This is a genomic window from Rhodospirillales bacterium (assembly GCA_016710335.1).
Classification (GTDB): Bacteria; Pseudomonadota; Alphaproteobacteria; order Rhodospirillales; family Defluviicoccaceae; genus JADJXQ01.
The window spans coordinates 458,485-516,155 of sequence record JADJXQ010000002.1 but is presented as its reverse complement, the minus strand read 5'-3'; the positions used below and the strand labels follow the sequence as shown (position 1 = coordinate 516,155).

Below are 57,671 nucleotides of genomic sequence, written 5' to 3'. Positions count from 1 at the left end.
CGCCCCGACCGCATCGGCCGCCAATCGCGGGATCGAGGACAGGCGCGTCAAGCTCGGCTGCGTCATGCCGGGCGAGTCATCGGCCGTGTTCGGCGACGCGCTGCGCCGTCTCGGTTCCGGTGCGACGTTCCTCTATCAGGATGGCCCGCATTACTGGTATTCGACCCAGCCGACGGTGACCAAGCTGGCCGAAGACCGCGCCGAGCAATACAAGCGCAATCCCGATCCCGTGATCGAAGCCATCGGAAGAGCGGCTGCGCGCCGATCTCCGCACCACCGGCGAGTTCCGCCGCATTCATATCGCCCCGGCCTCGGGGGCGGACGTTCCCGACGACATGGAGACCCGCCTTGTCGCGCTCGGGGTGGAGCACCCCTACAGCAAGGACCCCGGCAACAAGGCGCAGGCCAAGGCCGCCGAGATCCTGCAACATCGCGGCAACGCGCCCCGCCTGTTCCAGAACACGCTCGTCTTTCTTGCCGTCGATCAGACCCGCTTGCAGGACCTCGACGAGTCGGTGCGGCGCTATCTCGCCTGGAAAACCATCCTCGAAGAGAAGAACGAACTCAACCTCGACCCCCACCAGGTCCGTCAGGCCGAAACCCAGCTCAAGAGCGCCGACGGCGCGGTCGTGGCGCGCCTGCCCGAGGCCTATCAATGGCTGCTCGTGCCAACGCAGCCAAATCCGGGCGCGTCCATAAAATGGGAAGCCTACCGACTCACCGGGCAGGATGCCCTTGCCGTTCGCGCCGGCAAGAAGCTCCGCTCGGAGGAGCTGTTCGTCCCCGCGATGGCGGGAACCCGGCTGCGCATGGAACTGGACCGCGTGCCCTTGTGGCGCGGCGATCACGTTGCCGTACGCCAGCTTGCCGAGGACTTCGCGCGCTATCTCTATCTGCCGCGCCTTCGGGACTCTTCGGTGCTCCATGTCGCCATTCAGGACGGGCTTGGACTTCTGTCCTGGAAACAGGAGACCTTCGCTTACGCCGACGGCTTCGACGAGGCCACCGGCCAGTATCGAGGCTTGCGCGCCGGACGGCAGATTTCCGGGCTTGTCGGCGAACTCGACGGCGTGGTCGTCAAACCGGATGTCGCGGCCAGACAGATCGAAGCCGAGGCCGCGCCTCCCCGCCGGTGCTATCCCCGGCGCCGGAGCGCCAACGCCCTCGGGTGCCCCAACGGGCGCAGCGCCCCCGGATGGAGCGCCCGCCGCACGTCAGCAGCCGACGCGGTTTTACGGAAGCGTCACCCTCGACTCGGCGCGCGTCGGCCGCGATGCCGGCCGCATCGCCGACGAGGTGATCGCCCATCTCACCGGCCTGATCGGCGCCGACGTGAAGGTCACCTCGAAATCGAAGCCCGCATCCCCTCCGGCGCCCCCGAGCACGTCGTCCGCACCGTCACCGAAAACAGCCGGACGCTGAAATTCTCCACCCAGGGGTTTGAGGAGGAGTAGGAATTGGGCAGGTCGTCGTCGACTTGGAGCAAATCATGTCGCACATATGGTTCGAATTCGTTTCGCCAACCAATGGCTCTTCCGAACTCAGCGTAACCTATCTTCCGGTTAAGCCTTTGAAAGTGCTTATGATCGCGGCTGAGGACTAAAACGGCGCAGTCCTCAGCCTTGAGAGAATTCGGCCAAACAGAGAACAAAATGGAGCTGTGGCCAGCGGATGAGGTCCTCAGCTCAGCCTGTAAACCCTTTTGATATAACGCGGTTTTCCGGCCAGACGCGAGCCCGAGAGAACGATCCGATAGTGAAGACTGGCGGAGGGGGTGGGATTCGAACCCACGGTACGCGTGAGCGTACAACGGTTTTCGAGACCGCCCCGATCGACCACTCCGGCACCCCTCCGCGGGTTCGCGCCACTCTTGCCCGCCGGGCGGGGCAGGCGCACCCTAGCCTACTGCCGGATCCGTCGCAACAGGCGCGGCCGTCCGGCTTGAGAAGCGCGCCGGCCTAGAAGCGCAGCGCGCGGGCGCGCACGACGTGGGGAGGGCCTGCACCGCTTCCAGCACCTCCGGCGACGGCGTCTCGTCGACTTCCAGCAGCGCGATGGCGTCGCCGCCGGGGAAGTTGCGGCCGAGATGGAAGCTGGCGATGTTGATGCCAGCCTCACCGAGGGTGGTTCCGAGGGCGCCGATCAGCCCCGGCTTGTCATGGTTGTTGATATACAACATGTTCGGCGCAAGCCGGGCGTCGACCGGAATGCCCTCGATCTCCACCAGGCGCGGGCTGTCGCCGTTGAACAGGGTCGCGGAGACGCTGCGCGCCCGCGCCTCGGTCTTGACGATCAGGCGGATCAGCGACTCGTAGCGGCCGGCGCGCGCCGTCTTGACCTCGCTCACCTCGATGTCGCGGTCACGCGCTATGGTCGGCGCGTTGACCATGTTCACGGTCGCCAGCAGTGGCGCCAGCAGACCTTCCAGCACCAGCGCCGTCAGCGGCCGGCAATTGATCTCGGCGGCTGCGCCCTGGTACTCGATGATCACCGCCTTCAGCGCCGTCTCGGTGATCTGACCCGCGAAGCTGCCGAGTTGGCGGGCGATGCCCATGTAGGGGCGCAGCCGCGGCATTTCCTCGGCGCTCACCGACGGCATGTTGAGGGCGTTGACCACCGAGCCATCCACCAGGTAATCGGCGATCTGCTCCGCCACCTGCAGCGCTACCTTCTCCTGCGCCTCGGTGGTCGAGGCACCGAGGTGCGGCGTCGCGATCACCTGCTCCATCCCGAAGAGCGCGTTCTCCTTCGCCGGCTCCTCCGCGAAAACGTCGAGAGCGGCGCCCGCCACGTGGCCGCTCTCAAGCGCCGCCTTCAGGTCGGCTTCCACGATCAACGAGCCGCGGGCGCAGTTGACGATGCGCACCCCCCGTTTCATCTTGGCGATCGACTGGGCGTTGATGATGCCGCGGGTTTCCCGGGTCGCCGGTGCGTGCAGACTGATGAAGTCGGCGCGCTTAAGTAGCGTCTCCAACTCCACTTTCTCGATGCCGAGGTCGTCGGCGCGCTCGGGCGCCAGATACGGATCATAGGCGATCACCCGCATCTTGAGGCCGCGTCCCCGGTCGGCAACGATGGAACCGATGTTCCCGCACCCGATGATGCCGAGGGTCTTGTTCATGACCTCGACCCCCATGAACCGGGACTTCTCCCACTTGCCGGCGTGGGTGGAGGCGTTGGCCTGTGGCAGTTGGCGGGCGAGAGCCATCAACAAGGCGATGGCGTGCTCGGCGGTGGTGATGGCGTTGCCGAACGGCGTGTTCATCACCACGACGCCCTGCGCCGTCGCCGCCGCAACGTCGACGTTGTCGACGCCGATGCCGGCGCGGCCGATCACCTTGAGGCCGTTGGCAACCGCCAGCACATCCTCCGTGACCTTGGTTGCCGATCGAATGGCCAGCCCGTCGTAACCGCCGATACAGGCCTTCAATTCGTCCGGCGCCATGCCCGGCTTGACGTCAACCTCCAGCCCGCGCGCCTGCAGGATCTCGGCGGCACGCGGGCTCATTTTGTCTGAGATCAGCACTCTCGCCATTCGTCGCATCCTCGTCGAAGCGTATGTTGGGGTGTCCGGGAAGTCAGGCGGCGGCCGCCGCAGCGTCGCCCTTGACGGACGCGAAGGCCCACGCGAGCCACGGCAACAGCGCCTTGACGTCGGCGGTTTCGACGGTGGCGCCAGCCCAAATCCGGAGCCCCGGCGGCGCGTCGCGATAGGCGCCGATGTCGAATGCTACGCCTTCGGCCTCCAGCAGCATCGCGAGGCGCTTGGCAGTCGCCGCCTGAGCGCCGGCGTCGAGAGCGCTGAACCAAGGATCGACGATCCTGAGGCAAACGGAGGTGCGCGAGCGTGTCGCTTCGGTCTCGGCGAGAAACGCCACCCACGGCGTTGCCGCGACCCACTCAGCGATGGCGTCGAAATTGGCCCGGGCGCGGGCAATAAGAGCCGGCAGCCCGCCGACGGACGCGGCCCAGTCGAGGCCGTCGAGCGCGTCCTCGACTGCCAGCATTGACGGCGTGTTGATGGTCTCGCCCGCGAAGATGCCTTCGATCAGCTTGCCTCCCTTGGTCAGGCGAAAGATCTTCGGCAGTGGCCACGCCGGCACATGGCTTTCCAGCCGTGCCACCGCCCGTGGGCCCAGAATCAGCATGCCGTGCTGCGCCTCGCCGCCCAGCACCTTCTGCCAGGAGTACGTCACCACATCGAGTTTGTCCCAAGGCAGATCATACGCGAACACGGCTGACGTGGCGTCGCAGAGGGTGAGCCCCTCGCGGTCCGCGGCGATCCAGTCGCCGTCGGGAACGACGACGCCGGAAGTGGTGCCGTTCCACGTGAACACCACGTCCCGCTTCGGGTCGACCCGGGCGAGGTCGGGGAGCCGGCCGTAGTCGGCTTTCAGAGCGCGGACGTCTTCGAGCTTCAACTGCTTGACGATGTCGGTGACCCACCCCTCGCCGAAGCTCTCCCAGGCCAGCACATCGACCCCCCGCGCACCCAAGAGCGACCAAAGGGCCATCTCGACGGCGCCGGTGTCGGAGGCCGGGACGATGCCGATGCGGTAGTCGTGGGGCACCCCCAGCAGAGTGCGGGTGCGGGCGATGACATCGGCCAGCTTCCGTTTGCCGGGCTTGGAGCGGTGCGAACGACCGACCAGGGCGTCATCCAGCACCATCGGCGACCAGCCGGGCCGCTTGGCGCAGGGACCTGAAGAAAAACAGGAATTGGCCGGGCGGATGCTCGGCCGCGGGGTCTCGATCATCAACGTGTCTCCCATCCTTACAGATGGGTCGCGGCCCGTTGGGAGGCCGTGGCCCGCCGCGCTTATATGTTTCGCGGCCCGCCGCGTCAAATGCTCATTTGATGAAGGAAGACGGCGAAGATGCGCCGGAGGTGAAGGGCGGGCTCATTGACGGCGCCCGTGTCCTGCAAGACGAACGGCGCTGGGTCAGCCGGCGCGAATCTGCGTCAGGAAGTCGTAGAGCTGCGTCCGCAGAGCGCCGGCCTCGCGCGCCAGATTGGACGCCGAATGGACGACGCTGCCGGCGGCATTGTCGGTCCTGCCGGACGTCTCCGAGATCTCGACCACATTGGCGGAGGCTTGTCGGGTGCCGGCCGCAGCGATCTCGGCGCTGCGGGCGATTTCGTGGGTGGCGGCCCCCTGGTGGGCCATGGCGTCGGCGATGCTCGAGGCAATGCTGTCGATCTTGCCGATGGTCCGGCCGATGCCCTCGATGGCATCGGCGGCCTCCTGAGTGGCGCCCTGAATTTGGCCGATGCGGTTGGCAATGTCGGCCGTGGCCCTGGCCGTCTGGTTGGCGAGGCTCTTGACCTCGTTGGCGACAACGGCAAACCCTTTGCCGGCGTCGCCGGCACGCGCCGCCTCGATGGTGGCATTGAGGGCGAGCAGGTTGGTGCGGCTGGCGATGTCGCTGATCAAATCGACCACATCGCCGATTTGACGCACCGCGCTCGACAGGCCCTCGACGAGTTGATTGGTGCGTGCCGCGTCGGTGACAGCCGCGCCGGCGACCGCCGCCGACTCACCGACCTGGCGGCTTATCTCCTGAATGGATCCGGACAGCTCTTCGGCAGCGGCGGCAACGGTGCAGACGCTTTTGGCGGCGCTGTCGGATGCCGTGGCGACGGCGTCGCAGCGGGTCCGGCTGTGCTCTGCCATTTGGCGCATGTCCGCCGCCGACCGTTCCATGTCGGACGCCGCCGTCATCAAGGTCTCGGCGACCGTTCCAATGCTGGCCTCGAAGTCGTCGGCGGTCTGCAGCACCAGTTGTCGGCGATCGTCCTCCGCCCGTTGATCCGCTTCTGCCCGTTCGGCGCGCAGACGCTCCATTTCCACGGCGTTGTCGCGGAAGACCTGAAGAGCGCGCGCCATTTCGCCTACTTCGTCGTGGCGATCGAGAGCGGGAATATCGAGGTCGGTGGTGCCGTCAGCAAGGCGCCGCATGGCGCCAGTCAATCCCTTCAGCGGGCGGGTCAGCAACCGGCGGAGGATCGTGCCGAGGGCGAGGATGGCAATCGCGAAGCCCATTAAGGTGCTGGCGATCAACCAGGTGTTGGTTTTGCTCCGCGTCTCGCCCAACTGCGCCCGCGCCGACGCGATGCCGTCGCTTTGACTGCGCGAGCTTTGCCTGATCTGCTCGCGCATTTGCTCCGCCTGAGCATGGAAGACCTGCGCCTTCTCGGCGCTTGCCTTGCTCAACTGGTACTTGAGAATATCAGCCTCGGTTCCGAGGCGGAGAACGTCGGCATTGGAGATGGCCAACTCGAGAACGCCGTGAACTTCGGGGCCGCTGCCGTGGCAGCCCTGGCAAGCGACTTCATTGTTGAACGGGAAGTAGGAAAACTGTACGGGCGTGGGCTCGCCATCGACGTCGAGGACGCCACTGAAACTGAGGCCGCTTTCGCCCGTCTTGACGGCCTTCTTGAGAAAGAGCCCGCGTTCGCCTAGAATCTTTTCGGGCTGCTGCGACTTGCGGCGCGGGAAGGCTTCAGAGCCGAGGCGTTCGTTGACTTGTTCAATGGTGGCGTTGTCGCGGAAGGCGAGGGTGCCGTCGGCCCTCCACACCTGCAATGCTTGGGCGCCGATGCCGCTCTTCAAGTCTTCGATCACACGCCAGGCTCGTGGCGCTTCACCGGTCAGCATGGCGGACTTGAGGACGGAGCGGGCGATGGCGCCGAGTGCATTCCGGGCCCCGTTGAGTTCAGCCTCCTCATGTTGAAGCGGGCTCTTCGCCTCGGCTTCCTTAAGCGCCGTCAACGCGGTGAGGAGCTTGCCTTCCAACGCAAGGTTCTTCTCGACGAAATCCGTAATGCTTTGATCGCGCTGGTTTAACACGTCCACAGTCCGCGCCGTCATCGTCTCGGTCACGTCGTTGACCTCGTTGAAGGCGAGCGTACTGACCAGGAAGTTGAGGCCGGAGGTGGTGGCGATCAGGATCAGGACGAAAGCGACCAGCGTCGCGGTCAGCGTGAGTCGGCGGGACATGGGCATGCACTCGCAATGACGGGGCCTGCCGACCATAGCGAGTACAGGTTTACCAATCCTTGCGCCGTGCCCCATTATCGGAGCCGGATCTGACCCGGTCTGCCGCGACGATCGGCGGACCCAGCGCCGGGGATCTGCAAGATGTTGTAGTATAGTCTGGAAATCGCCTACTGTATATCGAGCTGAGATCGATCAACCGACGACGTGAGCCATGGCAGGTCATTCCCAATTCAAGAACATCATGTACCGCAAGGGCGCCCAGGACGCCAAACGCGGCAAGACGTTCACCAAGTTGATCCGCGAGATCACCGTCTCCGCCCGCGAGGGGCTGCCGGATGCGGACATGAACCCACGCCTGCGCACCGCCATCTCGGCGGCGAAGGCGGCGAACATGCCGAAGGACACCATCGACCGCGCGATCCGCCGGGGCAGCGGCGCCGAGGGCGGCGACAACTTTGAGGAGGTGCGCTACGAAGGCTACGGGCCGGGCGGCGTCGCCGTCATCGTCGAGGCGTTGACCGACAACCGCAATCGCACCGCAAGCGAGGTCCGCGCCGCGTTCGGCAAGCACGGCGGCACCCTTGGGGAGTCCGGCAGCGTCGCTTTCCTGTTCGACCGGGTCGGGCTCGTCCATTATCCGTCAACGATCGCGGATGCCGACGCCATGTTCGAGGCGGCGCTCGAGGCCGGCGCGGAGAACGTCGAATCCGGGGAAGCCGGGCATGAGATCACCTGTGCGCCCGACGATCTCAGTGACGTGCGCGAGGCGCTCGAGGCAAAATTTGGCCCGGCCGATGCGGCGCGACTGGATTGGAAGCCGATCACGACCATCCCCATCGACGAGGATCAGGCGGCAGTCCTGCTGAGGCTGCTTGCGGCCCTCGACGACAGCGACGACGTGCAGCGGGCGGTGGCGAACTTCGACGTGTCAGAGGACATCCTGGAGCGGTTGAGCACCTGAATGCGGCTGATCGGTTTGGATCCAGGGCTGCGGGCCACCGGTTGGGGCGTTGTCGAGGAGCGCAACGGGGTGCTGGTGTTCGTCGCCGACGGCGTCGTCACGACCGACCCTGCCTCTCCACTCGCCGATCGGCTGGTGCAACTGGCGGATGGATTGGCAGAGGTGATTCGCGATTTTCGACCCGCCGAGGCAGCCGTCGAGAGGAGCTTCGTCAACCGTAATGCGGTGTCCACCCTCAAGTTAGGGCAGGCGCGCGGGATCGCGTTGTTGGTACCCGCACAGGCTGGTATTCCAGTGACCGAGTACCTTCCCAACCTGGTCAAGAAGACCGTGGTCGGGACCGGCCATGCCGCCAAGGAGCAGGTGCAGATGATGGTGCGCGTCCTTCTGCCGGGCGCCGCCGCGCGGGCGGCGGACGCGGCCGACGCGCTGGCGGTGGCGATCTGCCATGCCCATCACCGGCAGACCGCGGCCCGAGTTGCGGTCGCTGATCGTTGCGGAGGAGCCTGGCCACGATGATCGCCAAGCTGACCGGCGTCGTGGACTCAACGGGCGACGGCTGGGCGGTGATCGACGTTGGGGGGGTCGGCTATTTGACGTCGTGCTCGCGGCGCACGCTCGCTCGCCTCAGCGTCGGCGAGGCGGCCCGGCTTCTTGTCGAAACTCACGTTCGCGAAGATGCCATTCAGCTGTACGGGTTCGTGGAGCAGGGTGAACGGGATTGGTTTCGCGTACTGATGACGGTGCAGGGGGTCGGCGCCAAGGCGGCGCTGTCCGTCCTCGGCGTGCTGTCGCCGGAGTCGCTAGTGATGGCAATCGCCGGCGGCGACAAGGGCGCGATCACCCGTGCTGCCGGCGTCGGTCCACGGCTGGCGGCGCGCATCGTGGCGGAGCTCCGCGACAAGACGGCGTCGCTGGGACTGGGCGCGGCCGATGACACCGCAGCAGGACGGACGCCGCTTGCCAAAGGTGGCGCTGCGGAAGACGCCACTGCCGCTCTCGTCGGACTCGGCTTCCGGCCCGTGGATGCCATGGCGGCGGTGTCGCAGGCGGCCGCGCGGCTCGGCGACGATGCCGGAGTTGAGGCGCTGATCCGGGCCGGGCTTGTCCACCTCGCGCCGCGGGAGACCGGGACGTGACCCCGTCTCCCGATACCACGGCCGACCGCGAGGGCGCCCCCGACGAAAGGGTGGTGGCGGGCGATCGCGGCGTTGGCGATGCGGCCGAGGAGGGGCTTCGCCCGACCACTCTGGCGGCGTTCGTCGGCCAGAGGCAGGTGCGCGACAATCTGGCGGTGTTCATCGCCGCGGCGCGTGGACGCGCGGAGCCGATGGACCACGTGCTGCTGCACGGGCCGCCGGGCCTCGGCAAGACGACGCTGGCGCAGATCATCGCCCGTGAACTCGGCGTCGGTTTCCGTGCGACCTCTGGCCCGGTGCTGGTCAAGCCGGGCGATCTGGCGGCGATCCTTACCAACCTGCAGCCGCGCGACGTACTGTTCATCGACGAAATCCATCGCCTGTCGCCGGTGGTCGAGGAAATCCTCTATCCGGCGATGGAGGACTTCCACCTCGACCTGGTGATCGGCGAGGGGCCGGCGGCGCGCACGGTACGGGTCGGCCTGCCGCCGTTCACCCTGGTCGGCGCCACCACCCGTTCGGGCCTCATCACCCGGCCGCTCCGGGAGCGCTTCGGGATCCCCCTGCGCCTGCTGTTCTACGAGGACGACGAACTGGAGCATATCGTCGTTCGTGGCGCCCGCGTCCTCGATCTGGCGCTGACCGGCGATGGCGCCGGCGAGATCGCCCGACGTTCGCGCGGTACGCCACGTGTCTCGGTGCGCCTGTTGCGACGAGTGCGAGATTTCGCCACCGTGGATGGCACCGACCCGGTCGATCGCGCCGCCGCCAACGCGGCGTTGACCCGCCTCGAGATCGACGAGCGCGGCCTCGACGCCATGGACCGCCGTTATTTGGCCACCATCGCCCGGCACTTTGGCGGCGGCCCCGTCGGCGTCGAGACTCTGGCAGCGTCGCTATCTGAGCAGCGGGACACCATCGAGGACGTGATCGAGCCGTTCCTGATCCAACAGGGCCTGTTGATGCGCACGCCTCGCGGCCGCGTCCTCGCGGAGCAGGGCTATGTGCATCTCGGGCTGCCGGCACGGGCGGTGCCGGCGCAACTGGAACTCATCGAGGACGATGTTGGTGACTGAGCGACCGGACGCGGGCCCGGCGTCGGGCTTTGTCAATGGCGTGTTTGTCTTCCCCGTCCGGGTCTATTACGAAGACACCGACGCCGCCGGCATGGTCTATTACGCGAACTACCTGAAGTTCGCCGAGCGCGCCCGCACGGAGATGTTGCGGGCTCTGGGTTGGGGGCAGGCGGCGCTGATGGTGGACAAGCGTCTGGCGTTCGTCGTGCGGCGCTGCGTTGCCGACTATGTGCGTCCGGCGCGCCTCGACGATAACTTGAGCTTGACCACACGGCTCGCGGCGCTGCGCGGTGCGGCGCTAGACGTGGAGCAGATCGTGCAGCGCGATGACGTCGATCTGGTGCGCCTCGACGTGACGGTAGCCTGCGTCAACCTCGAGATGCGGGCGGCGCGCATCCCGCCGCGGCTCCGAGCCGCCTTGCAGGATCTTGGTCGTATGAACGAGCGGAAGGGTTGAATGGACGCAACGGCCGTTGACGCCGCTGCCATGGCGGGCGCCATGGGCGCGACCGACTTCTCGATCTGGTCGATGTTCCTCCGGGCCGACTGGATCGTCAAGGCGGTCATTGTCATCCTCCTGTTGGCGTCCATCTGGAGCTGGGCGATCATTTTCGAGAAGCTCCTGTCGTTGCGTCGGCTCAACCGCCTGGCCAGTGAATTCGAGAACGCGTTCTGGTCGGGCGGGGCGCTGGAGGATCTATTCGATCGCCTGCAGGACCGTCCTCGTGACCCTATGTCCGCCATCTTCGTGGCGGCGATGCGCGAGTGGCAGCGGAGCGACACCAAACGCTTCGGGGACATGATGTTGTCCAGAGCCGGCCTGGAGGAGCGGGTCGAGCGGGTCATGCACCTGACCCTGGCGCGGGAGATGGGCCGCATCGAACGCAACGTCAATTTTCTCGCGTCCACCGGCGCGACGGCGCCATTCATTGGGCTGTTCGGCACCGTGTGGGGCATTATGAACAGCTTTCAAGCCATAGGCGCCACTAAGAACACCAGCCTTGCGGTCGTTGCGCCGGGCATCGCCGAGGCGCTGTTCGCGACCGCGCTGGGGCTCCTGGCCGCGATCCCCGCGGTGCTCGCCTACAACAAGCTTTCCAAGGACATCGATATCTATGCGGGGCGGCTCGAAGGCTTCGCCGGGGAATTCCTCGCCATCCTCGCCCGCCAGTCCCACGAAAAGGACTGAGCGGCATGGCCGGCGTGCATCTTGAATTCCAGCAGCGCTACGGCCGGCGCCGGCGGGCGCGGCCGATGAGCGATATCAACGTCACGCCGATGATCGACGTGATGCTGGTGCTGCTGGTGATCTTCATGATGACGGCGCCGCTGTTGACCGTGGGCGTGCAGGTGGATTTGCCGGAGACCAGCGCCGCCCCGGTCGTCGGCCAGGACGAACCGCTGGCGGTCAGCATCGATGCGGGCGGGCAGATCTTTTTGCAAAAGACGGCGGTGGCGCTGGAGGAACTCGCGCCAAGGCTGGCGGCAATCTCGGGCGGTAATCCCGATCTGCGCATCTTCGTCCGCGGCGACAAAGCGATCGACTACGGGCGGGTCATGACGGTTGTGGGTGCCATCAACGCCGCAGGATTTCGGAAAGTCGCGCTGGTTACCGAAGTGGCGGGTGCGAAGGGAGGGACGACCGGCGGTGGCGCGCAGACGAGCGGCCGCGGGGCCGGGCGCGGAGAGAGAGCGCCATAGCGATGCGCAAGGGCCTCACGTTTTCCCTGGTCTTCCATGCCCTGATCCTGGTGCTGGCGTTGGTCAGTTTGACGTTCTCGACGCCGGACATGCTGCCCGAAGATGCCCCGATCGTGGTCGATGTCGTACAGGTCAGCGAAGCCCGAAATGCGCCACCGGCGCCGCCGGCAACCCCGGTGAAGCAAGCGGAGCCGGCACGATCCCAGCCGAAGCCCCCGCCGACGCCGGAGCCGGCGCCCCAGCCGGCGCCGGAGGCACGTGCGGTGCGCGAACCGCCGCCGCCGCCGCCGCCGCCGCCGCCGGAGACGGCCGCACCGCCGCGCGCCGAGCCCGCGCCGCCCCCTGAGCCCAAGCCGGTGGTGCAACAACCCAAGGCCGAGCCGAAACCTCCGCCGAAGCGCCGACAGGAGGTCGTCGCGCCGCCGCCGAAGATTGCGCCTCAAGAGAAGAACAAGGCGCCGGCGCCGCCGCGCAAGCCTCCCGCTGTCGCGGCGGCCCCGCAAGCCCCGAACGAAGACAAAGCCGACGCCGGCGCCGATTTCGCGTCCGTGCTGAAAACTGTCGAAGCAATGAAGCAGCGACCGCCGGAAGCGCCTCGCGACAGGCAAGACAAGAAGGAGGCGGCGGTTGCCGAGCCTCGGGCGCACCCGCGACCGGCAACGTCGTTCGAGCAGCAGATCGCCGACGCCCTGGCGGTGAGCACCCGCGGTGAGCACGACCCGGATCAGCCGATCAGTATCAGCGACATCGACGGGGTGCGGAGGCAGATCGAACGCTGCTGGAACGTTCCGGCGGGAGCGCGGGACGCCGAAGGTCTGGTGGTCCGCATTAGGGTCGAAATGAACCCGGATGGCACGCCGCGCACCGCATCCATCGTCGACGACGGCGGGCGCTCCGACGGGTCCTATCGTACCGCCGCTGAAAGCGCCCTGAGGGCGGTGTTGAATCCGCGCTGCCATCCATTCAGACTGCCCCCGGAAAAATACGGGCAGTGGAAGTCCATGACCCTGGTGTTCAACCCGAAGGAGATGTTCGGCACATGAAAGCGTTCGGCAGCAGGCCCTTCGGCCTGTCGCTTCTGTTGTTCGCCGCCCTTGTGCTTGCGGTTCTGGCCATGTCGACCGACCGCGCCGGGGCCGAACTCAAGATCGACATCACCCGCGGGGTCGTCGAGCCGATCCCCATCGCCATCACCAGTTTCGGGGGGAAACGTCCCGTCGAGGCCGGCTACGGGCGGGACGTGAGCAGCGTCATCGCCGCCGATCTGGAACGATCGGGCCTGTTCAAGCTGGTGGACCCCGCCGCTCATATTCAGATAGACATGCCGCTCGAAAGCGAGCCGCAGTTCTCGGACTGGCGGATCAGTGGGGCACAGGCGCTGGTTCATGGCCGTGCGCTGGTGGAAGAAGGTCGCCTGAAAATCGAATTCCGGCTGTGGGACGTGTTGGCCGAGCAGCAGATGGTCGGCCGCGTGTACTCGACCGCGCCGGCCAACTGGCGCCGCATCGCCCACATCATCGCCGACGCGATCTACAAGCGAATCACCGGCGAGGGCGGCTACTTCGACACCCGCATCGTCTACGTCGCCGAGTCCGGGTCGCAGATGAAGCGCGTCAAGCGCCTCGCGATCATGGATCAGGACGGCGCCAACCACCGCTTTCTCACCGACGGCTCCGACCTGGTGTTGACGCCGAGATTCTCGCCGACATTGCAGGAGATCACCTATCTGTCGTACCGCGGCGGCTCGCCGCGCGTTTACATTTACAACATCGACAGCGGGCGACAGGAGATCGTCGGCGGCTTCCCGGGCATGACGTTCTCGCCGCGATTCTCCGCCGACGGCACGCAGCTCGTGATGAGCATGGCGCAGAACGGCAACTCCGACATCTACACCATGGATCTCCACACCCGCGCCGTACGGCGCTTGACCACCAGCTCGGCCATCGACACCTCGCCGAGCTTCTCCCCGAAGGGCGATCAGATCGTGTTCAACTCGGATCGCGGGGGCAGCCAACAACTCTACGTCATGGACGCCGACGGTGGCAACGTACGCCGCCTGAGCCATGGCGCTGGACGCTACGCGACTCCGGTGTGGTCACCCCGCGGCGACATGATCGCCTTCACCAAGATCAACAATGGCCGATTCTACATCGGCGTCATGCTGCCGGACGGCACGGGCGAGCGGCTGCTGACGGAGGGCTTCCACGTCGAGGCCCCGACATGGGCGCCCAACGGACGGGTGCTCATGTACTTTCAGAAAGATCCAACCAACGCGGGCGGCGGCGGCGGTCGGTCGCGCCTCTACACGATTGATCTCACCGGCCGCAATCAGCGCGAGGTGCCGACGCCGCTCGACGCGTCCGACCCGGCGTGGTCGCCCTTGATTCCTTGAGGTGCGCGGCCTATCGTCGGACACGGATAACGGATGGTCAGGACGTGCCGGCGTCCGCCGTCGCCGCGACGATCCGGAGACGCCGCTGTCTAGAATCGCGCTGAAGATCCTCTTGCCGCTGGACGACGACGTGATCTGGGCGACTTGATCTGGGGGAGAAGACATGCGTTTCGCAACGGTCCTGTTCTGCGCCGCTCTGACAACCCTCGCTGGATGCTCATCACCCCTTGAGGACACGGCGGGCGCGGGAGCGGGGGGTGTCGCCGCTTCCAGTCCGGGGGACGCATCGGGAGCATCGGGAATGGGCGCGACCGGCGTCACCGGAGCGCCTCTGGACGACGCGACGGCCAACGCAGTACAGCAGAATCTGGCGGCCACCGGAGATCGGGTCTACTTCGACTTCGACAGCTATGCGCTAACGCCTGAAGCGCGCGCAACCATCGAGCAGCAGGCGGCATTGCTCAATCGCACGCCCTCCGTCTCCGTCACCATCGAGGGCCACGCCGACGAACGCGGTACGCGCGAGTACAATCTCGCGCTCGGCGATCGCCGGGCCAACTCGGTCAAAGACGCTCTCATTTCCTACGGGGTCAGTCCGGGACGCATCGATACCCTGTCCTACGGCGAGGAACGCCCTGAGGTGCTCGGCTCCAACGATGCCGCATGGGCGCGCAACCGGCGCGCGGCGACGACGGTCACCGGCGGCCGGGCGGGTAGCTAGTGGGGTTGCGCTGCAGGCGCGGCCGCGGGCTCCTGTGCGTCGCCGTTATCGTTGTCACCACCGCTGTGGCCGCGCTGGCGTCCGGTGCCCAGGCGCAAGGATCGCGGGCCGGTACGGCGACGACGCCCGCTACGGTTCCGTCTGCAAGCTCTGCGGGGTCCGCCCTTGGTCGGCTGGATGAGCGTCTCAGCGCTCTCGAAACCGAACTGCGGACGACCACCGGCCGCGTCGAGCAGCTTTCATTCCGCCTTGACCAACTCAGCAACAGGCTCGAAACGGTGTTGAGCGACCTTGAGGTGCGGCTTCGTGCCGCAGACTCGGAGTCCCCGGCGCCCGGAGCGGCGGCGCCGGCCGGTGGCGCTGCATCCGCCGCAGCGGCTGGTGCCGGTCGCACGACCGAGCCACGGTCACAGGACACGTCCGCGGCCACGACGCCGCCCGCGTCAGGCGCTTCACCACGTCCCGCCGACGAGGCGCCACCAGCGCCTGCCGGCGCTCTTCCGGATGCACCGCCTGAGCAGCAGTACGCCTACGCCTTCGACCTGCTCCGTCAGACCAACTATGCGGCGGCCGAGACGGCGTTCAAGTCCTTCCTGGAGCGCCATCCTGACGACGAACTGGCCAACAACGCCAGCTACTGGCTCGGCGAGACATATTATGTGCGCAAGGACTACGTGAAGGCCGCCGAAACCTTCCTTGACGCCTATCAGCAGCACAAGAGCGGGCCGAAGGCGCCGGACGCGCTGCTAAAGCTGGCAATGTCACTCGGCCAACTCGGCAAGAAGGCCGAAGCCTGCACCACGCTTGGGGAATTGAACCGCGCCTTCCCACAGGCATCGGAACGGGTCAAGAGCAAGGCGCGCGAGGAAGGAAGCCGCCTCGAATGTCGCTGACCGGCCGCTGACGACGATTGTTCCTAAGGCGCTTGGACGCGATTTCGCCGAGGCCATGTCGGCGTTCGCGCCTTACGAACGCCGACCCCATCTCGCTGTCGCCGTTTCCGGCGGCGCCGACAGCCTCGCCCTCTGCTTCCTGGCCCAGTCCTGGGCCCGCGAGTGTGGCGGCCGCATCACCGCACTGACCGTAGACCACGGCTTGCGGCCGGAATCGGCGGCGGATTGCGTCCGCGTCCGCGATCAGCTAGCCCGGTTCGGCATCGACGTGGTCGTCCTGACCTGGGCCGGCCTCAAACCGGTCCGATCCATCCAAGGCACGGCGCGCCGCGCCCGCTATGGCCTGATGACGGCGTGGTGCCGTAGCGCCGGGGTGCTGCACCTGTTGCTCGGCCACCACCGCCGCGATCAGGCGGAGACGGTGCTGTTGCGTCTCGCCCGCGGCAGCGGCCCGACAGGGCTGGGGGCCATGGCAGCGGTCGTGGAGACTCCCGCGGTACGCGTCCTTCGCCCCCTACTGACGGTCGATCCCGGCCGCCTGCGGGCGTTTCTGACGGATGCAGGGCATCGATGGATCGAGGATCCCTCCAACGTGGATACGCGATTTGCCAGGACACGGGTTCGTGCCGCCTTGCCGGCCTTCGCCGCCGCAGGTTTTACGCCGCAGGTTCTCGAACGTTTCGCACGACGGCGGCGGCGGGACGCGGCGTCGCTCGCCGCAGCCGAGTCGGCGCTGTTGGCGCAGGTGTGCCGGCTCCATCCGGCCGGGTTCGCCTGGCTGGAGCGGGCGCCGCTGGCGGCGGCGGTAGCACCGGTCGCCTTGCGGGTCGTGGGATGGGTCCTGACCTTGATCGGCGGGCGCGCCTACCGTCCGCCGGCACTCAAGCTGACCCGGCTGCTGCAGGAGATCGTTGCCGGAAACGCAGCGGCTGCCACCCTTTGCGGTTGCTGCGTGCGCCGCGAAGGCGAGCGGCTGCTGGTGTGCCGCGAGGCTCGTAATTTGCCGGCGCCGGTGCGCATCAGCGGCGAGCATTGCGGACTGAAGCTGGCCTGGGACAACCGCTTTGCGTTCTGCTTGACGGGCTCGATCGACGGTCTCGCCGATCCGGTATGGCTGGCGCCGCTCGGGCGCGACGGGTGGCGGCACATCCTGGCGGTACGGCCGGATCTCCGCAATGTCCCGTTGCCGGCGCCGGCGCGGGCGGTGGCGCCTTCTGTCTTCGATCGTGACGGTCCGTTCGACGTGCCGCACTTGAGCTTCCGCCGCGATCACGTTTCGGCTCCCGACATCGCTTTCGCGTTCATTCGGTTGCGCCCGGTTTCGCCCTTCGAAGATCATGGTGGTTCCTTGTGATCGGCGATTTAAGTATTATGTCATGTCCAAGCTCCGATGCTGGCATTGCGGCTCCTGGCATTCCTTGACCAGGGCGGTAGAAGAAAGGGCATGAAAGCGTGAATTTCAGCAAGAACCTTGCCTTGTGGGTCATCATCGCGCTGGCCGTGTTGTTCCTGTTTAATATGTTTCAGGGCACTGCACCGCGCGGCACCCAGCAGCCGATGGCATACTCAGAGTTCATCGAGCGCGTGGAAGGCGGCGAGGTTCAGGAGGTCACCATCAAGGGCCGGGAGATCATCGGCCGCTATCGTGACGGCCAGCCCCTGGCGACCTATGCGCCGGAAGACCCCAACCTGATTTCCAAGCTCGAGAACCACGGCGTGCAGATCACCGCGCAGCCGTCGGAAGAAGGGACGCCGACGATCTGGAGCGTTCTCATTTCCTGGTTCCCGATGCTGCTGCTGATCGGCGTGTGGATCTTTTTCATGCGTCAGATGCAGGCCGGCGGCGGAAAGGCGATGGGCTTCGGCAAATCGCGGGCGCGGCTGCTGACCGAGCGGACCGGGCGGGTCACGTTCGACGACGTCGCCGGCATCGATGAGGCCAAGCAGGAGCTGGAGGAAGTCGTCGAGTTCCTGAAGGACCCCCAGAAATTCCAGCGACTCGGCGGCAAGATCCCCAAAGGCTGTCTGCTCGTTGGCCCGCCGGGCACCGGCAAGACGTTGCTTGCGCGCGCCATCGCCGGCGAGGCCAACGTGCCGTTCTTCACCATCTCCGGCTCGGACTTCGTGGAAATGTTCGTGGGCGTCGGTGCGTCGCGTGTCCGCGACATGTTCGAACAAGGCAAAAAGAACGCGCCCTGCATCATCTTCATTGACGAAATCGATGCGGTCGGCCGCCATCGCGGCGCCGGCCTCGGCGGCGGCAACGACGAGCGGGAGCAGACCCTCAACCAATTGTTGGTCGAGATGGACGGCTTCGAATCCAACGAAGGGGTGATTCTGATCGCCGCCACGAACCGTCCGGACGTGCTCGATCCCGCGTTGTTGCGGCCGGGCCGTTTCGACCGCCAGGTTGTGGTGCCTAATCCGGACATTTTGGGCCGCGAGCAGATCCTGAAGGTGCACATGCGGAAGGTGCCGCTGGCGCCGGACGTCGACGCCCGCGTCATCGCCCGCGGCACGCCTGGGTTCTCCGGTGCGGACCTCGCCAATCTGGTCAACGAGGCGGCGCTGCAGGCAGCGCGGGTCGGCCGGCGGGTTGTCACCATGGCGGACTTCGAGGCTGCCAAGGACAAGGTGCTGATGGGTGCCGAACGCCGCTCCATGGTGATGACCGACGAGGAAAAGCGCCTCACCGCCTACCACGAAGCCGGTCACGCGCTGGTTGGGCTCCATGTGCCGAAGCACGACCCGCTGCACAAGGTCACCATCATACCGCGCGGTCGCGCCCTTGGCGTGACCATGTCCCTACCGGAGCGAGACCGCTACAGCCATTCCAAGGTGGAGCTGGAGAGCCGGCTGGCGGTCATGTTTGGCGGACGCGCCGCCGAGGAGATCGTTTTCGGCGCAGACAACGTGACCACCGGGGCCGGCAACGACATCAAGCAGGCGACCGACATGGCGAGGCGCATGGTAACCGAGTTCGGATTCTCGGAAAAGCTGGGTCCGTTGCGCTATACAGACAACCAGGAAGAGGTGTTTCTCGGTCATTCGGTGACGCAGCAAAAGCTGGTATCGGACGCGACCGCGCGTCTGATCGACGAAGAGGTGCGGCGCCTGATCGACACGGCCGAGGGCACTGCGCACGATATCCTGAACTCCCATCGCGAGGACCTGGACAAGGTGGCCGAGGCGCTGCTCGAATACGAAACGCTCAGTGGCGAGGACGTGCGAGCCTTGTTGCGCGGCGAGCCGATCTTCCGGCCTGCGCACGTCGATGAACCGCCTCGGAAGGACAGCGGTCGCCGCAGCTCGGTTCCGTCGAGCGGGTCGGTCAAGGGCAAGGCACGACCGGCCGGCGGTCTTGAAGCCGAACCCCAGCCGGGTCAATAACCGCCCCTGTCCTCGGAGGCTATGCGGCGCCTGCGGTAGCCATGCCTGAAACGGGGGACCGGCGCGGCGGGGCGCCAGCGGCTTTTGCCGGCGTCGCCCTTGACCGGCCACGGCTGATGGGGATCGTCAACGTCACCCCCGACAGCTTTTCGGATGGCGGCGAGACGTGCGACGTGGTTGCCGCGGTTGGCCGCGGCCACGCGCTGGTCGCCGACGGAGCGGATGTGATCGATGTGGGCGGCGAGTCGACGCGGCCCGGCGCTACACCAGTAACCCCTGAAGCAGAATTGCGCCGCGTCCTTCCGGTGGTGCGCGAACTGGCGTCGGCCGGGATCACGGTCTCCATCGATTCGCGGCACGCGTCGACCATGGCTGCCTGTCTCGATGCCGGTGCGTCGATCGTCAATGACGTAAGCGGGCTTTCTGGCGATGCCGCCGCCATGGGCGTTGTCGCCGACCGGGGCGCCCACGTCATCCTTATGCACATGCAGGGCGATCCGCAAACAATGCAGATGGCGCCGTTCTATGAAGACGTGACGGGTGAAGTTCACGCTTGGCTGGCGGCGCGAGTGGCGGCATGCGAGGCGGCGGGCATTCCGCGCGCGCGCGTGGCGGTCGATCCCGGCATCGGGTTTGGGAAGACAACCGAGCACAATCTGGCTATTCTGACGGGGCTGGGTGCCTACCGCGAACTCGGCTGCGTGGTTGTCCTGGGTGTCTCTCGCAAAGGTTTTATCGGACGCTTGAGCCGCGGCGAACCACCGAGGCAGCGGGTCGCCGGCTCGGTGGCGGCAGGCCTTTGGGCGGCGGCCCAAGGCGCTCATTTCTTGAGGGTCCATGACGTTTTCGAAATGCGGCAGGCGCTGTCTGTGTGGCAGGCTCTGGCGGATGTGGCCGGTGTCGATACCGGGACTCGGGATCACGCGGTTCATCCATAGCCGGGTTGTGTCACAACTAAAAAGTGCGTATATTGCGTTGGAGCTACTCTGCACACAGGGGCGGGTCATCAAACCATGAAACGGCGGTTATTCGGAACGGACGGAATCCGCGGGACGGCCAACTGCGAGCCGATGACGGCGAGCACTGCGCTCCGCGTCGGCATGGCGGCGGGGCTTCATTTCCGCCGCGGCGCACACCAGCACCGCGCCTTGATCGGCAAGGACACGCGGTTGTCCGGCTACATGCTGGAGCCTGCGTTGACCGCCGGCCTTATCTCCATGGGCATGGACGTGATCCTTGTGGGGCCGCTGCCGACGCCGGCGGTGGCGCTGTTGACGCGCTCAATGCGCTGCGATCTCGGCTTGATGCTGTCTGCCTCGCACAACCCCTACGAGGACAACGGCATCAAGCTGTTCGGCCCGGATGGACACAAGCTCTCGGATGAGGTCGAGAGTGCGATCGAGGCGCACATCGCCAATGGCATGGACGAGCAGCTGGCCGCACCCGGTCGCCTCGGCCGGGCCCGCCGCCTGGAGGACGTCAAGGGCCGTTATGTGGAGTTCGCCAAGCAGACCTTCCCGAAGGGGCTCACGTTGTCCGGGCTTCGCATCGTTCTTGACTGCGCCAACGGGGCCGGTTACCGGGTCGCGCCGGAAGTGCTGTGGGAACTGGGCGCCGAGATCATTCCGATCGGGGTGACGCCGGACGGCTGCAACATCAATCAGGATTGCGGATCGACGGCGCCTGAGGAAATGCGCCAGAAGGTCATTGAATATCGCGCCGACTTCGGCATTGCCCTGGATGGCGACGGCGACCGGGCGGTGATGACCGACGAGCACGGCAACCTCATCGACGGCGACCAGGTCATGGCGATGATCGCCGACACCTGGAATTCGAGCGGCCGCCTGAAAGGAAACGGCGTCGTCGCAACGGTGATGTCCAATCTCGGCCTCGAGCGCTTCCTGCAAGCACGGGGGCTGAAGCTCCAGCGCACCCAGGTCGGCGACCGCTACGTGGTCGAACACATGCGCAAACACGGCTTCAACATTGGCGGCGAGCAGTCCGGGCACATCATTTTCAGCGACTACACCACGACGGGCGATGGCCTGATCGCCGCCTTGCAGGTTCTCGCGGCCGTCACTCGAGCGCAACGCCGGGCGAGCGAAGTATGCCGGGTCTTCGAGCCGCTGCCGCAACAGCTCCGTAACGTGCGCTACAACGGCGGCCAGCCCCTCGACGGCGACAAGGTCAAGAAAGCCATCGCCATGGGCGAGAAGACGCTCGGCACCGGCGGACGGCTGTTGATCCGCAAATCCGGAACCGAACCGGTTATCCGCGTCATGGCCGAGGGCGAGGACAGCGTCGTGCTCGCGAGGATCATCGACGACATTTGCACGGAGATCCAACAAGCGGCTCATTGACGTCGCGAAGGCGCGGGAGCAGCGCGTTGGACGGCAGAGTCCTCATCGTCGCCGGATCGGATTCAGGAGGCGGCGCCGGCATTCAGGCGGATCTGAAGACGGTCACGGCGCTCGGTGCGTTCGGCATGTCGGCGGTGACGGCGCTGACCGCCCAGAACACCGAGGGCGTGTTCGGCATCCATGACGTGCCGGCCGAGTTCGTGGCCGAGCAAATGGGCGTGGTGCTGCGAGACATAGGCGCCGACTGCGTCAAGATCGGCATGTTGCACCGGCCGGAGATCATCGAGACCGTGTGCGCGGTATTGGAAGCCGAAGCACCATCGGTGCCGGTGGTGGTCGATCCTGTGATGGTTGCCAAGGGTGGGCACAAGCTTCTGGCCGAGGATGCTGTTTCGGTGCTCAAGTCCCGCCTCATCCCCATGGCGCGCATCGTGACCCCCAATCTTCCCGAGGCCGTGGTGCTGGCGAATGCTTGTGCACCGAGCGCCAATGAGGACCTGCAGCTCGATCCTTGGCGTCTCGCCGGAGCGGTGCTGGCGCTCGGCGCGGAAGCGGTTCTGGTCAAGGGCGGCCACGCGGAGGGCGACGAGGTCGTCGACGTGCTGATGGACCGCAAGGGCGTACGGGAGACGTTTCGCAGCCGCAGGCACGATACCCGCAACACCCACGGCACCGGCTGCACCCTCGCTTCGGCCATCGCCGCAGGCCTCGCGCAGAACCTGAGCTTGCGGGACTCGGTGCAGCGAGCGCGCGCCTACGTTTGGGAGGCGATCCGGACGGCCCCGAACTACGGTCGCGGGCATGGCCCCCTGAACCACGCCCACACCGTCCGGCGCTTTAACTCCACGGACGCGTCGTAGAGGAATTCACCCTCGCTCGCAGCGGGTGAGGTCAACCGGCGCAAGAAAACGCCAGAAGCTCATCCGCCCTGTTTCCTGCCGGTCTCATAGCCTTGGCGAAAGGCTCTTTCTTCCGTCTGCTTGTGCTGGTCCCACAAAAAGCCGCCGGCCAGCCCAGCCGCGCCGCCGATCGCTGCGCCCATCGCCGCGTTGCCGGCCAAAGCGCCGATGACGGCTCCGCCGGCCGCCCCACCGGCCCCACCCGTCAGCGTCCGCTGCTGGGTATCGGTCATGTCTGCGCATCCCGCGAGAAGCGGGAGTGCGACCACAGCGGCGCCAAGCCGCAATCTGATGTTCATCGTTTCTGCCCTGACCTTATTCATTTCGCGCAAGGATTAAAAGTCATTTCGCGCAAGGATAAGTCTCCGCCAGATAACGGAAGAGAACATCCATCGCTTCGTTCTCCATGTACTGGGGATGCTTCTTCGCCCACTTGACAAAGTTTTCGATGACGGCCGTCCGCGTCGGGAACGGCTCCTTGAAGCACACGAATTCGCGCTCGGGATTGGCCAGGGCTTCTATTTTATAGTAGTGATAACCGCCGGAGCCGAAGCCGTGACAAAAGTGGATCGCCGCCACGTAGTTGGGGTTGGACGGATCCGCGCTGCACAGCGCGACCAGATCCTCGGCCGTGTCGACCGTGAAGTTTTCGGGCGAGGCCGCCTCCGCGTCGAGCGTCAGCAACATCATCCCGAGAGCAGCAGCAAGCAGCAAGCGCATTATTCTCTCCCTGATTACCCATGGTGCCGCGCTTTCGTGCGTCACCGACCCCTATAAGCCAACCATCGTCCGTGTCCCGCTCCTCTTCCATCACATGGTTGGAAGCAGCAGGGTACATCATGTTGATCTTTGCCGCTGACGGCGTGCGACGCAAGCGCAACCTTCGGCCGCGGGCCGGTTTCTGCATCCGGTCAGGACGGCGGCGGCTGGTGGAGAAAGCCCGAGAGCACGATGGCGACGGCCGCCAGTGCCGCCGCCAAAGCAAAGCTGACGGCAAATCCGCCGGCGGCGTCGGCCGCCAGTCCGGCAATGGCTGGGCCAACGATCTGTCCGATGCCGAATACCACCGTTATCGTGCCAAAGCCGGCGGCGGCGTGATCCGCCCCCATGTAGTCGCCGACCGCGGCCGCCATGATTGACGGGATGCTCCAGGCGGCGATGCCGAACAAGGCTATGGACAGAAACAGGAACGCATCCGACAGCGGCGCGCTGGCGAGCCCATAGGCCGCCATGTGCAACGCGAACACCACCATGAGCCCGGCGCGGCGCCCGATGATGTCCGACAAAGACCCGAACACCGGGCCTGACACTAGGCTCAAGATCCCGAGCCAGGACCAGAAGGCTCCCGCCGTCGCATCCGGAAAGCCGTGGTCATCGATCAGGCTGGTGACGATGAACGTCGCGTATATAACGTATGACGCCCCGAACAGAAAATAGATGGCGCCGAGGTGGGCGAGGGTCCGTCGCCGCAGCGCGCCGGCGCGCCGGTCCGCTTCGGCGTCGCCGCCCGCACCAGCGGCGTGCGCGCCACGGTCAGCGCCGCCAAATGGCGCGAGGTCATGTTCTTCCGGCCGATGGCGCACCAGAAGCCAGCACACCGCGGCGACGGCAAGAACGATGGCGCCGAGCGCCAGCCAGGCGCCGCGCCAGCCATCGCTCGCCCCGCCGGCAGCGAACGCCGGCACCAGAGCGCCCGACAGGATGATCGCGAAACCATTGCCCGAAACGATCAGCCCGGCGGCCTTGCCGCGATGGCGACGGGCGAACCAGAAGGATACCAGCGCCATCACCGGCACGTTGGCGGCGCCGCTGCCGAGGCCGGTGATCACGTACAGCGGCAGGAGCCCCTGAAAACCATGCGTCAGGCTGATCGCCATCATCGATGCCGCGACCGTCACCAAGCCGACGACGATAAGAAGCCGCGAGCCGAACCGGCGCGACAGCCACCCTGCGGCCATCACCGCAATGGTGTACCCGACGAGGTTGCCGGAACTGACGAACCCCATCTCGGCATAGGTGAGCCCGAGGTCGGCGCCCATCGGCGGCAGCAACATTCCGAGCGCGAAGCGGCCGATGCCGATGCAGGCGAACACGGCCAAGGTGCCGGCTGCGACCACGACCCAGCCGTAGTGAACGTCCCTCAGGGCAACCATCCGCTCCCTCCCGCCTTACGGGACGTGGGAACGGCCGAAGCCGACTACTGTCTCGCCGCCCGGCCGGGCCCGCGCGGAACAATAAACGGTCGCGACGGCGGCATCAAACCGATCCCGGGTCTATGATCGTATCGGAGGGCGAGAGTCCGTCCGTGCCTGGTGCACCGGAATGGATCGCTGCACTAGTGCACGGACCCATTCGGATGATTCAGTCGAATGGGTCTGAGTGTGCACGAGAATCAAGAGTCGCGTGCAGCAACGGTGCATTCTTTGACTGCACCGCTGCACTAGTGAGCCTCAGCCGGCGTCGTCTCGGGCAGCGGACACGATACGCCGGTGCCGCCATGGCCGCAGTAGCCGCGGGGGTTCTTGGCCAGGTACTGCTGATGATGGGCTTCTGCGTAGTAGAACGGGGGCGCGTCGCAGATCTCAGTGGTGATCGCGTCATATCCCGCGGCCGCCAGTCGGTTCTGGTAGGCGGCGCGCGACGCTTCAGCCACGTTTCTCTGATGCTCGGAGAACACATGGATGACGGATCGGTACTGGGATCCGATATCGTTGCCCTGGCGCATGCCTTGGGTCGGGTCGTGCATCTCCCAGAACGTCTTCAGAAGCGTCTCGAACCCCATCACCGCCGGATCGAAAACGACCAGGACCACCTCTGCGTGTCCGGTGCGACCGGAGCACACTTCCTCATAGGTCGGGTTCGGGGTGAACCCGCCAGCGTAGCCGACCGCTGTCGTGTAGGCGCCGGGAGCCTGCCAGAAAAGCTTCTCCGCGCCCCAAAGCACCCAGCGCCGAGCACCGCCTGCTCCATCGTCTCCGGAAACGGCGGGGTCAGCGGAGAGCCGAGAACGTGGTGCCGGGCAGGGATGGGCAGCGGCGTGTGGCGACCGGGGAGCGCAGTGGACGCGTCCGGCATGTCTATCTGCTTGTTGAGTGAGAACCACATGATGCAGGCCTTCAACTGGATTTCCACGTGGCGCCGTTCGGCGCGCCACCTCAGCTTCATGTGGGGCGGCGCGCCGGCGAGATCAAATCCGATATCAGGGCGCTGCAGGCCCGGTTACAGGGGGACACCCTGCTCCGCCGGCATCCGGCGCAGCAGGGACCTCCTGTTTCGGGCACGCGGTCTCGAGCCATCGGCGGAAAAGCAGAAAGAACAAACGGCTCGGACGCCGTTCAGTTATCCGCCACCGCCCGAACGAGACGCACGATGGCCATGATCGCCTTGGATTTATTCGGCGGCGCGAACCGAGCCAGTTCCGACAAGTCCGCGGCTACGTAATGCAGTCCCGCCTGATACGCCCCGTGAACGGCGCCTGACGAATGCTCAGTATCTGCGGAAGCGAGTGATCCCGGGAAGAACTGGAAGTCGGGGTTGTGTTCGGACAACTGCGTCAGTGTAGGTTGCTTGCTCATGAGGATCTCCTATCCCTCTGGAAGGTTCACCGTATCTGCGCCCTACTCCCCACAGACGCATCAATCTCGATGATCGAACGGCGCATCGCCCGCAGTTGTCGCGGCTCCTGTCACGGACGCTGCGGTGATGCTTCATTAGTCGCTTCCGGCTGCCCGGTTTTTTGTGGCCAGCCGGTGAACAGTTTCGTGCTTATCAAGCCGGGTCATCGCACCGTAATGTTGTTTACAAAGTCCCAGTCTACAACGTTGTTGCGACCCGGCCTCAAGCACAACCTGCTACTGCTGGTACGCTCGATAGTTGTTGCGGCGCAATCCTTGTCAAGAACGCGACGCCGCCCCAGCAATCAGCGTCAAACATACCCATTTGGGTTAGGGTATGCAAGATCGAGACGCATGAAAATGTTTCGGAACAGAAAAAAACGCTTTCTGCACTTAAAAGGTGCAGTAGGATTATTTAATCCCTTATTGGTGGCTCGCACGCCTACCGTCCGCGGGTGTCCGGGCTCGCATTCGACGCGCCCACGGCCCGCCCGCCAGTCGGGACGGCGCTTGAACCGCGGTCTGTCACCACCTACTGTGCCGGAAATCGAGGTTGTCCGCGGGGCGAGGAGGGAACGGTGAGGATCACTGGCTTTTTGTTGGCATCGGCGTTGCTTGTTACCGGGGCTGCGGTCGCGCAGGACACGCCGGATACGTTGAGCGAAATCAAGAAGCGCGGGACGATGGTGATCGGCTACCGCGACGATGCGCGGCCGTTCTCCTATAAGGGCGACGACGGGCAACCGACGGGCTACAGTGTCGATCTGTGCCGGAAGATCGCCGACGAGGTAAAGCGCGCCACTGGCCTCGAAACGCTCGACATCCAGTACAAGCCGGTACCGTCGGCCGATCGCATCGCGATGGTGGCAAGCGGCGATGTGGACATCGAATGCAGTTCCAGCACCCACACGCTGGAGCGACGCGAACAGGTCGACTTCACTCTCGCCACCTTCGTGACCGGCGCCGAAATGTTGACGGGAAAAGACTCAGGCATCAACGATATTGCGGATGTCGCCGGCAAGACGGTCGGGGTTCTGAAGGGGACGACGACCGAGGAGGGACTGACGGCCGCGCTCAAAGCGACCGCCGTTGACGCCGAGGTCAAGTCATTCGCAAGCCATGATGAGGGCATCGAAGCGCTCAAGAACAATCAAATCCAGGCCTACTTCGCGGACCGCATCCTGTTGCTGGGGCTGGCAAAGACCTTCCCCGATCCTTCCCAGTACCAACTCTCCGGGCGGTTCTACTCTTATGAGCCTTATGCGTTGGTGGTGCGCAAAGGCGACACCGCCTTCCGGCTCGCCGCCGACCGGGCGCTCTCCGAATTGTATCGATCCGGGGAGGTGTGGAAGCTCTACAGCAAGTACTTTGGCGAAGCCAACCCGAGCGAGCTTCTCGTCGCCCTCTATATCCTGAACGGCATTCCCGTCCGATAGGTGTCGTACCCGCGATGCGGCAGAAGCAGCAGGGCCGATGTGGAGCCTTGCGAAAAGAATGGCGGACTCCAAAATAAGCGACAGGATGGGAGCAGGGACAACCGCCCGCGTGGGACCTATATCGCAGCCACATCCGCGGAGTCTGGGTGATGTGGGAGGTCCGAATCATGCGACAGGCCTGGACACTCGCGGGAAGCGTGGCCGCCCGTCAGGCCGGTGTACTCATCGCCGTTGCTTTATTGCTGGTGGCCGCTTCGGCGGTCGTGCGCGCCGAGGATGCGTCGGTCGCGTTTCTCGGCCTTGGCAAGCTTTTCGGCTTGGAGGATGACGACAAAGACGGCGGCATCGAAGAGCCTCCGCAAGCCGATGGCATTGACTATACGGTGGACATAAAGGGCGTCGACGACAACAGCGGCTTGAAGAGCACGCTCGAGAAAAGCGCTCTGCTCAACTCCCTGAAGGACAAGCCACCGCCGATTCGAGCCGGGCTGGTGCGCCGCATTGAAGGCGACGTCGAACGGTTCAACACGGTTCTGCGCTCGGAAGGCTACTACTCAGGCGATGTCGCGTACGACCTGAACACCGAGAAGACGCCGGCCCAGATCACCATCACCGTCACATCCGGCCCGCCCTATACCCTCGCGTCGTATGACATGCGCTATGCAGAGAGCGGCGATGCCGGAGCCGCAGCCGGCGCTCCGCAAGTTCCGCCGCTTGAGGACCTTGGGCTCGCGATCGGCGATCAGGCCCGGGGCGCGGCGATCGTTGCGGCGGAAGGGCGGGCCATCGATCGGCTTCAGGACGAGGCCCACCCGTTCGCCAAGCAGGTCGACCGCAGGGTGGTGGTCGATCATGGCGCGAAGACGGTGGCGGTCGACGTGGTCATCGATCCCGGACCGCGCGCGGCGTTCGGGACAACCTCAGTCGAAGGTCTGGAGCGCGTCGAAGAGGATTACGTCCGCCAGTGGATCCCGTGGAAGGAGGGCGAACCCTACAGCGAACGGAAGGTCGCGGATCTACGGTCCGACCTGGTCAAGACCGGCTTGTTCGACAGCGTCGCGATCGACTATCCGCAGCAGCTCAACGCCGCCGGAGAACTGGACGCGACGCTCCAGGTGCAGGAAGGCAAGCCGCGGTCCATCGGCTTCGGCGTCGGGTATTCCACCGACCGCGGACCGGGCGCGAAGGTGTTCTGGCGCCACCGCAACCTGTTGGGGCGCGACGAGGACCTGGAGGTTTCGCTGGGTGGCGACCCTTTGCAGCAAGAGGGCTCGATTTCCTTTGTCCGCCCCAACCTGGGCAGGGAAGACCGCAACTTCTTCGCCGAGGCCCTGTTCAGGAACAACGCCACGGATGCCTTCGACGGGCTTGAAGCGAATGCGACCTCGGGGCTCGAGTGGCCGTTGTCGGAGCGATGGTCGGCGTCGCTCGCGGGCAGCATCGACTACAGTGATTTGACCGACAACGACGATCGTACCGAGAGTTTATTGTTCGGCGTGCCCGCCAGCGTGCGCTACCAGGGATCCGATGACGAGTTCAATCCGACCGAGGGCATTAACCTGGATCTGGCGGTAACGCCCTACACCGGCACGTCTTCGGAGAAATCGTTGCTGTTCAACGTCGCCGAGGGGACCGTGCGAGGCTACTACCCGATAGACGCCGATCGGCGCTATGTCCTTGCCGGGAGGTTGCGGCTGGGCTCGATCGTCGGCGAAGAAACCGAGGACATTCCCGCCAACAAGCGCCTCTATGCTGGCGGTGGCGGCTCGGTTCGCGGCTATGCGTTCCAGACCGTGGGGCCGCTGGATGCCGACGATGACCCGGTCGGCGGCCGCTCCAAGCTGGTGTTCAGCGCCGAGTTGCGCGCGCGGGTATGGGGCGACATCGGTGTGGTGCCGTTCGTCGACGGCGGCAACGTCTATGACTCCGTCCTGCCGGACTTTTCCGACCCCGTGCTGTGGGCAGCCGGCCTCGGGCTCCGCTATTACACCGGCGTCGGGCCCCTCAGGTTCGACGTGGCCTTTCCCATCAACCGCCGGGACGGTGTCGACGACTCATTCCAGTTCTACTTCAGCATCGGCCAGGCTTTCTGAGGTGCGCGCACTTCGCGTCCTGCGCATTGCCGGCATCATCTTTGGCGTCCTCGTTCTGCTCGTCGCCGGCGCCCTGATCGGCGGATATTTCTACGTACAGTCGCCCTCGGGGCGAGAGGCTTTGGCAGGGCTGGTGTCGGACCTTGGCAGCACCCCCGGTGTCAGCGAAATCTCGATCGGTGAAATCGGGGCCGGCTTGCCCGCGCGCCTGGCCCTTGCGGATGTGGAGATGCGGGATCGCGACGGCGTCTGGCTCTCTGCCGAGAGGATGCTCCTGACCTGGAAACCGTGGGCGTTGTTCTCCCGGCAGCTCCATGTCACGGCGCTCCAAGCCAGCGGCATCGACGTGGTGCGCGCTCCGGTCGTTGTCGATGAGCCGGAGGAACCGGAATCCGAGGAAACCGGCTTCGCAATGCCGTCGCTGCCGGTCTCCGTCCGTGTCGACACGCTGGAGATCGCCGACCTCACCCTTGGCAAAGCGCTCGCCGGCGAACGCATGACCCTGCAGGCGGAGGGAACGCTGGCCGCGCCCCGCGACGGCGTGATCCGCACGGACCTCGCGGTGCGGCGCACCGATGCCGGCGGCGGCATCACCGTCGACGTCGCGGGCGCGTTCGACCCATCGACGGAGCAGCTTACGGTCAATGTCGAGGCGCAGGAGCCCGCCGGCGGGCTGGTGATGCGGCTCGCCGGCCTGCGGCCGTATCCGCCGTTCGCCCTCAGCCTCAAAGGGGACGGGCCCATTTCCGGCTGGCAGGGAAAGCTTGCAGCCAGCGGCGAAAACCTGTTCGCCGTCAACGCCGACATCGGCATCGCCAAGGCCGAGGACCTTCGCGTCCGTCTGACCGGTTCCGCCGACGTTGACGATCTGCTCCAGGATCCCGTGCGGCCCCTCGTCGGCGATGCGGTGTCGTTCGATTTCGCGGCGCGCTACCAGGATACGCGCGTGTTCCACCTCGAAGCCCTCGACATCGAGATGGTCGCCCTCGCCTTGACCGGCGGCGGGCGGCTCGATCTCGATTCCGAGGAGATCGGCGCCCACATCTCGCTCGAAGCCATCGCGCCGGAGCGGCTGTCAGCGCTGCTCGGTTCCGCCGCCATCAAGAGCCTGGACATCGAGGCTGACGTTGCCGGCGACGTGTCCGACCCGGATGTCACCGTTCAGGGGCGCATCGGCGCCCTGACCGCGCCGGGACTGGCGGCTGGCGCCTTCACCGTGGATGCACGTGTCGCGCCGGAAGTCGGGGAGAGCGATGGCGAGGACCCGGGTTCTCGCATCGTGAATGTGGACGTCGTCGCCACCGGGGTGACATCGGAAACGCCGGCGGCCGCTGCTTTGCTTGGCGACACCGTCACCGTTACCTTGCAAAGCGTTCTCAACGAGGCGGCGACGGCGATCGATATCCAAACCGTCAAGGTGACGGCGGCTGCGGTGCAGCTTGCCGGGCAGGGGCGCGTGGGCTTCGCGGAGGGGCCAACCCATTTCAGACTGAACGGCGGCATCGATGACCTGGCTGCGCTTGGCCCGGCGCTGCAGATGCCGCTTGCCGGCGTGCTCACCGTCGAAGCGTCCGTCGATGGCGACTTGGACTCGTCCGTCGATGGCGACATGGACACCTCCGTCGATGGCGACTTGGACTCGTCCGTCGATGGCGACTTGGCGGCATCGCGAATGACCGGATCGGCCGCCGTGCGCTTGACGGGCTTCTCCATGGGGCAGCCGGTTGCGGAGGCCGTGCTCGGCGCCGACGCGGCGCTGACCACCCGGTTCGCGCTGAAGGACCAGGGCACCGCCGTGGTGGAGTCCTTCAATCTCGACGCTCGCGCCTTCGACGTGACCGGCAGCGCCCGCGTGACCGACGGATACTCCAAGCTTGCCGCCGCGCTGCAACTGGTTGTGGACGACCTGAAACCCGTCGGCGACGCCGTCGCGACGCCGCTGACGGGCCGGCTGGTGACCGACGTGACGGCCGAGGGCGCCGTCGCTGATCCGACGGTGACGGTGGTCGCCAACCTCACCGATGCCACGGTGCAGGACATCGCGGTTCCCACGGCGAAAACTACCGTGACCGCAGCCAACGCAGTGTCCGGGCCGCAGGGCCTGCTCACCGTCGTCGCCGAAACGTCCATGGCCGCGCTGGATGCGGCGACCCGTTTCGCGGTGGAGGAGGGGGAGCGGCTGCGGCTCACCGACATCGCAGCCAGGGCGCTGGGGGTTGAGCTTTCGGGAAACATGAACGTCCCGCTCGCCGGCGGCACCTTCACAGGCGACCTCGGCGCCGCCTTCCGTGGTGGCGACGGTGGCGTCACCGTCGCCGGCACCACGGCCCGTGGTCGTGCCGACCTCACCGTCCGCCTCCATGACGACGGCGGCAGGCAAGCGGCGTCCGTCGAACTCGACGGCTCCGGTCTCGCCGTCGTCCCCGAGGGAGGGGAGGCGATCCGCATCGGCCGGATCAGCGCCAAGGGCGCCGGGACCGACCTGCTCGGCACGCCCAGCGGCAAGGTGTCGCTGAGTGGCGGCGACATCGGCGCCGGCGCCGTCACCGTCGGCGCCGTCGACGCCGACCTCTCCGGTAGCGTTTCCGAGGCGCAGTTCAGAGTGGCGGCGCGCCTGACCGGCGAACCCAGCGGAACCGTGCAGACGCGCGGCACCGTGGCGATGGCCGACAACATCACCACCGTCACCATCGCCGGGCTCGATGGCGCCGTCGCCGAGGTCCCCTTCGCCCTGCAGCGTCCGGCGAACATCGTTATCGAGGGCGAGACGCTGACCGCCCGCGACGTGGCCTTGAAGGTCTCCGACGGCCTGATCACCGTCAACGCCCGGCAGGCGCCGGCGGAGAAGTCCGCACAGGTGCGTATCAGCGACCTGCCGCTTGCGGTGGTGCGGGCGGTGGCTCCAGGCGTCGACGTCGGGGGCGACCTGAACGCGAGCGCCGACGTGGTCACCGAAGGATCGCTGCTGGCCGGCAAGCTGGACCTCCGCGTCGACGGCATCGTCTACGGTGATCCCGCTTAGGACCTGCCGCCCCTCGCGGCGCGAATGAACGCGCGCTGGTCGGGCGGCGTCGTCAACGTGGACGGTCGGGTGCAGGGCGTCGGCGACAGCGATCTGGTGATGACCGGGCGGCTGCCGCTGAAGGTCGATGCGCGCACCATGGAGGTCGACGTGGGCGACACGACACCCATCGCCGCACAGGTCAACTGGCAGGGCGCCCTGCAGCCGCTGATCGAGGCGCTGCCCATCGACGGCCACCGGCTGAGCGGTGAAGGCAAGATCGACGTCTCCGCGTCCGGCACCATCGCTGCGCCGCGCCTCCGGGGTGCGGTCACCGTCGCCAACGGACGCTACGAGAACCTTGAATACGGCACGGTCATCGGCGGCTTGGACCTCGCCGTGCGCATGGACCCCAATCAGCCGGTCGAGGTAACGCTGTCCGGGACGGACGGCCGTTCCGGGCGCCTGTCGGGACAGGGGCGGATTCCGCTCGACAAGAGCCAGGGGGATCTGGATGTCAGCGTCGATGTCCGCGAGGCGACGCTGGTACGGCGTGACGATGTCACCGCGACCATCAACGGTGACGTGCGCTTCGTCCGGGGCTCGCAGCTTGCGACCCTGACCGGCCGCATTCAGCCGACGCGGATCGAAGCCCGCCTCGTCAACCGGATGCCGCCTTCGGTCGTCGACCTCAACCCGGTGGAGATCGACAAGGACGGAGAAGTCATCCGGGCGCGAGTCGAGCCGGACGGGGACGCCGCGATTCCGTTGGACCTGGATCTGACCATCGACATGCCGGGCAACGTGTTCGTCCGCGGCCGCGGGCTGGAATCTGAATGGAAGGGCAACCTCGCCGTCACTGGTCCGGCCAACGAGCCGCGGGTCAAGGGCAAGCTCGAGATCGTGCGCGGCGAGTTCTCGTTCGTCGGCACGACGTTCGATCTGACCAAAGGTGTGGTGGAGTTCGCGTCATCCCGCAAGATAGATCCACGCCTGGACATCATCGCCGAGCACAAGCGCGACGACATCACCGGCATCATCGCTGTCTCCGGGCTGGCCTCGGACCCCCAGATCGAACTGAGGTCGATCCCGGCGCTGCCTGAGAGCGAGGTTCTGCCGCGGGTCCTGTTCGGCAAGACCGCCGGCGAGATGGGGCCGGGGGAAGCCGCGCAGCTTGCCCTGGCGCTCGACGCGCTGCGAACCGGCGACAGCGGCTTGGTGGACGCCTCGCGCAACCTGCTCGGGGTCGATACGCTGTCGATCGACCCGGGCAGCGGCGACGGCGGCTCTGCGGTGCGCGCCGGCAAGAACATCGGCGACCGCGTCTACATCGAAACCAAGCAGGGCACCAAGCCGGGGACGACGGAGTACAGCGCCGAGGTCAAGATCACCGATCGCCTGTCCCTTGAAGCCGAGTTGAGCGAAGGCACCTCGGAAACCCAGGAGTTCATCGGCCTCAAGTGGCAGTGGGACTATTAGCGCCGGCGCAACGCCCCCTTAGTGTCGATGCCGCTCCCCCCACCCGGCGCGCCGTCGCGGATGTACGAGCCGGGTTGCGGATTTTGCATGGCAGGGTTGCGCCGGTATCGGTGGCGTATTGTACAGTCAGGATAAGTTAATAATCGCCGGTTGCCGCGGAGGGGCCGGCCCGCGGAGCACGAGGAAGCGGTTTCCGCAACTGCGGAACGGGGCCGGCGAGGATGCGGCCCGGTCCGCACAGGGAACAGGAGGTAACGATGTTGAATGTCCGTGACTTGATCCCATGGAGCCGTGACAGGGAGGTGGCCGTCGCGCGTCGCGATGTCGAACATCCGTTCTTCGGGTTGCAGCGCGAAGTGGATCGCCTCTTCGAGGATTTCTGGCGCGGCTTCAACGCACCGGCGCAGGCTCGCACGGGCGCCGGTTTGGGCGCGGTAGCCCCTCGGGTCGACGTCGCCGAAGATGAGAACGAAATCGTCGTCACCGCCGAGTTGCCCGGCATCGACGAGAAGGACGTTGAGTTGACCCTGGCAGACAACGCGCTGATCATCGCCGGCGAGAAGAAGGCCGAAACCGAGAAGAGCGGACAGGGCTACCGCTACACCGAGCGCTCGTTCGGCTCGTTCCGCCGCGCAATTCCGTTCGAGGTCGACGTTGTCGGGGACAAGGTCGAGGCGAGTTTCAAGAACGGCGTGTTGACCGTCACCCTGCCCAAGTCTCCCGAAGCCCGCGCCAGGGCCAGGAAGATCGAGATCAAGGGCCGCGACAGCGGCGGCGAGGAGCCGAAGCTGGTGTCCGACGCCGCGGAGAAATCGGTCGCGTAAGCGGGACGCACGTCAGCGGCGGATCGGCGGGCCGGCGATTGCCGGCCCGCTTGCTATGCGGTAACGGCGTCGCCTGCTGCAAACTGTCTTCCACACGCGCACTCGTGTGTGCGAAGGTTCCCTGCAATGGTGGGCGCGCAGGTCCCCGCCGGAAGCAGCGGGAAGGGAACAGCCTGATGAATCTGGAAAAGGTCCTTTTCGGCTTCTTTCTGATCTTGGCGCTGACCCTCAACGTCGGCTTCGTAATCGGCGACATCGAAAACCCCACCCACCACAGCGTCGTCGAGTTCTTTTTTCTGGTCGTCGTCAACCTCGTGGCGACCGGCCTCAAGCTCGGCGACCGCACCCAGATCGGCGCGCTGTTGCTGGCGACGAGCCTGGTCGCGGATCTGCAACTCATCGCCGCCACCGGCATCTGGGCGTTCGCGGCGCACGTGGCGGAGCCGGGCGTGACGGCGGAGGACATCGTCCATATCGTATCTCTCGCCACCGGCGCGCTCGTCGCCAACATCATCTCGGTCACCGTGTTCGTCGCCGAGACCTTGATGCTGCGGCGCTGAGGATCGCTGCGGGCGCCGCCCCATGGCCGGCTTCACGGGATCGCACCGGGTTCCCTACATCGTGCTGCGGGCCATGCGCCGGCCGCTGTTCGTGTTGGTCGCCGTCTATGCGGCGTCGATGCTCGGCTGGCGCTTGATCCCGGGCCCGGACGGCGTTCCCCTCAGCTTCTTCCACGCCTTCTATTTCCTGGCCTACACTGCGACCACCACCGGCTTCGGGGAGATCCCCTACCTCTACACCGACCTGCAGAGAATGTGGGCGATCGTCTCTCTCTACGCAGGCGTGATCGCCTGGGTCTACGCCATCGGCGCCATCATCCAGCTCATCCAGAACCCGCATTTTCAGCAGGCCTTGGCGGAGCGCGGGTTTGCCAAGCGCGTTGCGATGCTGACCGAGCCGTTCGTCATCGTCTGCGGTTTCGGCAACCGCGGCAGCCTGCTGACCCGCGGCCTGAGCGACGCAGGGCTTGCGGCAGTCATCCTCGATCGCGACCCGGATCGCATCCATGCCGTCAAGCTCCGCGACTACGCCGTACCGGCGGAGGCGCTGTGCGCGGACGCGCGCATCCCGGAGCGGCTGATCAAGGCCGGCTTGTTGCGAAGCCAGTGCCGTGCGGTGGTGGCACTGACCGACGACGAGGACGTCAACGCCAAGGTGGCGCTCGCCGCCCGGCTGCTCAATCCCCACGCCCGGGTGATTGCCCAGTTGACCAGAGACGAATACGAGGAGACGCTCGCCACCCTCGGCGGCGACATCCACATCGTCGACCCGTTCCACACCTTCGCCCGCTATCTGGGCGCCACCATTCACAATCCTCTCATCCACATGTTGAACGAATGGCTGATCGGGGCACCCAATGCGAATCTCGCCATGTACGCCGATGTCCCACGGGGGAAATGGATACTTTGCGGTTTCGGCCGCCTCGGCCGCGCGATCCATGCCACGCTGCAGGAACTGGGCATTTCCACCGTCGTCATCGGTTCCGGCATCCCGCCGACCGAAGCGAACGGCCGCGACATCATCGCCGGCCGCATCAACCAGAAGAACCTTCGGGCTGCCGGCATCGAGGACGCCGCCGGCATCGTCGTCGGCACGGACAGCGATTCCGACAACCTCGGCACGGTCCTCAATGCGCGGGCGTTGAACCCCAGGATCTTCGTTCTCGTCCGTCAGAACCAGCACCGCAATCAGGTGCTGTTCGACGCCGCCCGCGCCGACCTCATCATGCAGCCCACTCTGGTCAGCGCGCGGCGCATTCTGTTCCTCCTGACGGCGCCGCTGCTGCGCACCTTCTTCAACGAGATCCGCGAAAGTCAGGCGAAGGGCCACAACGAGTTCCTGTTGTCGGTGATCCGCGATCTTCACGACACCGTCGGCGGCAGGGCTGCGCCGCGGCTGTGGACCGTCCGCGTCGAGGAAGAGCAGGCGCCGGCCCTTGCCCAACTCCTCGACGAGGGCCATGCGATCACCTTCGACGACATCCTGAGTGATCCGGCCGATCGCAACCGGCGCGTCGCCTGCGTTCCGCTGGTTATTCGCTCCCAAGGCGCCATTCGCGTCATGCCGGACATCGACCACAGGATTCTTCGGGGCGACGAGATCCTGTTCTGCGGCCGATCCCAGGCATACCGCTTGGTCGACGCGACGCTCGCCAACCCATACACGCTCCGCTACCTGATGACCGGCGTGGAAGAGCCGCGCAGCCTGGTGCTGCGCTGGCTCGTGCGCCGCCACGCTGCAGCCAGCCGCGCCCCGGCTGAGCGTCTTTCCGCTGACGGTTGACAGGTGGCCGCCGAACCCGCCAACCTGCGCGGCATAAACGGCATAAACCGCATAAGCGATGACAAGGAGGGGACGATGGCCGGAGGAGGCATCTTCGAGGAGCACCTCGGGAAAACGCCGGCCAACTTCGAGACCCTGACCCCGCTTTCGTTCCTGGAGCGGGCGGCTTCGATGGCCGCCGGACGCACCGCCGTGATCTACGAGTCCCGCACCACGTCCTACGGCGACTTCGCGGCGCGCTGCCGGCGCCTGGCGGACGCACTCCGGCGGCGCGGACTCAAGTCCGGCGATACGGTCGCGGCGATGCTCCCGAACATCCCCGCCATGCTCGAATGCCACTACGGGGTGCCCGGTGCCGGCGCGGTGCTCAACCCCATAAACTATCGCCTCGATGCGGCGGCCGTCGCGTTCATCCTGGATCACGGCGAGGCCAGGGTGTTCATCGTCGATACGGAGTTTCGCGCCGTGGCCGAAGACGCGATGACGCGGATGACCGGAGAAACGCCGCAGGTCATCTGGGTCGACGACGTGCCCGGGCCACGCAATCCGGCCTCCGGCGGCACAAACTACGAGACCTTTTTGTCCGAGGGCGACCCCGCGGCGCCTTTCACGACCCCTGCCGACGAATGGCAGGCGATTTCGCTGAGCTATACCTCGGGCACCACAGGGGACCCGAAGGGTGTCGTCTACCACCATCGCGGCGCCTTCCTGAACGCCCTCGGCAATGCCCTGACGGTCGGACTGCGGCCGACCAGCGCCTACCTCTGGACCCTGCCCATGTTCCATTGCGACGGCTGGAGCTATCCGTGGGCGGTGACCGCTGTGGCGGCGACCCACGTCTGTCTCCGCCGCGTCGAGCCCGCGCCCATCTTCCAGGCCGTCGCCGACCACGGCGTCACTCATTGCTGCGCCGCGCCGGTGGTCCTGACCATGCTTATCCACGCTTCGGAGGCGGAAAAGGCGCCCCTCGCGCGCGTCTCCGGCCGCACCGTCAACATCGCCACCGGCGGGGCCGCTCCGCCGCCGGCGGTGATCGAGGCGATGGAAGCGATGGGGTTCCGTATCGCCCACCTCTACGGGCTGACCGAAAGCTATGGCCCGGCGACATACTGCATGATGCTGCCGGAGTGGGAAGAGCTGGATCTGGCGGCGCGCTCGGCCCTGATCGCGCGCCAGGGCGCACCGTATCCGACCCTTGCCGGCATGATCGTGGCCGACCCTGAGAGCGATCAGCCACTGCCGGCGGATGGCGAGACGCTTGGCGAGATCTATCTCCGCGGCAACACCATCATGAAGGGCTACGTCAAAAACCCGAAGGCGACCGACGCCGCGTTCCGGGGCGGCTGGTTCCACACCGGCGACCTCGGCGTGATGCACCCCGACGGCTATGTCGAGCTGAAGGACCGCTCCAAGGACATCATCATCTCCGGCGGCGAGAACATCTCGTCGCTGGAGATCGAGCAGGTCCTTTATCGCCATCCGCGGATCATGGAGGCGGCGGTGGTTGCCGCACCCGATCACAAGTGGGGCGAGACGCCCTGCGCGTTCGTGACGGCGACGCCGGGCGGGGATCCGTTGACCGCCGACGACGTGATCGCCTGGTGCCGCAAACATCTGGCGTCGTTCAAGGTGCCGCGCAAGGTCGTGTTCGGCCCCCTTCCCAAGACCTCGACGGGCAAGATCCAGAAGTTCGTGCTGCGCGAGCGGGCCAAAGCGCAATGACCCGAGACGTGTCCGAGCCGCTGATCAACCTTCGCCTGGACGGCCAGTGCGCTCTTATCACCGGAGCGTCTTCTGGTCTTGGCCGGCACTTTGCGCACCTTCTTGCCCGCGCCGGTGCTCGTGTGGCGTTGGCGGCGCGCCGGCTCGACGCGCTGGATGCGGTGGCGGCCGACATATCCGCGGCCGGTGGCGAGGCGATCGCCGTCGAGATGGACGTGACGGATGCCGACAGCGTTCGGCGCGGCGTGCTTTGGGCGGAAAAAGCCTTCGGGCCGCCGCGCGTCCTGATCAACAACGCCGGCGTTGCTCTGACCAAGCCGGCCCTGGAGGTCGACGAACACGACTGGGATCGGGTGGTCGACACCAACTTGAAGGGCGCGTGGCTGATGGCGCGCGGCGCGGCGGACCGTATGCGGGAGCATGGCGGCGGGGTCATCGTCAACATCGCATCGATCTTGGGACTGCGCGTTGCCGCCGGCGTCGCGCCGTACGCCATTGCCAAGGCTGGCGTGATCCATATGACCAGGGTGCTGGCGCTCGAGCTGGCGCGGCACGGCATCCGCGTCAACGCACTCGCTCCCGGCTACATCGAAACCGACCTCAACCGCGACTTCTTTGCGTCGCCGGCCGGGCAGGCGCTCGTCAAGCGCATCCCGCAACGCCGCCTCGGCGCGCTGGATGATCTGGACGGGCCGCTGCTGCTGCTCGCCACCAGCGCGTCCCGCTACATGACCGGCACGGTCGTGGTGGCGGACGGCGGTCACTTGGTGAGCTCCCTGTGAGGCACCCACTTCTCACCCGGCTTCGGAAATCTACATACCCCTCCCGATCTTGCGGAGAGGGAACGCCCCGCGGGAGCGGGAAGGTGAGGGCAGGGGCTCTCCGAACAAACATCAGCCTGAACCATCGCCGGCACGCGACGAAATGAGGAGCATATGGACTATACGCTGACGTCCGAGGTCGACGACATTCGCCGGCGCATCGGCGCCTTCGTGGCCGCGCATGTCCTGCCGCTCGAAGCGCACGCCGGCAATTTCGACCACCACGGCATGATCTCCGAGGCCGCGCTCGCCGGCCTGCGCCCGCGCGCTCGCGCCGAAGGGCTGTGGGCGCTGCAGATGCCGAAGGAGCGCGGCGGCGCCGGCGTCGGCTTTGTCGGCATGGCGGCCTGCTACGAGGAGATGGCGCGCTCGCCATTCGGACCGGTGGTCTTCAACTCGGCGCCCCCCGACGACGGCAACATGATGCTCTTGGACAAAGTCCTGCCGACGGAGGATCTGAAACACCGCTGGCTGCAGCCCATCGTCGATGGCCGGGTGCGCTCCGCCTTCGCCATGACCGAGCCGATGCCCGGCGGCGGCTCCGACCCGTCGGCGATGCTGACCACCGCCGAGCGCCGCGGCGACGTGTGGGTGGTGCATGGCCGCAAGTGGTTCATCACCGGCGCCGAGGGCGCGAAGCATGTGGTGCTGATCGCCCGCACTTCCGACGACCGCCGCCATGGCCTTACGGCCTTCCTCTACCACGCCGACCAGCCGGGCGCGCGCATCGAGCGGCGCATCCCGATCATGGGCCCGGAAGAGCACGGTGGCCACTGCGAGATCGTCTACGACGGGCTCGAGATCCCCGACGATAACCGGCTGCTTGAGGTCGGCGACGGCCTGAAGGTGACCCAGATCCGCCTCGGTCCGGCGCGGCTCACCCACTGCATGCGCTGGCTTGGCATGGCCAAACGGGCGCTGGAGATCGCCGGCGGCTACGTCCGCGAGCGCGAGAGCTTCGGCATGAAGCTGGTCGATCATGAAGGGGTGCAGTGGCTGTTGGGCGAGGCTGCAATGGACATCCAGATCGGGCGGATGCTGACCATGCACGCCGCCTGGAAGCTGGATCAGGGCGACTTCGCTCGCAAGGAGATCTCCATCGCCAAGGTCCATGTCGCAGACACCCTGCACAAGGCGGTCGATACGGCCATCCAGTTGTGCGGCGCCAAGGGCTACTCCAAGGATACGCTGCTCGAATGGATGTACCGCTACGCCCGCCAGGCCCGCCTGGTGGACGGTGCTTCGGAGGTCCACAAGATGGTGCTCAGCCGGTTCTTCATGAAGGAAGGCCGCGACTTCTGGCGGTGGGGCGTCTAGGCAATGGAGGACCGCAAGGAACAACTGGAACGTTTTCTCGCCGAAGCCGCCGGCGCCGATCGTGTCGCCATCGCCGCGCTGGAGCGCATGCCGGGCGGCGCCATCCAGGACAACTGGCGCGCCGACGCCGACATCGCCGGCGGCCCGTTCGCCGGCCGGCTGGAGGTGGTGGTGCGCGCCGATCCGGACGCGGTGCCGGCGGTCAGCCACGACCGCCGCGAGGAGTTCTTCCTGCTCAAGGCGGCCCACGAGGCCGGGGTCACGGTGCCGGAGCCACTGTGGCTGTGTGACGATCCGGCCGTGTTGGGGCGGCCGTTTTTCGTTATGCGGCGGGTGCGGGGCGTCGCCGCCGGCCATCGCATCGTCAAGGATTACAGCCTCGGCGGCGATCGCGCCTCGCTCGCAAACCGCCTCGGCGGCGAACTGGCGCGCATTCACTCGATCCGCCCGCCGCGGCCCGACCTAGCCTTTTTGAAGGTCCCCGACGAGCCGCCGGCCCTGGAGGCTGTCGGCGACTACCGCGCCCACCTCGATGCCCACGGCGAGCCGCGGCCGGCGCTGGAACTGGGGCTCGAGTGGCTGGAGCGGAACGCCCCGCCGGCCGGCGATGTGGTGCTGTGCCACCGCGACTTCCGAACCGGCAACTACATGGTCGACGAGTCAGGCATCACCGGAATCCTGGATTGGGAGTTCGCCGACTGGGGCGATCCGCTGGAGGACGTCGGCTGGTTCTGCGCCCGGTGTTGGCGGTTCGGCGCCGTGGACCGGCCGGCGGGCGGCATCGGCACCCGTGACGCCTTCTGCGACGGCTACGAACAGGTTGCGGGCCGGACGCTGGAGCGCGATCGCATTGGGTACTGGGAGGTGATGGCCCACATGCGCTGGGCGGTCATCGCCCTGCAACAGGCCACGCGTCACCTCTCCGGCGAGCAGACGTCGCTCGAACTGGCGCTCACCGGCCACATCGTCCCGGAACTCGAATTGCAGATCCTCGACATGACGGAGGAGGGGGTTCATGCCTGAACGGCCGTCCGGCGCGGAACTTCTTGAGGTGGCGCTGAAGGTGCTGCGCGAGCGTCTGCTGCCGCGTCTGCCGGCGGACTGTCGCTACGAGGCGCTGATGGTGGCCAACGCCATCGGCATCGCGGCGCGGGAAGCCCAGGCCGACACCACGCCCTTGCGGGCCGAACTGCAGCGTCTCGCCGGCCTCTACCACGAATCGGCGCCGCAACCGGAGCCCGCGACTCGGGCCGGACTCGTCCGCGCTCTGGAGACCGCCAACCGACGCCTGGCCCGGGACATCCGCGCCGGCAGCTTTAGCGGGCCCGAGCGCGGGGCGGCGCTTCGGGCGCACCTCCGCCTCACAATCGCGGATCAACTGGCGGTCTCCAATCCGAAGGTGCTGGGCTCCCGCTGAATACAGTGCGCGTTCACCAATCCTATACGGTTCGCCCGTCATTATGAGCGGGAGCACCACTTATGCGAGAACGCGCACATGGTCGTCATTCCGTTCCCCGGCTCGTCTCAGGGCCGCCCGTCGCCAAGGCCGCGCGGGCCGGCGGCGGCGTCCGCTCCCGCGATGAGCAAGCCGCTCGGCGTCACCGTCGAGGCGGCGCTGAAGGTTCACGCGGCCATCGTCGACGGATTGCGCAGCGGCGTTCTCCAGGACCGAGCGGCCGGGGCTCCGATGGCCCTCACCGACCTGCTCTGCGAGCAGTTCGGCCACGGCGGCATTTCCTGGGCCGAGATGCAGTTCGAAATCATCTACGGCGTCGATCCCTATACCTTCAGCGAGCATCTCGCCGCATACCGGCCCGGCGGCACCCGCGTCTCCTGATTGGGCGAGGCGACGGCGCTCGCGATCCTCAATCGGCCGCCGAGCCGCTCTGACGCGTCCATCCATCCGGTGTCGACGCGCTTGTCGGTCGTCAGCGTGTCTCGATTTTGCCGTTGACGATGACCTCCAGTTCGACCCCGGCCACGGTGATGCTGGCCTGGGCGGTGAGCGGGCTGTCCGGCAAGCTTCCGTTCTCCTCTGCGCTGCGTACTGCTTTCTCGATCTCGCGTTGCGCGGTGACGCCGATGGTCTTCAGAAACTTGCGCACGCTCATGTTGAGGGCGTCTTCGTTCATCGGCTGTTTTCCTTTGTCCGGATCAGACTGCCGCCACCAGTGGCAGGTTGACCAACAGGTTCTGCGGCTTGAGGCGAAAGCGGTGGTCTTCGGTCATCGCCATGGCGAGGTAGACCGGGCGGCCGTCCATCTCGGGGCTGACCGTGCGCCGGTCCTTGAACCGGAGTTGGAACAGGCCGAGCAGGCGGTACATGCGGGCCTCGTCCACCTCCCGCCCTTGATACAGATCATCGAGCACAGCGCTGGCCTGCGAATCCAGGCCTACATGCCAGCGCCAACGCTCATCACGGATCGACGCCGCCGGCTGAATGGCGACGGCGACGCCGAGGAAGTGCTGAACCCATATTTCCAGGACACGCGCCAGGGCGTCCTGTCCGAAGCGCGCCATCCCGGCGTCGAACACCATGTCGAACCGATCGCTCCGCTCCCAATAGCTTGCGGCATTGTCCGCGTTGAGCACGTCCAGCTCCACCCGCGACGGCGGCGCGGTTGCTGCCACCAGCGCGTCCCCTGCGCCGGACTCCCCATGCGCGGCCCGCATCTCTATCGTCTCCTCGTCCGCCATCAGGATCGCACCGCTGTCGATGGTGACGCACTGGATGCGAAAGAACAACTCGGCGGCTCGCAGCCGCAACGGATCGTCGCAGTCGTGCAGCATGCCGCGGAGGATGGCCTGCACCACCTGGTCGACGAACAGTGGCAGGATCGTGCTCTGCGGATGGCGGACGAAGTCCAGATAGAAGCCTTCAAGCGTGCCATGGCGCAACAGCCGGTCGCGAAACGCGAGCAGCATCCGGTAGTTCTCCGCCGTGTCCTGGTCTCCGAAGGACTTGAGACGCGCATCCGGGACCGGAAGGCGCGGGTCCTCCATCAGATCCGCAAAAACCGCCCGCTCGGTTGCGCAGGACGTCTCGATCGGCCGGATCTCGGGCCGGCAGAAGTAGGCGCGGAGGAAGTCATCGGTCACCACCAGGCGACCGTTGCCGCTGCGATCCAACAGATGAAACCCGGACCTCAGCCAGAAGTCTCGCATCGCTTTTCCTTCAGGTCGTGGTCTTGTCCGCAGGGTCGATGCCGGCGGCGCGCTGTTTCTCCACCTGGTCTCGCTCCCTCTCGCGCAGGTCGTCGTCCGTCGTCCGCGGCCGTGGCCGTTGACCGCCGGCCATTGGCTGTGGCGCGTCGAACTGGGCAATGACCCGGCAGTCCTCGCACATTTTTATTGCATCGATACGACCGGCGCCGGCGAACATGGAGTGGCCGGCCAGCCGCTCCACCAGGCGGGTGATGGTCGACTGCGTTCCGAACGGCTTGCCGCAGCGGATGCAGTGAAACGGCGCTTCCTCCTTCAGGGTGGCGGGCCTCCTCGCACCTGCCGCGAAGTTCAGCCGCGGCGTCAGCGCGATGGCGTTCTCCGGACAGGTGTTGCGGCAAAGCCCGCATTGCACGCAGTTGATCTCGGTGAACGTGAGTTGCGGGCGATCCGGGTTGTCGCCGAGCGCCGCCATCGGGCAGACGCCGACGCAGGCGAGGCACAGCGTACACCGGTCCAGGCTGAGCCGCACTTCCCCGAACGGCGCCCCCGCCGGCAGGGCCAGCACGTCGACCGGCTCCGGAGCGTCGCGACGGAGATGGTCGAGAGCGAGAGTGAGCGTGGTGCGCTTCTCGCCGGTGACGCGGTGGGTGGCGGGGTTCGCCAGCGACGGCGGCGGCGGCTCGGCCAGGTCCCGTTCCAGATCGCCCGGATCCGCTGCCTCCCCGATGACAATCCGGTTGCCGACGTACCCGAGGCCGGTCATCACGGTCTCCACCAACTCGGCATGGCGACGCAGCGGATCCAGCGCGTCGCGATGCTCGGGCGCCGCGAGGATCCGCACCTGCGCGACACCGTAGGCCAGCGCGGTGAGCAGGAGGTCGAGCCCGACCATGGTGATCTCGGTCACCGGGAAGGGCACCACGTTGGCCGGCAGGCCGCCGCCGGTGCGGGCAATGATGTCGATCATCTCGTCGCCGTGGCGCGGGTCGTGGATCAGTAACACCATGTCGCCGCCGCCGGCATTGCGATAGGTGCGGGTCAATACGCGCAGCCGCTCGAACAGGGCCGGGCCGCGCGGAAGGTCGAACACGATGGCGCCCGTCGGGCATACCGAGGCGCAAGCGCCATGGCCGGAGCAAACAGGCGCATCGACGGCAGTATGGTCACCGACCGGAGTGATCGCCGCTGTCGGGCACACGTCTAGGCAGTTGGTGCAGCCGACGATGCCATTGCGCGAATGGGCGCAGATCGACGGATCCACCCGCACGTATCTGGGTTTCTCGAACTCGCCCACCAGATCGGCGATATCGAACAGGGCGCGCTGGATCGCCACCGGATCCGACGGTTCCGCGCGCACATAACCATCGCGCTTGTCGGCGGCCGGAAACAGCGGCGCGCCGCCCGAAAGGTCGAGGATCACGTCGCAGATAGAGCGGGCGCCGTCCCGGCCGGCCTCGAAGGCTAATGCCTCCCGGGCGGAGGCGCGACAGACCGCGAAGCCGTCGACCACCACTTCGAACGCCCCCATGTGCCCCTTCGCCTCGCGAATGCGCCCGGCGAACAGGGCGACGTCTCGGACGCTCGGAGGCAACGCGCCGGTCCCGTCGCTGACAAGGCAGGTGACGCTGAGGCGTCCGGCGACGCGCCGCGCCGCCGCAATGCCCACATCCGCAGGCCCGTACACCAGGCAGACGCCGGCGGACTTGATGGTCACCGCCGGCGTCGGTGGGATGTCGAGCGCCGCTTCGGCGATCAGCGCCGCCATCTTGGCGTGGGCACGCCGCCCCTCCGCCGACCAGCCGGCGCGCTCGCGGATATTGACGAACGCCACGTCGGCGTCAGGACGCACGGCGACTGCGACCTCGCCGAACAGGGCTGCTTCCTGGGTGCAGCAGACGAGCAGCGGTTCGCCGCCGCCGACGGCCTCGCGGAAGGCATCAATCTGGGTGCGGCACAGATGAGAGTGAACAACGGGAGCCTCGGCGCCCAGCGCCGCCGCAATGCGCGCCGCGTCCGGCGTCATGGTGCGTTCGCAGTTGCAGACGAGGACGCGCCTGCCGTGCACCTTCATCAGCGCTGCCTCCCGGCCCCTCTCTTCAAGCTCGAAGGGGTGTGTTATGGCTGGTCCGCCCTACATATCGGGTCCCGTCCGCGAAATACAGCCCCAAGCGGGCGTGCGCCCTTGGTGTGGCGCACATTCGGTCCCAAATGCAATGTATCCGAATGCAGGCAGTGACGAACGGTAGCACAGTGAACGCCGAAGCTGGACGACCCGGGACTGCCACTTCGGCGTCCATGACCATTGGCGTCGTCGTCGAGAAGCGAAGCGCGCTGAGCCGGTGGACGGGGGAGACGTGGCGGACCATTGCCGTCATCCCCGGCAGCGGCTCTGCAGAGCCGGGGTGTATTCTCGAAACGGGATCCGGTTGGACGCGCTACTACGCCGGTCACCTGGAGTTGACTTTGCATCGAAGCGGCACCGCCGGCTACCGCCAGAACCTGTCGGCGCCCGAACCGCTGCTGTACGTTGTCCTGCGTCCGCGCAATGACGATCGGAATGACGCCATGCAAATAGAACACGGGCGGGACGAACCCGGGGAGGGACGGGGAGTCGAGCCATTTCTGGTCACGGCGTGTCCGTTCGAGGCGCAGGATTATCTCGACAGCGGCGAGGAGACGGTAGACGCGGTGCGTATGCCGCCGCCGGTAGCGGCGTGGGTCCAGGCGTTCCTCGACCGACATCACGTGGACGAGCCTTTCGTCAAGCGCAAGCAGAAGCCAAAGTCCGGATCGTTTCTCGGCGGAGGGCGCCATGCCCGATAGCCACCGCCGGCGCGGCGGCGCCGAAAGCGGATTGTCCCGATGGTCCCGGTTGAAGCGGGCCGGACTGGAAGAGCGCGAAGGCGCATCCAAGGACGGCACCGCGACGGCGTCTCGACCGCCGCCGGCGACCGGCGAAGGGCCGGGTCCGCCGCCCAACCTGGCCATGGCGGATCCGGCGACACATCCCGCCGCACCGCCCGCCGCACCGCCCGCCGCTCCGCCTGCCGCACCGCCCGCCGCACCGCCCGACCTGCCCAGTCTCGAGAGCCTGGACGCCGCTTCGGACTACCGGGTGTTCCTGCAGGCGCACGTGCCGGAGGAAATCCGCCGCCAGGCGCTGCGACTGTTGTGGCGCTCCGACCCGGTGCTAGCCAACCTGGACGGCCTCAACGACTACGACGAGGACTACCGCCGGGTCGGCATGGTCACGGAGGTGGTGCGAACCGCCTATCGGGTGGGGAAGGGTTATCTTTCGGACGCCGAAGCGGTCGGCCCCAAAGAGACGGAGCCGAGCGTGGAAGCGGAGGCCGAGACCGTTGCCGGCGCATCGGAGTCGGGATCGGTAGATCAGGGAAACGGCGAGGGCGAAGCTCCCGACCAGACCGACCGGCTTGCCTGACCGGCGCCGGCTCGCTGGGCCCGGTTTGCCTTGCAGGATTGCCGATCGGTCGCTAAACAGCTGGAATCGGAAGACACATCGGACCTGGATGATGAGCGCAGAGATCGAAGCCGTTGCAGAGGAGGCCCGTGCGGCACTGAAGCGGCTGAGGAGGCATCTTTGACTACGATGCCTCAGCTCGGCGCCTCGAGGAACTGAACGCCGAAGCCGAAGATCCCAACCTCTGGGAGGATCCCGAGCGCGCGCAAGCTATCATGCGCGAGCGGACCCGCTTGGAACAGCGCATCGGTGATCTGGACACGCTCGAGCGCGAGCTTGCCGAAAACCTGGAGCTGATCGAGCTCGGCGAGGCCGAAGGCGACGCGGCCGTCGTCGCCGAGGCCGAGGCTGCCTTGAACCGGCTCGGACGCGACATCGGTCACGCCGAAATCCGCTCCCTCCTGTCCGGCGAGGCGGATGGCAATGATTGCTTCGTCGAGGTCCATGCCGGCGCCGGCGGCACCGAGGCCCAGGACTGGGCGGAGATGCTCTCGCGCATGTACCTGCGCTGGGCGGAGCGTCGCCGTTTCAAGGCCGAGTGGATCGAGGAGAGCCCGGGTGAGGAAGCCGGCATCAAGTCGGCGACGTTCCGCGTCAACGGCGCCGATGCCTACGGTTGGCTGAGGACCGAAAGCGGCGTGCATCGCCTGGTGCGCATCTCGCCGTTCGACTCCGGCGCCCGCCGCCATACCAGCTTCGCCTCGGTCGGCGTCTATCCGGTCATCGACGACACCGTCGACATCGAGGTGCTGGACAAGGACCTCCGCATCGACACCTACCGGGCCGCCGGGGCCGGTGGGCAGCACGTCAACAAGACCGACAGCGCCGTGCGCATGACCCATCTGCCGACCGGCATCGTCGTGCAGTGCCAGAACGACCGCTCCCAGCACAAGAACCGCGCCGCCGCGATGAAGATGCTGCGCGCCCGCCTCTACGAGCTGGAGATGCGCAAGCGCGAGGCCGCCGCCCAGGCCCAGTACGACTCCAAGAGCGACATCGGCTGGGGCCACCAGATCCGATCGTACGTGCTGCAGCCTTACCAGATGGTCAAGGATCTCCGCACCGCCGTCGAGACCTCCAACACCCAGGCGGTCCTCGACGGCGACATCGACGACTTCCTCTCTGCCGCGTTGGCCCTCCGCGCCGGAGACGGCAGTCGCCAGTCCGCATCCGGCAATGCTTGACCGGCCGAGCGGCCTTCATGCGCGCAGAGGCTCCCGGAGCCCGCGTTGACACGCCAAGGCCCTCGTTCTATCTCTGGAGAGTCCGCGGATTGAGGGCTTCCGCCCTGCGCCGCTCTTTTCATGCCCTGAGGAGTGTTGATGTTTGGCGCCATCGCCCGGCGGATGTTCGGCACCGCCAACGAGCGTTACCTGAAGGGACTCCACAAGAACGTCGCCGCCATCAACGCCCTCGAGCCCGAGCTTGAGGCGCTGTCGGACGAAGATCTGCGCGACCGAACCTGGGTGTTCCGGCGCCGCATCGCCGAGGGCGCGACGATCGACAACCTGCTCGTCGAGGCCTTCGCCACCGTCCGCGAGGCGGCCAAGCGCACTCTCGGCCAGCGTCACTTCGACGTTCAGCTGCTGGGCGGCATCGTGCTCCACCGCGGCCAGATCGCCGAGATGAAGACCGGCGAAGGCAAGACCCTCGTCGCGACGCTGGCCGTCTATCTGAACGCGCTGGAGAGCAAGGGCGTGCACGTGGTGACGGTCAACGACTATCTCGCCCGCCGCGACGCCGAGTGGATGGGCGCCATCTACAAGTTTCTCGACCTCACCGTCGGCTGCATCGTGCATGGCCTGAGCGATCAGGAACGCCAGCGGGAGTACGCCTGCGACGTCACCTACGGCACCAACAACGAGTTCGGTTTCGACTACCTCCGCGACAACATGAAATTCCGCCTGGAGGACATGGTCCAGCGGCCGTTCAACTTCGCCATCGTCGACGAGGTGGATTCGATCCTCATCGACGAGGCGCGAACGCCGCTGATCATCTCCGGGCCTGCCGAGGATTCGTCGGAGCTCTACACCCGCATCGACCGCCTGATCCCCCGTCTCGTCGACGACGACTTCGAGAAGGACGAGAAGGCGCGCGCCGTCTCCTTCACCGAGACCGGCATGGAGCGGATGGAGGAGTTGCTGCGCGAGGCTGGCATGCTCACCGAGGGCGGCCTCTACGACCTGCACAACGTCTCCCTCGTCCATCACGCCAACCAGGCTCTTCGCGCCCACAAGCTGTTCAGCCACGACACCGATTACATCGTCAAGGACGGCCGGGTGGTGATCATCGACGAATTCACCGGTCGCATGATGGAAGGCCGCCGCTACTCCGAGGGGCTGCATCAGGCACTCGAGGCCAAGGAAGGCGTAGCCATCCAGCAAGAGAACCAGACCCTCGCCTCGATCACCTTCCAGAACTATTTCCGCAATTACCCGAAGCTCGCCGGCATGACCGGCACCGCGATGACGGAGGCCGGAGAGTTCCAGGAGATCTACAACCTCGAAGTCGTCGACATGCCGACCAACGTTGCGTGCGTCCGCATCGACCACGACGACGAGGTCTATCGCACCGCCGCCGAAAAGTACGACGCCATCGTCGCCACCATCGAGGACTGCAAGTCACGCGGCCAGCCGTGCCTCGTCGGCACCACGTCGATCGAGAAGTCCGAGCACCTGGCGGCGCTGCTGAAGAAGAAAAAGATTGCGCATAGCGTCCTCAACGCCCGCTACCATGAGCAGGAAGCCTCGATCATCTCCCAGGCCGGCGGTTCGGGCGCGGTGACCATCGCCACCAACATGGCAGGCCGCGGCACCGACATCCAGCTCGGCGGCAATCCGGATATGCGCATCCGCCAGGAGATCAACGACCCGGCCGATACCGCCGGCATCGCCCGCGTCCGTGCCGAGGTCGAAGCCGACAAGCAGAAGGTGATCGCCGCCGGCGGCCTCTACATCATCGGCACCGAGCGACATGAGAGCCGCCGCATCGACAACCAGTTGCGCGGCCGTTCCGGCCGTCAGGGCGACCCCGGCACTTCCAAGTTCTACCTGTCGCTGGAAGACGACCTGATGCGCATCTTCGGCTCGGAGCGCATCGACGGCATGCTGAAAAAGTTGGGTCTCGAAGAGGGCGAGGCGATCGTCCACTCGTGGGTCAACAAGGCGCTCGAGAAGGCTCAGCAGAAGGTCGAGGCGCGCAACTTCGACATCCGCAAGAACCTCCTCAAGTTCGACAACGTCATGAACGACCAGCGCAAGGTCATCTACGAGCAGCGCCGGGAGATGATGACCGCGGACGACGTGGCGGACGAGGTGGCGCATTATCGGCATCAACTGATCGACGACTTGGTGTCGCGATTCATCCCAGAGAAGGCCTATGCCGAGCAATGGAACATGGCGGGCCTGCATGCCGAGGTGCTGCGCATCTTCGGCATGGACCTGCCGCTCGCCGAGTGGGCGCAGGAAGAAGGCATCGCCGATGCCGAGATCCGCGAACGCCTCCAAGCGGCCGCCGATCGCCGCATGGCGGAGAAGGCGGCCAACTACGGCGTCGACGTCATGCGCATGGTCGAAAAGAGCCTGCTGCTTCAGATCCTCGACCAGATCTGGAAGGAGCACCTGCTCAATCTCGATCACTTGCGTCAGGGCATCGGGCTCCGCGCCTACGCCCAGCGCGATCCGCTCAATGAGTACAAGAGGGAAGCCTTCGAGCTGTTCGAGGCCATGCTGGAGCGCTTGCGCGAACGGGTGACCCTGGTGCTTTCCCACGTCGAGTTGCGCCTGCCGGGCGATGAAGAACTGGCCGAGGCGCGAAACCAGGAGCGGCGATTGCAGCAGCGCGAGATGCACGAAACCCGCCGCGATCCCGCCCTGCAATCGGAACAGGAAGGGCCCGGCGCCGGCGAGGCGGCGGTCACCGCCGCCCCTGTCCGCTCGCGCCAGGCGACCGACGACGCGGACCCGCGCGATCCGGCGACGTGGGGCCGTGTCTCCCGCAACGCAACCTGCCCGTGCGGCTCCGGCGAAAAATACAAACACTGCCACGGCCAGTTGGTGTGAGCGCCTCCCGGGTCGCCTGCTCTCTGTCGCGGCAGTCCGGATTCGTTGCGCTTCCGTAAAGCTGCGCCTCGCAGCGCAAGATCTTGAGCCAGGAGACGCCGTCCTGCCGGCGACGAACGGCTCGAGCTCCGCGGCGATGATGATATCATGATGCTATCAACAGTGCGGATCGGTCATGGCGCAGGTCATCGTCCGGAATCTGAGCGACAAAGTGGTTGCTTCGCTCAAAAAACGCGCTTCAGCGAAGGGAGCTTCGCTGGAACAAGAACTGCGGGAAATCCTGACTGCGGCTCGCAAGCCGAGCCAAGATGACTTGCTTGCAGATTTGGCTCACTGTCGCGCCCTCACCGCCACCCATCATCGAACGATGGCGGAAGATGTGATTCGGGCCATCCGTGACGAGCAGTGACGCTGGTCATTGATGCCTCCGTGGCTCTCAAGATGTTCGTGGATGAGCCGGGAAGCGACGACGCGGTGCACTTGTTGAGCAGTGGCGAGACCTTGGCTGCCCCGGATCTGGTGGTTGCGGAGCTTTGCAATGCGGCTTGGCGGCTGTGGCGCCTGGGCGAACGCACCGAGCGGCAAACAGACATTATCGCAGAGATAGCGCCAATGCTGTTCGCTGAGCGCGTCGCGCACGAAGTTCTGTCGAGCATGGCGACCCATATGGCAGTCGCTCTCGCACACCCGGCCTACGACTGCTTCTACCTGGCTCTGGCAGAGCTGCGTGACTGCCAAGTCGTGACTGCGGATCGCCGGTTCAGCCGCCGTGTTCACGGATCGCCCTGGGCGCATCGACTGGCGTTACTCTGTCGAAGCCGAACCCCCACGCGAAGCCGAACCCCCACGCGAAGCCGAACCCCCACGCGAAGCCGAACCCCACGCCAAGTTGGCGCTGGCGAAGGCGCGACGCCACCGCCACCGCCACCGCCACCGGCGTTCCTCCCCGTCTACAGCCGACCTGCCGCGCTTGTCATTGCCTACGCCGTCCCTTCAACGCCCAACTGTCGGTGGACCTCTGCGAGCACGTCCGGACTAAGGCCGAGGCGCTGGCCGAGGCCCTGGATGTACGCGCGCTCTGCCGGCGTGTCGACCTCGATGGCGAGCAGCGAGGCCGCATAGATCTCCACCGCCAGTTCCTTGCTGTCGACCGCGGCGACGATCCCGTCCGTATCCATCGGCTTCGCCATTTCGCTCATCACGAACTGCTGCGCTTCGCCGTTGGTCCCCGACTGGCGTAAATGCTCGGAGATCTTCCTCACCTCTTCCGCATCGACCGTGCCATCCGCCTTGGTGGCGTTGATCATGGCGCGCAGCACGAGCAGGGCATTTTCCTGCAAGCGCTCCTGCTCCGCCTTGTTCTGCGGCTCGCGGAGCCCGAGGGGCGCGTCGCGTTGCACTTCCTCGGGCGTTGCGGTGGCGGCGCTTTGCTTGTTGAGCGCCGCGTAGGCGAGGCTGCCGAGCACCGCAAGCACGCCGCCGCCGAGCATGCCGCCGCGGCCCCCGAGTACGGCGCCGGCCAACGCTCCCAGCCCGCCGACGGCGACGGGATCGTTCCTCCGAACCGCATTGGCGCCTTGGCCGAGCATGTCCTGGGCCTTCCCGGCGAGCCCGCCGAACGCGCCGCCGCCGCTGCCGCCGCTACCGCTACCGGCGCCGGCGAGAATGCCGCCCAACAGGTCGCCAAGGCCGCCGCCGCTGCGGCGCACGCCGTTCGGCCCCACCGCATGGTCCAGCCGGTTGTTCTTCATCATGCCGGACCCGGTCAACTGATCGAGAATACTGCGCGCATCGAACATCCTGATCTCCTCTGGCCGTTGCCCTTGTATCACCGCGAACCTTGGCCGCGACCTTACGGCCACTTCGTCGGCCCGCACCACCGGAAAACGCATGCGTGGGCGTTTTCGTTCGCGGCGGCGGCGGCGACGGCGCTTGGCATCCCTTTCGGGATCTATACACTCGTCCGGGTTCAGGAGTGCTCGAACAGGGGGCCGTCATGGCTGCCGTAACCGATATTGATCGGCGCGTTCCTTCGCCGCCGTCATCCCTGGATGTCCACCCCCTCGTCGACTGGCTGCTGACCGAGGGGTGGAACATCACGGATCCCAAGGACTTGATCCGCGAGTTCGGCCGGCAGATGGTGACCATCGGCATTCCGCTCTACCGACTGCGGGTCAACATCCGCATCCTTCACCCGCAGTTCCTGGGCACCACGTACACCTGGGTGCGCGGCCGAGAGAACGTCGAGGAGTTCATGCCGCCGTACGAAATCCTCACCCAGGATTCTTACCTCACCAGCCCGTTCGCGGCGATCTTCGAAGGGGCGGGCGGCATCCGCCGGCGCCTCGACGTGCCCGGCGAGCCCCTCGACTACCCCATCCTCGCCGATCTGCGCGCGGAAGGCGCCACCGACTACGTCGCCATGCCGCTGGTTTTTTCCGACGGCCGCATCAACGCCGTGACCATCGCCGCCGATCGACCGGGAGGGTTCTCCTCTGCCGAACTCGGCATGATCAACGACATGCTGCCGGTGTTTTCGCGCCTCTTGGAGGTGCACGCGCTGCGCCGCACCACGCTGACCATTCTCGAAACCTACCTCGGGCGACTTGCCGGCGCCCGCGTGTTGCAAGGCTCGATCAAGCGCGGCGACGGCGAGGTCATCCACGCAGTGATCTGGTTCTCGGACTTGCGTGGCTCGACCCGCCTTGCCGATCGGCTGCCGCGCGGAGACTTTCTGGGGCTGCTCAACGACTACTTCGAAGGCATGGCCGGCGCCGTCCTCGACCACGAGGGGGAGGTGCTGCGCTTCATCGGCGATGCCGCGCTGGCCATCTTCCCGATCGGCACGATCACTGACTGTCCGGAGCGCTGCCCGCACCACATCCGCGCCTGCAAACAAGCCATCTCCGCCGCGCGCGACGCCGCGCTGCGCATCGCCACCGTCAACCGCCGCCGCGAAGAGGCCGGCAGCCCGTTGATCCGCTTCGGCATCGGCTTGCACTTGGGGGACGTCCTCTATGGCAACATCGGCACCCTTCAGCGCCTGGAGTTCTCGGTGATTGGCGCCGCCGCCAACGAAGCGGCGCGCATCGAGGCGCTCTGCAAGCAACTCCACCGGCCCGTGCTGATCTCCGAGACCGTCGCTCGCGTCGCCCCCGACGGCCTGACCTCCTGCGGGGTGCACGCGCTGCGTGGCGTCGGCGCGCCGATGGAGATTTTCACCCTCCCTCAGACCGCGACGGGCGACACCCCGAACAGCCACTGATGAGCCCACAGCAGGACAGCGTAGAGGGCGACGCCGAGGGCGAGCCGCCACCAGCCGATCTCCCCCAGGCTCACCCGATTGCGGCGCTGGATGGTCGCCGCGAACGGCACGAACGATGTCTTCTGCGCAAAGCCCGTCCACGCGCTTCCGAGACTCGCGCGCTTCTTCACGTCGATGCCGTAGGCGCCGGCCAGCGCCAGAACCGTCATGCCGCCGAACAACAACACGTCCGCGGCGGCGCCGTTGGCGAGCAGGTGCGCCACGCCCCAGATCGCCACGCCCCACATCATCGGATGACGCGTCACCTTCTGCATCCCGACCGGACCGCGCCCGGCAAGTCCGCTGCCGCCGTCGGCGCCGGCCACCGCAGTGGGGCTCGGCGTCGTCATGCCGGCGACGACGAGAATGCAGGAGAAGAGCATCAGCGTCAGCGCCAGATGCCGGATCCATACCGGCGGCTGCCACACCGAGACATAAGGTGCGTCATTGTAGGCCATGACCACCCAGACGATGAGCAGGAGAGAGAGCACCGAGTAGGCCCCCTGGAAGCCGCGTGCGCCGAGGCGGGCGATGAGCGGCTCGCGCACCGGCGGCGCGGAAAGGATGATGTGGCTGGCGACGAAGACCAGGACGCTGATGGCGGCGAGCCAGAGTGAACCCGTCATGGACTGAACCTCTCCATTGCTGCGCGTCTGCGCCGTCTGCCTAGGGTGCGCAATGCCGGAAGCAGATGGCAGGGTTGCGCGGCGAATTCACATAGGCAGGCACCGATCCGCTTGTCCAGCATCCGTTTCCCGAGTACCTTGGTCCCGACAACGAAGAACGATCCGCGTCCACATCAGCATGGATGACGTTCGCCTTTGCAACCGGCTGCACCCTGATGCTAACGGTATTCTCGGGACGCCGGCAGAGGCGCCCTGACCAGACCTGGAAACGTCGGTGGCTGACGTGGCATTTGCCCGTTGCAGGGATCGAGCGAACGCTGGCATGAGGCCTCTCCGGAAGAGGATGGGGTTAGCAGAAGCGGCAGGCCCGACCCGCCGCGGCAACACGACATGAGGAGGAAGGTTCAGCAATGAGCGAGCAATGGAACGATCTGACGGTGCCGCCGGACCTGGGTCGCAAGTCCGGCACCGGCCCGGTGCGGGTGCAACGGCCGATCTATTTCGACCTCCTCCCTCCGTGCAACAACGCCTGCCCGGCCGGCGAGAATATCCAGGCGTGGCTCGCCCATTGCCAGGAGGGCCGCTTCCGCGAAGCCTGGGAGACGATCCTCCAGGACAACCCGCTGCCGGCGGTGCACGGCCGCGTCTGCTATCATCCCTGCGAGGACAGCTGTAACCGCGGTCGCCTCGACCAGACGATCAGCATCCACGCGGTCGAACGCTTCCTGGGCGACAAAGCGCTGGAGGAAGGCTGGACACCGCGATTCCAGGCGCCGCCGACCGGCAAGCGTGTCCTCATCGTCGGCGCCGGCCCGAGCGGCCTGTCGGCCGCGCATCATCTCGCCCTCATGGGCCACGAGGTGGAAATGCACGACGCTGGGCCGCTGGCCGGCGGCATGATGCATTTCGGCATCCCGTCCTATCGTCTTCCGCGCGACATCCTCGACGGCGAGATCAAACGTATTGAACAGATGGGCGTCAAGATCGTCCTCAACCACAAGGTCGAGGACTTGGCCGAAAAGCGGCCAGGCGATTTCGACGCGATGTTCGTCGCCGTCGGCGCTCACATCAGCAAGCGCACCGATATCCCGGCCCGCGACGCCGGCAAGATGCTCGACGCCATCAGCTTCCTCAGGGACGTGGAAAGCGGCAACGCCCCGAAACTGGGCCGGCGCGTCGCCATCTACGGCGGCGGCAACACCGCCATGGACGCCGCCCGCGTCGCCAAGCGCCTCGGGCTACGAGCCGATGATCATCTATCGCCGCGACCGCGAACACATGCCGGCGCACGAGTTCGAGGCCGACGAAGCGCTGGAGGAGGGGGTCAAAATCCACTGGCTCCGCACCATCAAATCCATCGAGGAGACCCGGTTCACTGTAGAGGTGATGCGGGTCGACGAGAACGGCCGGCCGCAGCCGACCGGCGAGTTGGAGACCATCGAGGCCGACGACCTGGTCATGGCGCTGGGCCAGGACGCCGACACCAGCTTCCTGCAAAGCGTCCCCGGCGTTCAGTTCAAGGCCGATGGCGTGGTCATCGTCAACGACCAGATGATGACCGGCAGTCCGGGTCTGTTCGCCGGCGGCGACATGGTGCCGTCGGAACGCACCGTCACCATCGCCGTCGGACACGGCAAGAAGGCGGCGCGCAACATCGACGCCTGGCTGCGCAACACGACCTACACCAAGGCCAAGAAGCAGGACATCGCGACGTTCGAGAAGCTGCACCTGTGGTTCTACACCGACGCGGCGCAGCGCCCGCAACCGCATCTGGACATCCAGCGCCGCATCTCGAGCTTCGAGGAGGTGATCGGCGGCCTCAGCGACAAGGACGCGGTCTACGAGGCCAAG

General features: G+C 66.4%; 48 protein-coding genes, 1 tRNA gene and 3 pseudogenes (2 of these 52 only partly in view). 37 read left to right on the top strand and 15 right to left on the bottom strand.

The annotated features are described in order from the left end of the window. Window positions 1-1,454: pseudogene (locus IPM60_05660) on the top strand (DUF499 domain-containing protein) (it extends 1,664 nt beyond the left edge of the window). 309 nt (window positions 1,455-1,763) lie between these two features. Here the strand turns inward: IPM60_05660 and IPM60_05655 are convergent. The 4 genes from IPM60_05655 to IPM60_05640 all read right to left on the bottom strand — a co-directional run bounded on the left by IPM60_05655 (window position 1,764) and on the right by IPM60_05640 (window position 7,001). Beyond that, window positions 1,764-1,853, bottom strand: a tRNA-Ser gene (locus IPM60_05655). A gap of 44 nt (window positions 1,854-1,897) precedes the next feature. Beyond that, window positions 1,898-3,535, bottom strand: a complete 1,638-nt coding sequence (locus IPM60_05650) for a phosphoglycerate dehydrogenase (GenBank protein MBK8907388.1) — start codon at window positions 3,533-3,535, stop codon at window positions 1,898-1,900. 43 nt (window positions 3,536-3,578) lie between these two features. Further along, the gene (locus tag IPM60_05645) at window positions 3,579-4,757 is read right to left on the bottom strand and encodes a phosphoserine transaminase (GenBank protein ID MBK8907387.1); all 1,179 of its coding nucleotides are present in this window, start codon (window positions 4,755-4,757) and stop codon (window positions 3,579-3,581) included. A 186-nt stretch (window positions 4,758-4,943) separates the two neighbouring features. Continuing rightward, window positions 4,944-7,001, bottom strand: a complete 2,058-nt coding sequence (locus IPM60_05640; protein ID MBK8907386.1) for a HAMP domain-containing protein — start codon at window positions 6,999-7,001, stop codon at window positions 4,944-4,946. A 211-nt stretch (window positions 7,002-7,212) separates the two neighbouring features. Here IPM60_05640 and IPM60_05635 point away from each other — a divergent pair, with 211 nt between their 5' ends. The 16 genes from IPM60_05635 (at window position 7,213) to thiD (ending at window position 22,494) form a co-directional block, all read left to right on the top strand. Continuing rightward, window positions 7,213-7,962, top strand: a complete 750-nt coding sequence (locus IPM60_05635; GenBank protein ID MBK8907385.1) for a YebC/PmpR family DNA-binding transcriptional regulator — start codon at window positions 7,213-7,215, stop codon at window positions 7,960-7,962. Next, complete coding sequence (ruvC, locus tag IPM60_05630; GenBank protein MBK8907384.1) at window positions 7,963-8,481, top strand: crossover junction endodeoxyribonuclease RuvC; 519 nt, start codon at window positions 7,963-7,965, stop codon at window positions 8,479-8,481. Continuing rightward, entirely contained in the window at window positions 8,478-9,101 is a 624-nt protein-coding gene (ruvA, locus tag IPM60_05625; protein ID MBK8907383.1) for a Holliday junction branch migration protein RuvA, read from the top strand. Before ruvC ends, ruvA begins: the two co-directional genes overlap by 4 nt. Next, window positions 9,098-10,177 carry a Holliday junction branch migration DNA helicase RuvB gene (ruvB, locus tag IPM60_05620; GenBank protein ID MBK8907382.1) on the top strand — a complete coding sequence of 360 codons (1,080 nt, stop codon included), beginning with the start codon at window positions 9,098-9,100 and terminating at the stop codon, window positions 10,175-10,177. The genes ruvA and ruvB overlap by 4 nt, the downstream gene beginning before the upstream one ends. Next, the gene (gene ybgC, locus IPM60_05615; protein MBK8907381.1) at window positions 10,164-10,634 is read left to right on the top strand and encodes a tol-pal system-associated acyl-CoA thioesterase; all 471 of its coding nucleotides are present in this window, start codon (window positions 10,164-10,166) and stop codon (window positions 10,632-10,634) included. The genes ruvB and ybgC overlap by 14 nt, the downstream gene beginning before the upstream one ends. Beyond that, window positions 10,635-11,366 (top strand): protein TolQ, encoded by a 732-nt coding sequence (gene tolQ / locus IPM60_05610; GenBank protein MBK8907380.1) that lies wholly within the window; start codon window positions 10,635-10,637, stop codon window positions 11,364-11,366. Window positions 11,367-11,431: 65 nt separating this feature from the next. Further along, on the top strand, window positions 11,432-11,878 hold the full coding sequence (gene tolR, locus IPM60_05605; GenBank protein MBK8907379.1) for a protein TolR: 447 nt from the start codon (window positions 11,432-11,434) through the stop codon (window positions 11,876-11,878). Window positions 11,879-11,880: 2 nt separating this feature from the next. Beyond that, window positions 11,881-12,921, top strand: coding sequence for a cell envelope integrity protein TolA (locus tag IPM60_05600; GenBank protein MBK8907378.1), 1,041 nt, complete (start codon window positions 11,881-11,883; stop codon window positions 12,919-12,921). Continuing rightward, window positions 12,918-14,270 carry a Tol-Pal system protein TolB gene (gene tolB, locus IPM60_05595; GenBank protein MBK8907377.1) on the top strand — a complete coding sequence of 451 codons (1,353 nt, stop codon included), beginning with the start codon at window positions 12,918-12,920 and terminating at the stop codon, window positions 14,268-14,270. Before IPM60_05600 ends, tolB begins: the two co-directional genes overlap by 4 nt. A 163-nt stretch (window positions 14,271-14,433) precedes the next feature. After that, on the top strand, window positions 14,434-14,991 hold the full coding sequence (pal, locus tag IPM60_05590) for a peptidoglycan-associated lipoprotein Pal (GenBank protein ID MBK8907376.1): 558 nt from the start codon (window positions 14,434-14,436) through the stop codon (window positions 14,989-14,991). Next, the gene (gene ybgF, locus IPM60_05585; protein ID MBK8907375.1) at window positions 14,991-15,884 is read left to right on the top strand and encodes a tol-pal system protein YbgF; all 894 of its coding nucleotides are present in this window, start codon (window positions 14,991-14,993) and stop codon (window positions 15,882-15,884) included. Before pal ends, ybgF begins: the two co-directional genes overlap by 1 nt. Before the next feature lie 55 nt (window positions 15,885-15,939). Continuing rightward, window positions 15,940-17,238: a tRNA lysidine(34) synthetase TilS gene (tilS, locus tag IPM60_05580; protein MBK8907374.1), complete on the top strand. Its 1,299-nt coding sequence runs from the start codon at window positions 15,940-15,942 to the stop codon at window positions 17,236-17,238. Window positions 17,239-17,336: 98 nt separating this feature from the next. After that, window positions 17,337-19,274: an ATP-dependent zinc metalloprotease FtsH gene (gene ftsH / locus IPM60_05575; GenBank protein ID MBK8907373.1), complete on the top strand. Its 1,938-nt coding sequence runs from the start codon at window positions 17,337-17,339 to the stop codon at window positions 19,272-19,274. A 41-nt stretch (window positions 19,275-19,315) separates the two neighbouring features. Next, window positions 19,316-20,212, top strand: a complete 897-nt coding sequence (folP, locus tag IPM60_05570) for a dihydropteroate synthase (GenBank protein MBK8907372.1) — start codon at window positions 19,316-19,318, stop codon at window positions 20,210-20,212. A gap of 75 nt (window positions 20,213-20,287) precedes the next feature. Next, window positions 20,288-21,634, top strand: a complete 1,347-nt coding sequence (locus IPM60_05565; protein MBK8907371.1) for a phosphoglucosamine mutase — start codon at window positions 20,288-20,290, stop codon at window positions 21,632-21,634. Between the two features lie 26 nt (window positions 21,635-21,660). Continuing rightward, window positions 21,661-22,494, top strand: coding sequence for a bifunctional hydroxymethylpyrimidine kinase/phosphomethylpyrimidine kinase (gene thiD / locus IPM60_05560; protein MBK8907370.1), 834 nt, complete (start codon window positions 21,661-21,663; stop codon window positions 22,492-22,494). 59 nt (window positions 22,495-22,553) lie between these two features. On the opposite strand, the gene IPM60_05555 is transcribed toward thiD, so the two are convergent. From IPM60_05555 to IPM60_05535, 5 genes and pseudogenes are all read right to left on the bottom strand, one after another. Then, complete coding sequence (locus IPM60_05555) at window positions 22,554-22,832, bottom strand: hypothetical protein (GenBank protein ID MBK8907369.1); 279 nt, start codon at window positions 22,830-22,832, stop codon at window positions 22,554-22,556. A 43-nt stretch (window positions 22,833-22,875) separates the two neighbouring features. Continuing rightward, entirely contained in the window at window positions 22,876-23,253 is a 378-nt protein-coding gene (locus tag IPM60_05550) for a hypothetical protein (protein MBK8907368.1), read from the bottom strand. Between the two features lie 191 nt (window positions 23,254-23,444). Continuing rightward, window positions 23,445-24,686 (bottom strand): MFS transporter, encoded by a 1,242-nt coding sequence (locus tag IPM60_05545; GenBank protein ID MBK8907367.1) that lies wholly within the window; start codon window positions 24,684-24,686, stop codon window positions 23,445-23,447. Window positions 24,687-24,973: 287 nt separating this feature from the next. Next, window positions 24,974-25,638, bottom strand: a pseudogene (msrA, locus tag IPM60_05540) (peptide-methionine (S)-S-oxide reductase MsrA). Window positions 25,639-25,868: 230 nt separating this feature from the next. Next, window positions 25,869-26,108 carry a hypothetical protein gene (locus IPM60_05535; GenBank protein ID MBK8907366.1) on the bottom strand — a complete coding sequence of 80 codons (240 nt, stop codon included), beginning with the start codon at window positions 26,106-26,108 and terminating at the stop codon, window positions 25,869-25,871. A gap of 617 nt (window positions 26,109-26,725) precedes the next feature. On the opposite strand from IPM60_05535, the gene IPM60_05530 reads away from it, so the two are divergent. The 13 genes from IPM60_05530 to IPM60_05470 all read left to right on the top strand — a co-directional run bounded on the left by IPM60_05530 (window position 26,726) and on the right by IPM60_05470 (window position 43,020). Beyond that, the gene (locus IPM60_05530) at window positions 26,726-27,583 is read left to right on the top strand and encodes an amino acid ABC transporter substrate-binding protein (GenBank protein MBK8907365.1); all 858 of its coding nucleotides are present in this window, start codon (window positions 26,726-26,728) and stop codon (window positions 27,581-27,583) included. Window positions 27,584-27,750: 167 nt separating this feature from the next. Next, window positions 27,751-29,676 carry an outer membrane protein assembly factor gene (locus tag IPM60_05525; GenBank protein MBK8907364.1) on the top strand — a complete coding sequence of 642 codons (1,926 nt, stop codon included), beginning with the start codon at window positions 27,751-27,753 and terminating at the stop codon, window positions 29,674-29,676. Between the two features lies 1 nt (window position 29,677). Further along, entirely contained in the window at window positions 29,678-32,698 is a 3,021-nt protein-coding gene (locus IPM60_05520; protein ID MBK8907363.1) for a hypothetical protein, read from the top strand. Between the two features lie 24 nt (window positions 32,699-32,722). Continuing rightward, window positions 32,723-34,156 carry a translocation/assembly module TamB domain-containing protein gene (locus IPM60_05515; GenBank protein MBK8907362.1) on the top strand — a complete coding sequence of 478 codons (1,434 nt, stop codon included), beginning with the start codon at window positions 32,723-32,725 and terminating at the stop codon, window positions 34,154-34,156. 260 nt (window positions 34,157-34,416) lie between these two features. After that, window positions 34,417-34,980 carry an Hsp20/alpha crystallin family protein gene (locus IPM60_05510; protein MBK8907361.1) on the top strand — a complete coding sequence of 188 codons (564 nt, stop codon included), beginning with the start codon at window positions 34,417-34,419 and terminating at the stop codon, window positions 34,978-34,980. A 176-nt stretch (window positions 34,981-35,156) separates the two neighbouring features. Then, window positions 35,157-35,540, top strand: coding sequence for a hypothetical protein (locus IPM60_05505; GenBank protein MBK8907360.1), 384 nt, complete (start codon window positions 35,157-35,159; stop codon window positions 35,538-35,540). A 22-nt stretch (window positions 35,541-35,562) separates the two neighbouring features. After that, the gene (locus IPM60_05500; protein MBK8907359.1) at window positions 35,563-37,323 is read left to right on the top strand and encodes an NAD-binding protein; all 1,761 of its coding nucleotides are present in this window, start codon (window positions 35,563-35,565) and stop codon (window positions 37,321-37,323) included. A gap of 75 nt (window positions 37,324-37,398) precedes the next feature. Beyond that, a complete protein-coding gene (locus IPM60_05495) occupies window positions 37,399-39,045 on the top strand; it encodes an AMP-binding protein (GenBank protein ID MBK8907358.1) in 1,647 nt (548 codons plus the stop codon). Further along, window positions 39,042-39,827 (top strand): SDR family oxidoreductase, encoded by a 786-nt coding sequence (locus tag IPM60_05490; protein ID MBK8907357.1) that lies wholly within the window; start codon window positions 39,042-39,044, stop codon window positions 39,825-39,827. Before IPM60_05495 ends, IPM60_05490 begins: the two co-directional genes overlap by 4 nt. Window positions 39,828-39,980: 153 nt before the next feature. Next, a complete protein-coding gene (locus IPM60_05485; GenBank protein MBK8907356.1) occupies window positions 39,981-41,183 on the top strand; it encodes an acyl-CoA dehydrogenase family protein in 1,203 nt (400 codons plus the stop codon). A gap of 3 nt (window positions 41,184-41,186) precedes the next feature. Continuing rightward, entirely contained in the window at window positions 41,187-42,206 is a 1,020-nt protein-coding gene (locus tag IPM60_05480; protein ID MBK8907355.1) for a phosphotransferase family protein, read from the top strand. Continuing rightward, a complete protein-coding gene (locus IPM60_05475; protein ID MBK8907354.1) occupies window positions 42,199-42,600 on the top strand; it encodes a hypothetical protein in 402 nt (133 codons plus the stop codon). Before IPM60_05480 ends, IPM60_05475 begins: the two co-directional genes overlap by 8 nt. Window positions 42,601-42,678: 78 nt before the next feature. Then, entirely contained in the window at window positions 42,679-43,020 is a 342-nt protein-coding gene (locus tag IPM60_05470; protein ID MBK8907353.1) for a hypothetical protein, read from the top strand. A 91-nt stretch (window positions 43,021-43,111) separates the two neighbouring features. On the opposite strand, the gene IPM60_05465 is transcribed toward IPM60_05470, so the two are convergent. From IPM60_05465 to IPM60_05455, 3 genes are read right to left on the bottom strand one after another with little or no spacing between them, the layout of a single operon-like run. Further along, complete coding sequence (locus tag IPM60_05465; protein ID MBK8907352.1) at window positions 43,112-43,315, bottom strand: hypothetical protein; 204 nt, start codon at window positions 43,313-43,315, stop codon at window positions 43,112-43,114. 22 nt (window positions 43,316-43,337) lie between these two features. After that, window positions 43,338-44,348, bottom strand: coding sequence for a hypothetical protein (locus IPM60_05460; GenBank protein ID MBK8907351.1), 1,011 nt, complete (start codon window positions 44,346-44,348; stop codon window positions 43,338-43,340). Window positions 44,349-44,358: 10 nt separating this feature from the next. Then, window positions 44,359-46,419 carry a 4Fe-4S ferredoxin gene (locus IPM60_05455; protein MBK8907350.1) on the bottom strand — a complete coding sequence of 687 codons (2,061 nt, stop codon included), beginning with the start codon at window positions 46,417-46,419 and terminating at the stop codon, window positions 44,359-44,361. Between the two features lie 224 nt (window positions 46,420-46,643). Between IPM60_05455 and IPM60_05450 the strand changes: the two genes are divergently transcribed. From IPM60_05450 to IPM60_05430, 5 genes are all read left to right on the top strand, one after another. Further along, window positions 46,644-47,171 (top strand): DUF3305 domain-containing protein, encoded by a 528-nt coding sequence (locus IPM60_05450; GenBank protein MBK8907349.1) that lies wholly within the window; start codon window positions 46,644-46,646, stop codon window positions 47,169-47,171. After that, window positions 47,161-47,790 (top strand): DUF3306 domain-containing protein, encoded by a 630-nt coding sequence (locus IPM60_05445; GenBank protein ID MBK8907348.1) that lies wholly within the window; start codon window positions 47,161-47,163, stop codon window positions 47,788-47,790. The genes IPM60_05450 and IPM60_05445 overlap by 11 nt, the downstream gene beginning before the upstream one ends. A 91-nt stretch (window positions 47,791-47,881) precedes the next feature. Further along, window positions 47,882-49,013, top strand: a protein-coding gene (prfB, locus tag IPM60_05440; GenBank protein ID MBK8907347.1) for a peptide chain release factor 2 whose coding sequence is annotated in 2 segments (ribosomal slippage) — window positions 47,882-47,950 and window positions 47,952-49,013 — 1,131 coding nt in all. Because the reading frame shifts where the segments join, the coding sequence is not laid out codon by codon here. A 138-nt stretch (window positions 49,014-49,151) separates the two neighbouring features. Next, window positions 49,152-51,890, top strand: coding sequence for a preprotein translocase subunit SecA (secA, locus tag IPM60_05435; protein MBK8907346.1), 2,739 nt, complete (start codon window positions 49,152-49,154; stop codon window positions 51,888-51,890). Between the two features lie 175 nt (window positions 51,891-52,065). Continuing rightward, window positions 52,066-52,299, top strand: coding sequence for a hypothetical protein (locus IPM60_05430; GenBank protein ID MBK8907345.1), 234 nt, complete (start codon window positions 52,066-52,068; stop codon window positions 52,297-52,299). 351 nt (window positions 52,300-52,650) lie between these two features. Here the strand turns inward: IPM60_05430 and IPM60_05425 are convergent, their stop codons facing one another. Beyond that, the gene (locus IPM60_05425) at window positions 52,651-52,824 is read right to left on the bottom strand and encodes a hypothetical protein (protein MBK8907344.1); all 174 of its coding nucleotides are present in this window, start codon (window positions 52,822-52,824) and stop codon (window positions 52,651-52,653) included. Between the two features lie 46 nt (window positions 52,825-52,870). Then, window positions 52,871-53,689, bottom strand: coding sequence for a tellurite resistance TerB family protein (locus IPM60_05420; protein MBK8907343.1), 819 nt, complete (start codon window positions 53,687-53,689; stop codon window positions 52,871-52,873). Window positions 53,690-53,886: 197 nt separating this feature from the next. Between IPM60_05420 and IPM60_05415 the strand changes: the two genes are divergently transcribed. Then, window positions 53,887-55,155 (top strand): adenylate/guanylate cyclase domain-containing protein, encoded by a 1,269-nt coding sequence (locus IPM60_05415; GenBank protein MBK8907342.1) that lies wholly within the window; start codon window positions 53,887-53,889, stop codon window positions 55,153-55,155. On the opposite strand, the gene IPM60_05410 is transcribed toward IPM60_05415, so the two are convergent. Further along, window positions 55,119-55,820, bottom strand: a complete 702-nt coding sequence (locus IPM60_05410) for an NnrU family protein (protein MBK8907341.1) — start codon at window positions 55,818-55,820, stop codon at window positions 55,119-55,121. The two genes, IPM60_05415 and IPM60_05410, sit on opposite strands and share 37 nt — an antisense overlap. 410 nt (window positions 55,821-56,230) lie before the next feature. Here IPM60_05410 and IPM60_05405 point away from each other — a divergent pair. After that, window positions 56,231-57,671 (top strand): annotated as a pseudogene (locus IPM60_05405) (NAD(P)-binding protein) (it continues 300 nt past the right edge of the window).

What these genes read in the sequence shown, in the direction of transcription:
- IPM60_05650 (MBK8907388.1), bottom strand. Translation starts at nt 3,535, where the DNA reads ATGGCGAGAGTGCTGATCTCAGACAAAATGAGCCCGCGTGCCGCCGAG.
- IPM60_05645 (MBK8907387.1), bottom strand. Translation starts at nt 4,757, where the DNA reads ATGATCGAGACCCCGCGGCCGAGCATCCGCCCGGCCAATTCCTGTTTT.
- IPM60_05640 (MBK8907386.1), bottom strand. Translation starts at nt 7,001, where the DNA reads ATGTCCCGCCGACTCACGCTGACCGCGACGCTGGTCGCTTTCGTCCTG.
- IPM60_05635 (MBK8907385.1), top strand. Translation starts at nt 7,213, where the DNA reads ATGGCAGGTCATTCCCAATTCAAGAACATCATGTACCGCAAGGGCGCC.
- ruvC (MBK8907384.1), top strand. Translation starts at nt 7,963, where the DNA reads ATGCGGCTGATCGGTTTGGATCCAGGGCTGCGGGCCACCGGTTGGGGC.
- ruvA (MBK8907383.1), top strand. Translation starts at nt 8,478, where the DNA reads ATGATCGCCAAGCTGACCGGCGTCGTGGACTCAACGGGCGACGGCTGG.
- ybgC (MBK8907381.1), top strand. Translation starts at nt 10,164, where the DNA reads ATGTTGGTGACTGAGCGACCGGACGCGGGCCCGGCGTCGGGCTTTGTC.
- tolQ (MBK8907380.1), top strand. Translation starts at nt 10,635, where the DNA reads ATGGACGCAACGGCCGTTGACGCCGCTGCCATGGCGGGCGCCATGGGC.
- tolR (MBK8907379.1), top strand. Translation starts at nt 11,432, where the DNA reads ATGAGCGATATCAACGTCACGCCGATGATCGACGTGATGCTGGTGCTG.
- IPM60_05600 (MBK8907378.1), top strand. Translation starts at nt 11,881, where the DNA reads ATGCGCAAGGGCCTCACGTTTTCCCTGGTCTTCCATGCCCTGATCCTG.
- tolB (MBK8907377.1), top strand. Translation starts at nt 12,918, where the DNA reads ATGAAAGCGTTCGGCAGCAGGCCCTTCGGCCTGTCGCTTCTGTTGTTC.
- pal (MBK8907376.1), top strand. Translation starts at nt 14,434, where the DNA reads ATGCGTTTCGCAACGGTCCTGTTCTGCGCCGCTCTGACAACCCTCGCT.
- tilS (MBK8907374.1), top strand. Translation starts at nt 15,940, where the DNA reads ATGTCGGCGTTCGCGCCTTACGAACGCCGACCCCATCTCGCTGTCGCC.
- folP (MBK8907372.1), top strand. Translation starts at nt 19,316, where the DNA reads ATGCCTGAAACGGGGGACCGGCGCGGCGGGGCGCCAGCGGCTTTTGCC.
- IPM60_05565 (MBK8907371.1), top strand. Translation starts at nt 20,288, where the DNA reads ATGAAACGGCGGTTATTCGGAACGGACGGAATCCGCGGGACGGCCAAC.
- IPM60_05555 (MBK8907369.1), bottom strand. Translation starts at nt 22,832, where the DNA reads ATGAACATCAGATTGCGGCTTGGCGCCGCTGTGGTCGCACTCCCGCTT.
- IPM60_05550 (MBK8907368.1), bottom strand. Translation starts at nt 23,253, where the DNA reads ATGCGCTTGCTGCTTGCTGCTGCTCTCGGGATGATGTTGCTGACGCTC.
- IPM60_05545 (MBK8907367.1), bottom strand. Translation starts at nt 24,686, where the DNA reads ATGGTTGCCCTGAGGGACGTTCACTACGGCTGGGTCGTGGTCGCAGCC.
- IPM60_05535 (MBK8907366.1), bottom strand. Translation starts at nt 26,108, where the DNA reads ATGAGCAAGCAACCTACACTGACGCAGTTGTCCGAACACAACCCCGAC.
- IPM60_05525 (MBK8907364.1), top strand. Translation starts at nt 27,751, where the DNA reads ATGCGACAGGCCTGGACACTCGCGGGAAGCGTGGCCGCCCGTCAGGCC.
- IPM60_05515 (MBK8907362.1), top strand. Translation starts at nt 32,723, where the DNA reads ATGAACGCGCGCTGGTCGGGCGGCGTCGTCAACGTGGACGGTCGGGTG.
- IPM60_05505 (MBK8907360.1), top strand. Translation starts at nt 35,157, where the DNA reads ATGAATCTGGAAAAGGTCCTTTTCGGCTTCTTTCTGATCTTGGCGCTG.
- IPM60_05500 (MBK8907359.1), top strand. Translation starts at nt 35,563, where the DNA reads ATGGCCGGCTTCACGGGATCGCACCGGGTTCCCTACATCGTGCTGCGG.
- IPM60_05495 (MBK8907358.1), top strand. Translation starts at nt 37,399, where the DNA reads ATGGCCGGAGGAGGCATCTTCGAGGAGCACCTCGGGAAAACGCCGGCC.
- IPM60_05490 (MBK8907357.1), top strand. Translation starts at nt 39,042, where the DNA reads ATGACCCGAGACGTGTCCGAGCCGCTGATCAACCTTCGCCTGGACGGC.
- IPM60_05485 (MBK8907356.1), top strand. Translation starts at nt 39,981, where the DNA reads ATGGACTATACGCTGACGTCCGAGGTCGACGACATTCGCCGGCGCATC.
- IPM60_05480 (MBK8907355.1), top strand. Translation starts at nt 41,187, where the DNA reads ATGGAGGACCGCAAGGAACAACTGGAACGTTTTCTCGCCGAAGCCGCC.
- IPM60_05475 (MBK8907354.1), top strand. Translation starts at nt 42,199, where the DNA reads ATGCCTGAACGGCCGTCCGGCGCGGAACTTCTTGAGGTGGCGCTGAAG.
- IPM60_05470 (MBK8907353.1), top strand. Translation starts at nt 42,679, where the DNA reads ATGGTCGTCATTCCGTTCCCCGGCTCGTCTCAGGGCCGCCCGTCGCCA.
- IPM60_05465 (MBK8907352.1), bottom strand. Translation starts at nt 43,315, where the DNA reads ATGAACGAAGACGCCCTCAACATGAGCGTGCGCAAGTTTCTGAAGACC.
- IPM60_05460 (MBK8907351.1), bottom strand. Translation starts at nt 44,348, where the DNA reads ATGCGAGACTTCTGGCTGAGGTCCGGGTTTCATCTGTTGGATCGCAGC.
- IPM60_05455 (MBK8907350.1), bottom strand. Translation starts at nt 46,419, where the DNA reads ATGAAGGTGCACGGCAGGCGCGTCCTCGTCTGCAACTGCGAACGCACC.
- IPM60_05450 (MBK8907349.1), top strand. Translation starts at nt 46,644, where the DNA reads ATGACCATTGGCGTCGTCGTCGAGAAGCGAAGCGCGCTGAGCCGGTGG.
- IPM60_05445 (MBK8907348.1), top strand. Translation starts at nt 47,161, where the DNA reads ATGCCCGATAGCCACCGCCGGCGCGGCGGCGCCGAAAGCGGATTGTCC.
- secA (MBK8907346.1), top strand. Translation starts at nt 49,152, where the DNA reads ATGTTTGGCGCCATCGCCCGGCGGATGTTCGGCACCGCCAACGAGCGT.
- IPM60_05430 (MBK8907345.1), top strand. Translation starts at nt 52,066, where the DNA reads ATGGCGCAGGTCATCGTCCGGAATCTGAGCGACAAAGTGGTTGCTTCG.
- IPM60_05420 (MBK8907343.1), bottom strand. Translation starts at nt 53,689, where the DNA reads ATGTTCGATGCGCGCAGTATTCTCGATCAGTTGACCGGGTCCGGCATG.
- IPM60_05415 (MBK8907342.1), top strand. Translation starts at nt 53,887, where the DNA reads ATGGCTGCCGTAACCGATATTGATCGGCGCGTTCCTTCGCCGCCGTCA.
- IPM60_05410 (MBK8907341.1), bottom strand. Translation starts at nt 55,820, where the DNA reads ATGACGGGTTCACTCTGGCTCGCCGCCATCAGCGTCCTGGTCTTCGTC.